This window comes from Streptomyces sp. NPDC028635, from assembly GCF_040637635.1.
GTDB lineage: Bacteria > Actinomycetota > Actinomycetes > Streptomycetales > Streptomycetaceae > Streptomyces.
Genome location: NZ_JBEZWX010000005.1, coordinates 54,750 through 110,906 on the forward strand (window position 1 = coordinate 54,750; position 56,157 = coordinate 110,906).

Genomic DNA, 56,157 nt, shown 5'->3' on the forward strand with positions numbered 1-56,157 from the left:
GTCGGGCCGCCACTGCACGGCGTCCTCGTTGGCGAACAGCGGCGCGTAGGACGCGAGCTTGACGACGTCCGCGTTGCGCTCCAGGCCGGTCATGTACGCGGCCTCGGACAGGGCGTTCTTCCAGGCGTTGCCCTGGGAGGCGTACTCGCCGAGGAAGACCTTCGGCCCGCTGCGGTCGTAGGAGTCGTAGCGGTCGTTGTTCTGCAGGAACCACTGCGGGCTGTTGTAGTAGTGCTCGTCGACCAGGTCGACGTGTCCCTCGCGGTTCAGCTTCCAGGCGGTGTCGAAGGTGGCGCCGCTGTCGTCCGGGCCGGAGTTGGAGATGACCTTCACATCCGGGTACGCCGCCTGGACGGCGGCGCGGAACTGCTGGAAGCGGGCGAAGAACTCGTTCGGCAGGTTCTCCTCGTTGCCGACCTCGATGTGGGTGAGGTGGAAGGGCTCGGGGTGGCCCATCCCGGCCCGGACCTTGCCCCAGGTCGAGGTCGCCGGGCCGTTGGCGAACTCGATCAGGTCGAGGGTGTCCTGGATGTGCCGCTTGAGCAGCGCGTCGTCCACGACGGCCTGGTTCTGGCCGCAGCCGGTGACCAGCGCGGGCACGACGGGCAGCGGCATCGCGCCGATGTCCTCGGCGAAGCGGAAGTACTCGTAGTAGCCGAGGCCGTAACTCTGGTTGTAGCCCCAGAAGTTGGTGTTGGTGGCCCGTTGCTCCACCGGCCCGACGGTGTCCTTCCACTGGTAGGCGCGGTTGCGCTGCCAGCCGGAGGCCTCGCTGTAGTCCTGCATGGAGCCGGTGTTGACCAGGCAGCCGCCGGGGAAGCGGACGAAGCCCGGGTGCAGGGCCGCGACCTTCTCGGCGAGGTCCTTGCGCAGCCCGTTGGGCTCGTGCCGGTAGGTGTCGCGGGGGAAGAGCGAGACCATGTCGAGCGCGGCGGCGGCCGAGGTGGTGACGGTGAGCCGGCCGTAGCTGCTGGTGCGGCTCGCGGTGAAGGCGGCGGTGTACTTGGCCCAGCCGCCCCGGACCGCGACCCGGCGGGCGCTCGCCAGCGGGCCGGCGGCGTCCTGGAGGCCGACGGTGAGGGTGGTGCCGCTCGCGGCGCGGGCCCACACCGAGAAGTCGTACGTCTTGCCGGCCTCGACCCGGATGCCGGTGTTGTAGCCGGCGTTGGTCACCGAGGAGCCGGCGGCCAGGGAGAGGTAGGTGCGGTTGCGGTCGTTCAGCCGGCCGTCGTCGTCCCGCGTCTGTGCGCTGCCGTCGACCGTCCAGGCGGTGAGCGGGGTGTAGGAGCGGTTGTCGGCGGTGGAGTACTCGAAGGACCGGTTCTGCACGAGTTCGGCGTACAGCCCGCCGTCGGCGGCGCGGTTGATGTCCTCGAAGAAGACGCCGTACATCGTGTCGTCGATCGTCGCGCCCCGCGCGGTGGGGTCGACGGTGATCGTGTAGTCGGCGACGGGGGCGGCCTGCGCCGGGACCGGCAGCAGCGCCGAGGCCGCCAGCAGTGCGGTGACGCCGAGGCCGAGTCTGAAGCGGGTGCGTGGCATGGATACTCCGCGGCTCTTGCTCCGGAGGAGCTGTTCGAAATATCAGACGATGGTCAGCACTTCGAACGGCAAGATAGGGAGGGGGCGCGTACGCGTCAATGGGTCGTGCAGCAACCACGGAGAACGGCGTGATGGGTGAGTTCTGGCCGGTTCCGGACGTCCTGGCCTACCTGGCCGGGACATGGCGGGCCGAACGGTCGGTGCGTGACCTGGCGAGCGGCGACGAGGGCCGGTTCACCGGCACGACGGCCTTCGCATCGCTGGACGGCGGCGGCCTGCTGCACACCGAGACCGGCACGTTCGTCTGGCGGGGCGTCGCCCGCCCCGCCGAGCGCACCCTGCGTTTCCTGCCGGGCCAGGCGCCCGGTACGGCCGACGTGTCCTTCGCCGACGGCCGCCCCTTCCACGGCCTGGACCTCAGCAGCGGCCGGCACATCGCCGACCATCCGTGCGCGGCCGACCTCTACCGCGGCGAGTTCACCGTCCGCGACGCCGATCACTGGCGGACGGTGTGGCGGGTGCGGGGCCCCGCCAAGGATCTGGTGCTGACGACGGACTACACCCGCGCGCACTGACCGGGCTCACCCCGCCCAGGGGCACAGAGCTCCCCGCCGGGACGCACCGAACTCCCCGCGGGGACATACCGGGGGTCACTCGAAGCCGAGCGCCATCCACTGGTCCGGCCGGTCCAGTGGCCGGAAACCGATCTTCTGGTAGACGCCGTGGGCATCGTGCGTGGCGAGCAGGACCCGCCTCAGCCCGTACGGCCGCAGGTGCTCGCGTACCGCTGCCACCAGCGCCGTCCCGACGCCCTTGCCGCGCACGGAGCGGTCGACGTACACGTCGCACAGCCAGGCGAAGGTGGCCCGGTCGGTGATCACGCGCGCGTACGCGACCTGTTCGCCCGACGCGGCGCCGTAGACGCCGAAGTTGAGCGAGCCGGCGATGGCGCGCTCCTGCTTCTCGCGCCCGCGGCCGAGCGCCCAGTAGGCGTCGGTGGACAGCCAGTGGTGGACGCGGTCGACGTCGAGGCGGGCGGGGTCGGTGGAGATCTCGTAGCCGTCGGCGAGCGGCGCGGTGTCGGTCATGGCGGGATCCTGGCAGAGCGGCCGGGGCCCCCACCACGGGGTTTCGGCGGGCCGCGCGGGCCGGTCGCCCGGGAGTCCCGGCGGGCCGCGCGGGCCGGTTGCAGTCGGCCCCGGGGGCTGCCCACACTGGTGTGGTCGGTGCTGCCGCGCCCGCACCATGGTGAGGAGGCCCCACACGATGCAAGCAACCGTGGGCGACCAGCTTGTCCAGCACGGCAGGGTGGTCGGTCAACACGACAAGGTCGGCGAGATCGTCGAGGTCCTGGGCCCGGAGGGCAACCCGCCCTACCGCGTCCGCTTCGACGACGGCCACGAGGGCGTGTGCTCGCCCGGCCCGGACACCGAGATCCGCCACCGGGCGACCGGCGTGCCCGAGATGCCCAAGATGCCGTAGCGACGCGGATGCCGCAGGTCAGCGCGGGGGATTCGCCGGCTGCGCGTAGTGGTCGGCGACCACCCGCGTCATCGCCCCCAGCGGGTCCGCGGCGACCTCCTTCGCGGCGAAGAAGACGTGCCCGCGCACCTGCGGATACTTCTTCGCGAGCGTGAGATGGCGGGACAGCTCCGCGGGGTCCTGCCAGGCGTCCGGCTGGGCGGGGTCCCCCACCTTGTACAGCGCCTCCCCCACGTACAGCTTCGTCGCCGTGCCCTTGGCCACCCCGGCCCACCACGGCACGAGCGTGGCGTAGTCGGCGGCGGCCAGGCCGATGTTCCAGTACAGCTGCGGCACGATGTAGTCGATCCAGTTCTCCCGCACCCACCTGCGGGTGTCCGCGTACAGATCGTCGTACGACTGCACTCCGCCCTGGGTGTCCGAGCCCGCCGGGTCGGTGGACGCGTTGCGCCACACCCCGAACGGGCTGACCCCGAACTGGGCGGAGGGGCGGAGCTGCCGGGTGCGGGCGCCCGTCTCGCGGATCAGCGTGTCGATGTTGTGCCGGCGCCAGGCGGCGCGGCTCGGGAAGCCGCCGCCGTACACGTCGTAGGCCTCGTCGTCGTCGAAGGTCTCCCCGGCCACCGGGTACGGGTAGAAGTAGTCGTCGAAGTGGACCGCGTCGAGCGGGTAGCGGCGGACCGCGTCGAGCATCGCGTCCTCCACGAAGGTCCGCACCTCGGGCAGGCCGGGGTTGTAGTAGAGCCGGCCGCCGTAGACCACGACCCAGTCGGGGTGCCTGCGGGCCGGATGCCCGGCGACGAGCCGGCTCGGATCGGTGTGGTTGGCGATCCGGAACGGGTTGAACCAGGCGTGCAGCTGCAGGCCCCGGGCGTGGGCCTCCGTGACGGCCGTGCCGAGCGGGTCCCAGCCGGGGTCCTTGCCCTGGATCCCGGTGAGGTACTGCGACCACGGCTCGTACGGTGAGGGCCACAGCGCGTCGGCCGTCGGCCGGACCTGGAAGATGACCGTGTTCAGCCGCCGTTCGACCGCGGTGTCCAGGTGGGCGAGCAGCTCCGAGCGCTGCCGTGCCGCGCTCAGCCCGGGCTGCGAGGGCCAGTCGCGGTTCTCCACGGTGGCCAGCCACATGCCCCGCATCTCGGCGGCGGCCCGGGCGTGGCCCCGCGCCGGTGCGGCGCCGAGCGCCAGCGTCGACAGCGCGGCCGCCGCGAACGCCCGCCTCGTCAGTCGTCCCATCGCGGAACCCCTTGCGTTCTGGATCCGTCCGGTCACGGATCGTCACCGGACGTTCAGGATGCCGCACCCCGTCGATCGATCATCGATACTTCGCGGTAACGTGCACGATCGGAGCAGGCCGTCCGACCCGGGGGTCCTGCCTAGTGCCGTGGATCAGCGAAAGGGACGATGTGACCGACATCGAGCGCGTCGGAATCGTGGGCTGCGGCCAGATGGGCGCCGGCATCGCCGAGGTGTGTGCCCGCGCCGGTCTGGACGTGAAGGTCGCCGAGACCAACGGCGAGGCCCTGGAGATCGGCCGTACCCGGCTGTTCAACTCCCTGGCCAAGGCCGCCGAGCGTGGCAAGATCACCGAGGAGGAGCGGGACGCGACCCAGGCGCGGCTGAGCTTCACCACCGACCTCGGCGAGTTCGCCGACCGTGACCTCACGATCGAGGCGGTCGTGGAGAACGAGCAGGTGAAGACCGAGATCTTCCAGGTGCTCGACCAGGTGGTGACCCGCCCGGACGCGATCCTGGCGTCGAACACCTCCTCGATCCCGCTGGTGAAGCTCGCCGTCGCCACCGCGCGCCCCGACCACGTCGTCGGCATCCACTTCTTCAATCCGGCCCCGGTGCAGAACCTGGTCGAGCTGGTCCCGGCGCTGACCACGTCCGAGGGGACGCTGAGCCGCGCGCAGATCTTCGCCGAGAAGGTGCTCGGCAAGCACACCATCCGCGCCCAGGACCGCTCCGGCTTCATCGTCAACGCGCTGCTGGTGCCCTATCTGCTCTCCGCGATCCGCATGTTCGAGTCGGGCATCGCCGGTCGCGAGGACATCGACAACGGCATGGAGATGGGCTGCGCCCACCCGATGGGCCCGCTGAAGCTCGCGGACCTCATCGGCCTGGACACCGTCGTGTCCATCGCGAACTCGATGTACGCCGAGTACAAGGAGCCGCTGTACGCCGCTCCCCCGCTGCTCCAGCGCATGGTCGAGGCGGGCCGTCTCGGCCGCAAGACCGGCTCGGGGTTCTACACCTACGGCTGATTACACAGCGCGACATCCGGGCGGGCCCGGCACCCACAAGGTGCCGGGCCCGCCTGTTTCACACTCCGTGTGCGCGGCGGGCACGCATATGCCCGTCGCACACTCTCCCCAGGCGTCGACCAGGCGAGTTCACTCTTCATGCGCATGCAAGGGACGCACGACGCTTCCCTTCGACCACGGAAAGGAGTGGACACGTGAGCGCCGACTCCGGCCATCCCGTCGCCCCAGGAGAACTCGCAGAGTTACGACGCCGGCTCGACGTGGCGTACGCCCGCGTCGAGGGCGGGCTGGCCCTGCTCAGTCATCGCACCGAGGAGACCGCCAAGGAGCTGGACGAGCTGAACGGCCGGCTCGCCAGCCTGGAACACGCCCGCTGGCCGTTGCCCTCGGTGGCCGCGGTCACCGCCCTGGGCGCGTTGATCGTGGCCGTCTGGCAGGTGCTGGCCCGCTGATCCGCCGGGCCGCTAGCCCTCGGCGAGCCTGAGGTGGTGCAGCAGGAGTAACGCGGCCGCCATGTTGGCGGCCGGGACCTCCCCACGGGCGATCAGGTCGGGGACGAGTTTGAGCGGGACCCATTCCCGGCGGTCCGACTCGAAGTCGTCCACGGGATGCCCGACGTACTCGCCCGTCTCGGACCAGTAGATGTGGTGCCGGGCGTCGGTGAGGCCGTTGGACGGCTCCACGCTCATCAGGTGGTGCAGGGGCCCCGGCCGCCAGCCGGTCTCCTCCTCCAGTTCGCGGGCGGCCGCGGCGGCGATGTCCTCGCCGTCCTCGACGACACCGGCGGCCAGCTCCCAGCCCCAGCTGTCGGTGATGAAGCGGTGGCGCCAGAGCAGCAGCACCTCGTTGGCCTCGTTCACGACCGTCGCGACGGCGACTGGCCGCAGCCGTATCAGGAAGTGGTCGAGGTGCCGGCCGTCCGGCAGCACGACATCCGCAAGATTGACGCTGAACCAGCGATTCGCGTACACCCTCTGTTCGGTCTGTTTCGTCCACTGCACGGTTCTGCCACCTTCCGACGGGTAAGTGGCAATATCGCAGCAGCGATGGGTCCCGCCTACCGCGTGCCGCGGTTCACAGCGGCACGCGCAGGGCCCCGTCGATCAGTTCGGCCGCCTCGGCCGTGCCCGCACCGCCGCTGCTCACCAGGTGCTCACGCACCGCTCTGAGCCGGTCGCGCAGCCGCTGGGACTCCATCCCGCGGGCCTGTTCGGCCATCTGCACGGCCGTCACCACCGCCTTGTCGGCGTTGCCCTGACGCAGCTCGATCGTGCTGAGCATGGCCAGCCGGTGCACCCGGCCGCGGTCGTGGGCGGGGGTGTCCACGGCCGCCGCCGCGTGCTCCGCCGCCGCCCGCAGCTCGCCGAGGCTCAGCAGCGCCTCCGCCACCTGCACATTGACCAGGCCCGGCTGGACATAGCCGGTCTCGTCGGGTTCGTGACCACGCCGGATGCGTTCGGCGGCCTGCTCGGCCCGCCGGATGCAGGACAGCGCGCCGCTGCCGTCGCCTAGGTGCGCGTACGCCTTCGCCTGCATCGCGTACAGGTCGGAGGTGAGCGCCGGGGTGATGTGCCGGTCGGCGGCCCGCAGCGCGGCCTCGGCGAAGGCGACGGCCTGCCGGTACTCCCGCATGAACAGCGACTGGTTGACCAGCAGCGCTATCACGTACGCGCCGAGCCCCCGGTCGCCGCTGGCCTTGGCGAGCCGCAACGCCTGGTGGAAGTAGCGCTGGGCCAGGCCGTGCGCGTCGGAGTCGTAGGCGCAGATGCCCGCGACGGCCACCAGCCCGCCGGTGGCGCGGTGCAGTTGGCGGCCCGTGGCGTCGGTGTACCCGCCGCGCAGCAGCGGCGCGGCCTCGGCGTTGAGGAACCCGACGATCCGTGAACGGGTCGCGACGCCACCGGTCTTGCGGTACATCTGCTCGTAGTGCGCGCGGGCGGCGCGCAGCATCTCGATGTCGGCCGGGGTCACCCGGTGCCGGCCTCCGCGCGAGACGTCGACGTCCTCCGGCGGGTTCTCCCACTCCCACACGGGCATCACCGCGGGCGTGCCGGTGACCGCGGGAGCGCCCAGCAGGTGCGGGCGCTGCTGCTCGTCGGACCGCCACAGGGCGGTGGCCCGCTCCACGAACCCGGACAGGGAGGTGCCGTGCGGGGTGTGGGGCTCGCCCGGGACGCCGAGCCCGATGTCGTCGAGGGTGACGGGACGCCGCAGACGGCCCGCGAGCACCTCGCAGATCAGGTCGGGCACCTGGCCGCGCGGCCGCTGACCCTTCAACCAGCGGGCCACGGCGGTGTGTTCGTAGCGCAGGGCGAGCCCTCGGGCCCGGCCGGCCTGGTTGACGTGCGCGGCCAGACCGGCGTGCGAGATGCCCGCCTCGTCCAGGATCGCGTCGAGCAGTGTGTTGGGCTGCATGGGTGGCCCCCCGGTGGCTCGGTGCCCGACAGAGTAGTGCGTCCCGCTTCGCACGGGGTGTGAACCGAGTGCGCGCATCCGCGGTGTGCACGCGGTGTCGCTCAGCGTGTTCAGCGGCTTGAATTGACCCCCTCGCAAGAGGCCGGCCGGGCCGCCGGCTCCCCCTCCATCAGCGGCGGCCCGGCCGGGAGCGGTGCGATGCACCGCCCTGGGACTATCGGTGCGTCGTCGGCTGCGGGTGCGCGGTGGCCGGTCGCCCGGTTCCGCACACCCCTTGAGGGTGTGGGTGCAGCCGCTCGTTCTGGAGGATCAGGAGCGCTGTGTCGTCGGTGGGCGGGCCCGCCGTGTGGCGCAGCAATGCCGCGAGGGTCGTCCGGAGGATCCTCTCCGGCGTGATCGGCGACACCCGGGCCGCGCCGGCCAGCGCCGCCCGTAACGGGAAGAAGCGGCCCCGCCGGTCGCGGGCGTCCTCCGCGCCGTCCGTGAAGAGGACGAGCATCTCGCGGGGCCGCAGCGGGCCGCAGGACAGTGCGGACAGGTCGGGCGGGAGCTCGAACGGGCCCAGCGGTGGCAGCGGATCGGACCGGGCCAGCGGCTCGACGCAGGGGCCGCTGAGGCGGTACGGCCAGGGGTGGCCGCAGTTCAGGGCGTGGACCTGGCCGTCGCGGGCGATCTCCAGGAGCAGGACCGTGACGAACTCCTCGGCGACCGGGGTGTCCGGGACCGAGCGGCCCGCCGAGGGATGCTCGGCGCGGGCGCGCTCGCGCAGGTGCCGGTCCAGCGCCCGGTCCAGGCGGCGCAGGACACCGCCCAGGTCGGGCTCGTCGTGCGCGGCCTCGCGGAAACTACCGAGGACCGCGGCGACCGTGCCGAGCGCCGCGAGCCCGTGACCGCGCACATCGCCGATGACGGCACGGACACCGTGCTCGGTGGCGACGACCTCGTACAGGTCTCCGCCGACACTGGCGCCGCGCTCGGCCGCGAGCTGCGCCGCGGCGACGTGCAGGCCGTCGATGCGGGGCGGCAGCGGCCGGACCAGCACCCGCTGGGCGGCACCGGCGACACGGCGTATCTGCCGCAGTTCCCTGAGCAGGGTGCCGCGGACATGGGCGACGATCCCCGTGCCGACGGCGAAGAAGACGGCGCTGGTGGCGATCCGCGCACCGAGCCCGTCCTGCTGGGCCAGCGGGCAGGCCAGCTTGTAGGTGACCGCCACGGCGCCCCAGGCCGTGGGCAGCCCGAGCGCGGCGGCCCGGCGCAGCGGCACCCTGATGCGGAACATGTCGTCGGCCCCCCAATCAGGCCCTGACAGCGCAGACGGACCGGCCCCGAAAGGCCGGTCCGATTCTGTCGCCGTATGACCCGGAAGGGCTAGATCCGCCGAGTACGTCACCCGGATGAGTGACGGAGCTGAAGCGCCGCGCAGGGGGCGCGGGGAGCTGCGCGATCCACCGGGCACGATCGGCGCCCGACGGACCTCACAGCCCCCCGACGGCGGCTAGCCCCGCAGCACGGCTCCCGTGCGCTCAGCGGCCAGCGCGACGGCCGCATCCCGGGCAGCCGACGCCTCGTCGACCGTCAGCGTCCGGTCGGCCGCGCGGAAGCGGAGCGCGTACGCCAGCGACTTCTTGCCGTCGCCCAGCTGCTCCGCGTTCTCGTACACGTCGAACAGCCGGATGTACTCGAGGAGTTCACCCGCGCCCTCGCGCAGCGCGGCCTCGACCTCGGCGGCCGGGACCGGCTTGTCGACGACGAGGGCGACGTCCTGCGTGGCGACCGGGAAGGTGGAGATCCGCGGCGCCTGCGGGGTGTCGTCGCCGACCTGCTCCAGCGCGTCGAGGTTCAGCTCCATCGCGCAGGTGCGCTCGGGCAGGCCGAGGGCCTTCACCACACGCGGGTGCAGCTCACCCGCGTGTCCGACGACCTGCTCCTCACCGTCGGCCACGACGGCGAGCTCCGCGCAGCGCCCGGGGTGCCAGGGGCCGTACGCGCCCTTGCGGACGATCAGCTCGGCACCGGCCTCACGCGCGACGGCCCGTGCGGCCTCGACCGCGTCGGCCCAGCCGGCCGGGCGGCCCGCGCCCCACCAGCCGGCCTGCTCGCGGGCGCCCGCGAGGACGGCGGCGACGTGGCGGGGCTGCTCGGGCAGCGCGGCGTCCAGTTCGGCGATCTCCTCTTCGGTGGGGCGCCGGTCCACCGGCAGCGCGGTGGCGGTCCTCTGCTCCGCGCGCGGGTGGAAGACCAGGCCGGTCTCGAAGAGGGCGAGGTCGTGCGAGCCCCGGCCGTCGTTGCGGCGCAGGGCGCTCAGCAGGCCCGGCAGCAGCGACGTGCGGAGGGCGGGCTCCTCGTCGTTGAGCGGGTTGGTGAGCTTGACGACACGGCGGGCCGGGTCGTCGGCGTCCAGGCCGAGCTGGTCGAAGACCTGCTCCGAGACGAACGGGTAGTTCGGCGCCTCGACGTAACCGGCCCCGGCCAGCGCGCGGCCGACCCGCCGGTGCAGACGCTGGCGGTGGGTGAGGCCACGCCCGGACGGCGGCTTGGGCAGCGTGGAGGGCAGGTTCTCGTAGCCCTCCAGGCGGATGACCTCTTCGGCCAGGTCGTTCGGGTCGGTGAGGTCGGGCCGCCAGGACGGGACGGTGACGATCAGCTCGTCCTGCCCGTAGACGTCGCAGCCGATCTCCTGCAGGCGGCGCACGACGGTCTCGCGGCCGTAGGTGACGCCGGCGACCTTGTCCGGGTGGTCGGCCGGGACGGCGATCGTGCGCGGCGCGGACGGGGCGACGACCTCGGTGACGCCGGCCTCGGCGGTGCCGCCCGCGAGGATCACCAGCAGGTCGACCGTGCGCTGCGCGGCAGCGGCGGCGGCCGCCGGGTCGACGCCGCGCTCGAAGCGGCGGGAGGCCTCGGAGGACAGCTTGTGGCGGCGGGCGGTGCGGGCGATGGAGACCGCGTCGAAGTGGGCGGCCTCGATGACCACGTCGGTGGTCGCGTTGTCGAGGTCGTCGTGGTCGGCGATCTCGGTGTTGGCGCCGCCCATGACACCGGCGAGGCCGATGGGGCCGCGCTCGTCGACGATGACGAGGTCCTCGGCGTCGAGGGTGCGGGTCACACCGTCGAGGGTGACGAGCTTCTCGCCCGCCTCCGCGCGGCGCACCCCGATGGCGCCCTGGACCAGGTTGCGGTCGTAGGCGTGCAGCGGCTGGCCCAGCTCCATCATCACGTAGTTCGTGACGTCGACGGCGAGCGAGATCGGGCGCATGCCGACCTTCTGCAGACGGCGCTGCAGCCAGATCGGGGAGCGGGCCTCGGGGGTCAGACCGGTGACGGTGCGCGCGGTGAAGCGGTCGCAGCCGATGGGGTCGGCGACCTGCACCGGGTAGCCGAAGGCGTTCGGGGCGGGCACGTCGAGCAGGGCCGGGTCGCGCAACGGCAGGCCGTAGGCGATGGCGGTCTCGCGGGCGACGCCGCGGATGGACAGGCAGTCGCCGCGGTTGGCGGTGACGGCGATGTCGAGGACCTCGTCGACCAGCTCCAGCAGCTCGACGGCGTCCTTGCCGATCTCGGTCTCCGGCGGCAGCACGATGATGCCCTTGGTGCCGTCGTCGCCCATGTTCAGCTCGTCGCTGGAGCAGATCATGCCGCGCGAGATCCGGCCGTAGGTCTTGCGCTCGGCGATCTGGAAGTCACCGGGCAGGACCGCTCCGGGCAGGGCCACGACGACCTTGTCGCCGACCTGGAAGTTGCGGGCGCCGCAGATGATCTCCTGGGGCTCGCCGGTGCCGTTGGCCTGGCCGACGTCGACGGTGCAGAAGCGGATGGGCTTCTTGAACTCCGTCAGCTCCTCGATGGTCGACACCTGGCCGACGACCAGGGGGCCCTTGAGGTCGGCGCCGAGCCGCTCGACGGTCTCGACCTCGAGACCGGCGGAGACGAGCTTCTCCTGGACGTCACGGCCGGTTTCCGTCGCCGGCAGGTCGACGTACTCCCGCAGCCAAGAAAGCGGGACCCGCATCAGATCTCCATCCCGAAGGGCCGGGTGAACCGGACGTCACCCTCGACCATGTCTCGCATGTCTTCGACGTTGTGGCGGAACATCAGCATCCGTTCGATGCCGAACCCGAAGGCGAAGCCGCTGTACTTCTCCGGGTCGACGCCGCAAGCGGTCAGCACCCGCGGGTTGACCATGCCGCAGCCGCCCAGCTCGATCCAGCCCTCGGAGGAGCAGGTGCGGCAGGGCCGGTCCGGGTTGCCGACGGACTCGCCGCGGCAGACGTAGCAGACCATGTCCATCTCGGCGGACGGCTCGGTGAACGGGAAGAAGTTCGGGCGCAGCCGCGTCTTCATGCCCTCGCCGAAGAGCGACTGGACCATGTGGTCCAGGGTGCCCTTGAGGTCGGCCATGGTCAGGCCCTCGTCCACGGCGAGCAGCTCGACCTGGCGGAACACCGGGGTGTGCGTGGCGTCCAGCTCGTCGGTGCGGTAGACCACACCGGGGCAGATCACGTAGACCGGCAGGTCACGCTCGAGCAGGGAGCGGATCTGCACGGGCGAGGTGTGGGTGCGCAGCACCACGCCGGACTCGGTGCCGCCCTCGGGGCCGGCCACGAAGAAGGTGTCGTGCTCGCCGCGGGCCGGGTGGTCCGGGCCGATGTTGAGCGCGTCGAAGTTGAACCACTCGGCCTCGGCCTGCGGGCCCTCGGCGACCTCGTAGCCCATGGCCACGAAGATGTCCTCGATGCGCTCCGAGAGCGTGGTGAGCGGGTGGCGGGCACCGGCCGGCACGCGGTCGAAGGGCAGCGTGACGTCCACGTCCTCCTCGACCAGTACGCGCGCGTCCCGCTCGGCCTCCAGCTCGGCCTGGCGGGCGGCGAGGGCCTTGTTCACGGCGCCCCGGGCCTGGCCGACCAGCTTGCCGGCGGCCGCCTTGGCGTGCGGGGGCAGCGCGCCGATCTCCCGGTTGGCGAGCGCGAGCGGGGAGGTGCCGCCGGTGTGCGCGACCTTGGCCTCCTGGAGCGCGTCGAGGGAGTCCGCGGCGGCGAAGGCGGCGAGCGCCTCGTCCCGCATGCGCTCGATCTCTTCCGGTTTCAACGCCTCGACCTCGACAGGGTCGTACGACTTATTCGGTGCCGACATCTCTTCCCGTGCTTCCGGTTGGCTGGCTGAAGGTCCCCGTCACCGACTCGTGTGGGCCACGTGAGGACGCAAAGGTGCCAAAGGCCGAGTCTAACGGGGTGGAGGTGTACGAATGCGCCCGTGGGTCGCTAGGCGAGATACGCCGGCGCCGCCACGGGCAGCGTAAATCGGAATTCGGCGCCGCCCTGCTGGGCCCGGCCGACCGTGATCGTGCCGCCGTGGGCCTCGACGATGCCCTTGACGATGTACAGCCCGAGGCCCGTGCCGCCGCGCTTGCTGCCCCGCCAGAAGCGGGTGAAGACGCGGTTCATGGACTCCTCCGGGATGCCGGGCCCCTCGTCGCTCACCGTGACCGACGTGCCGGTCTCCTCCCCTTCCCGGGGGGAGGCCGTGGCCGTGATGTCGATGGTGACGGTTCCCTCGCCGTGCCGCACGGCATTTTCGATGAGGTTGCTCAGCACCTGGTCGATCTTGTCGGGGTCGGCCCACAGATCGGGCAGTGGCTGCTCCAGGCGCAGCAGGAAGCGGTCGGCGGGCTGGCCGGCGGCGACGTACGCCTGGATGTGGCGCCCCACGGCGGCGCCGATGTCGACGGGCTGACGCCGCACCTCCAGCCGGCCGGAGTCGATCCGGGAGATGTCCAGCAGCTCGGCGATCAGGCGGGTGACCCGGTCGGCGTCGGCGTCGACGGTCTCCAGCATCAGCCGCTTCTGGTCGTCGGTGAAGCGTTCCCACTTGGCCAGCAGGGTGGCGGTGAAGCCCTTGACCGAGGTGAGCGGGGAGCGCAGTTCGTGGGCGACGGTGGCGATCAGCTCGGCGTGACTGCGCTCGGTACGGCGCCGGGCCTCGGTGTCGCGCAGCTGGACGACGACGCGCTGCACGGGCCCGGTGGGCTCGGTGCGCACATAGCGCACGGTGACGAGCACCTCGTGGCCGCCGGGCAGGAGGAGGTTGCGCTCGGGCTGCCGGGTGCGGATGGCGAGACCGCCGTAGGGGTCGGTCAGCTGCCACCAGCGCCGCCCCTCCAGGTCTTCTAACGGCAGAGCCTTCTCCAGGGTCTGCCCGAGCGCCTGCGCGGCGGGCGTGGCCGTGATCCGCTCGGCGGCCGCGTTGAAGCAGACGACACGGCCGTGCTCGTCGGCGACGACGAGGCCGTCGGGCAGGTCGTCGGGGTCGATGCCGGGCGCGGCGGGATCACCGGGCGGCCGGGGTGCGGGCGCTCGCCGCACATCCCGTGCTCCCGGTGCGCTGCTGGTGCCGACGCTCATCCCCGTATCCCACCTCTCAGGCAGCTGGGCAGCAGGCCCTAGGGCCTGTCACCCTACTAGCTCGCGGTGACGGAGCGGCACCCTCCGGAGGCGCGCTGTGCACGGGCCGACGCATACAGACATACGGCGGCGGCGGTCGCGAGGTTCAGGCTCTCGGCCTTGCCGTGGATGGGGACGCGCACGACGGCGTCGGCGAGGGCCCGGGTCTCCTCCGGCAGGCCCCAGGCCTCGTTGCCGAAGACCCAGGCGGTCGGCCCGCCCATGCTGCCCTTGTCGAGCTCCTCGTCGAGGTCGCGGTCCCCGGCACCGTCGGCGGCGAGGATCCGCACGCCGGCCGCCTTGAGCCCGTCGATGGCCTGCTCGACGGGGACACCGACGGCGACCGGCAGGTGGAAGAGGGAGCCGACGGAGGCGCGCACGGCCTTGGGGTTGTACAGGTCGACGGAGGCGTCGGTGAGGACGACCGCCTCGGCGCCGGCGGCGTCGGCGCAGCGCAGCACGGTCCCGGCGTTGCCGGGGTCGCGTACGTGGGCCAGCACGGCGACGAGCCGGGGCCGGCCGCGGAGGATCTCCTCGAAGGGGGTGTCGAGGAACCGGCACACGCCGACGAGCCCCTGCGGGGTCACGGTGGTGGAGATGTCCTCGATGACCTGCTCGGCGGCGAGGTGGATACGGGCGCCGGCGGTGCGGGCCTCGCCGATGATGTCGGCGTAGCGTTCCGCGGCCTCGACCGTGGCGAACAGCTCGACCAGCGTGTCCGCGTGCCCGGCCGCCTCCCGCACGGCCTGCGGCCCCTCGGCGAGAAACAGCCGCTCCTTCCCCCGGAAGTTCCGCTTCGCCAGCCGCCGAGCGGCGAGGACACGGGGGGACCGCGGAGAGATCAGCTCAGGGCTGACGGGAGGCATGCTTCTTCACCTTCAGGAAGTGTGCGGTGGTTCTCGGACCGCGGCACCCCGGCCGACCCAGGGGCGCGGGGAACTGCGCGACCAGCCACGACGGACCCGCAGCCGAACGACGACAGAGCCGACCCAACGACAGGACCCGCAGGCTTCTCGGCCTGCGGGTCCTGCAACGAACGGCTAAAGCCAGCGCGGCGTCACGCGGCCTTCGGCGCGTTGACGTCCGACGGCAGCGCCTTCTGCGCCACCTCGACCAGCGCGGCGAACGCGTTGGCGTCGTTCACGGCCAGCTCGGCCAGGATCTTGCGGTCGACCTCGATGTTCGCGGCCTTCAGACCCTGGATGAAGCGGTTGTAGGTGATGCCGTTGGCGCGGGCAGCGGCGTTGATGCGCTGGATCCACAGCTGGCGGAAGTCACCCTTGCGCTTCTTGCGGTCGTTGTAGTTGTAGACCAGCGAGTGGGTGACCTGCTCCTTGGCCTTGCGGTACAGGCGCGAACGCTGACCGCGGTAGCCGGAGGCCTGCTCGAGGATCGCCCGGCGCTTCTTGTGGGCGTTGACTGCCCGCTTGACGCGTGCCACTTGTTAACTCCTTGTAGCGGGGCCGTGGGTGTCCTCACACGGCCCGGAATCGATTGGGTCCCGGTTGAGCCGTACGGCGCTCAGTGGCGCCCGTACGTCACTTGCCGAGAAGCTTCTTGATCTTCGCGGCGTCGCCCGGGGCCATCTCGGCGTTGCCGGTGAGGCGACGCGTCACGCGGGACGACTTGTGCTCGAGCAGGTGGCGCTTGCCGGCGCGCTCACGGAGCACCTTGCCGGAGCCGGTGACCTTGAAGCGCTTGCTGGCACCGCTGTGCGACTTGTTCTTCGGCATAGCGCCGTTATCTCCTCGTCGGTGGCGCTCCGGTGCCCGGTTGCGAAAACCGGGCACGGTGGAGCGTCGCTCTTGTTTCGGTTACATCCTCGGGGACGTGTGTCCCCCGGGATCACGCCTCGGCGGAAGCCTCGGCAGGGGCCTCGTCGGGGGCCTCCGCCTGGGTCTCGGCGTTGACGGCGTCCGGGTCGGCCGCGTTCTGCGACTTGCCCGGGTTCGCCTTCGCCTCGGCCTTGCGGGCCTCCTGCGCCTGGCGGGCCTCGGCCATCGCCTCGGTCTTCTTCTTGTGCGGACCGAGAACCATGATCATGTTGCGGCCGTCCTGCTTCGGGTTCGACTCGACGAAACCGAGGTCCTGGACGTCCTCCGCGAGGCGCTGCAGCAGCCGGTAGCCCAGCTCGGGCCGGGACTGCTCGCGACCACGGAACATGATCGTGATCTTGACCTTGTCGCCCTGCTTGAGGAACCGGACGACGTGACCCTTCTTGGTGTCATAGTCGTGCGGGTCGATCTTCGGCCGGAGCTTCATCTCCTTGATGACCGTGTGCGCCTGGTTCTTGCGCGCCTCACGGGCCTTCATGGCCGACTCGTACTTGAACTTCCCGTAGTCCATGAGCTTGCACACGGGCGGACGGGCGTTCGCCGCTACCTCAACCAGGTCGAGGTCGTACTCCTGAGCAAGCTCCAGTGCCTTCGCGAGCGGCACGATGCCGACCTGCTCGCCACTGGGACCGACAAGTCGCACCTCGGGAACGCGAATCCGGTCGTTGATGCGGGGCTCGGCGCTGATGGATCCTCCTCGGTTAGCACCACACGGCAGTCTGGCGGACAGCCGCGTATGTCTGTGTGTGAGACCTAACCGCGCCGAAGCAGAAAAAATGCCCCGGACGATCACAGGCGGGGCTCCTCGCACTACCGGAGCACCGCCGCGGTGACCGCGGGGCGCACTATCGGGCGGCTCCATCGTCCGTACGGAACGATGGTGGCCGCCTGACCGGATGACCCGCCGTCCCGGAGGGCGGTCGGGTGGGAGTTCGGAGCCTCCACTTGTGGGCCGTACACTCCGGTGCTGCTCGAATGGGGTGTCCGGCCGGTCGTCACACAAGGTTAGCAGCTACCCGGGGGTGGTGCGAACCGCCGTGGTCCGGGGCCTATCGTGTGGGACATGAGTGACACCCCTCCTGAGTCCACCGAACCGTCCGAGGCTCCCGACTTCGACGCCATGACCCGCGACATCGCCGAGGTCCCCGCCGTCGAGGTGATCGTGACGGTCGCCGTCAACCTGATGAGCGCCGCCGCCGTGAAGCTCGGCCTGACGGAGGAGGGTGACAAGCACAAGGACCTGGACGAGGCCCGCAAGCTGGTGCACGCCCTCGCCGGTCTGCTCGACGCGTCCACGACCGAGATCAGCTCCTTCCACGCGGCGCCGCTGCGCGACGGTCTGAAGTCGCTGCAGCTGGCCTTCCGCGAGGCGTCGATCGTCCCGGACGAGCCGGGCCAGGGTCCGGGCGAGAAGTACACCGGCCCGGTCTACGGCTAGCAGCTCACCCGCGTACGTACAGGGGCTCGCCCGGAGGCGTGACCTCGGCCGGCAGGACTGCCAGGTCGAGGCCGCGCACCAGGCGGGCCCTCAGCGTTTCGTCGGCGGCCAGCCGCCCGGCGACGGCGCGGGCGGTCTCGGCGGGCGCGGCGGCCGGGTCGAGGACGAGGGCGAGGGTGCCGTCGGCCTGGCCGGGGCCGAGGTGGGCGCGCAGCACGGCCGGCTCCGCCGCCACCGCCGTGCGCACGGCGTCGAGCACCGCCGGGTCGGTGAGCGGGTCGGTGCTGGTGCGGCCCTCGGCGAGCGCGAGCAGCGCGGGGCCGGTCAGCTCGAACGGCACGGGGCCGGCCAGGTCCAGCACGACCGTGTCGGCCTTCTCGTGCGCGGCGGCCTGCAACGCCTGGTGCAGGGGCACGGCGACGGGCCGGGCCGCCGGGTCCCAGCGGGCCAGGGAGTCGGTGGAGGTGAAGGCGGGCAGCGCGGTCCGGCCGCCGGCCTTCAGGGTCGGCACGGCCATGTCGGAGGTCTTCTCGCGGCGCAGACCGTTCTCGTCCTCCTCGACCTCGCCCAGCACGGCCACCACCGGGACGAGCAGCCGGGCGCCCTTGAGTGCGGCAAGGACGGGCGCGACGGCCGTGCGGTCCTCGGCCCAGGCGGCGAGCGCGGCGCTCAGCCGGGGGTCGGCGGAGCCGTCGTCGTCGGAGAAGCCGGGGTCGGGAATGTTCTTGTTCGCCACGGCCTCGACCCTACGCGGTGGGGCAGGGCGGCGTTCACAGGGCGTCGTACTCCTCGCGCCGGCCCCGCCCGTGGTACTGCTCGCGCCGCCCCCGCCACAGGACGACGGCCGCGACCAGCAGGACGCCGCCGGCGCTGCCCGCGAGCGGGGCCGCCCAGTCGCTGGTGTCGTCGTCCTCGCGGGCGGCCTCGGGGCCGTCGCCGAAGTACTTCTCGCCGTAGGCCGCCGAGCGAAGGCCCTGCGGCTCCAGGCGGGCGGCCGCCTTGATCGCGGCGGCCGGGTCGACGAACCCGAAGCCGCGGGAGTCGTCGTGGCCGCCGACGGGAGCGTTGCGGGCGGTCTGCTCCAGCAGCTGCTTGATCTGCGCCGGGGTGAGACCCGGGTGGGCGGCCTTGATCAGGGCGACGCAGCCGGAGACGAACGCGGAGGCCGCGGAGGTGCCCCAGCCCTGGTAGTAGCGGTGGTCGGGGTCGGCGATCACGATGTCGACGCCGGGGGCGCTGACGGTGGCGTACCAGCGGCGGGTGGAGAAGGAGGCGCGGGTGCCGAAGCGGTCGACGGCGGTGGCGGCGATGACGCCGGGGTAGGCCGCCGGGTAGGAGATGTGGTCGCCCTTCTCGCCGCCGTTGCCGGCCGAGGCGACGACGACGGCGCCCTTCTTCAGCGCGTACTGGACGGCCTCGTCCTCGCCGGCCTCGGGGTGCGCGGAGGCGGAGTCGTCGCCGAGGGAGAGGTTGATGACGTCGGCGCCGTGGTCGGCGGCCCAGCGGATGCCGTCGGCGAGGGCGTTGCCGCGGGTGCGGCGGGCCCGGTCGCGGTCGGGGTCGCTGTCCTCCAGGATCACGCGCACGGGCAGGATCCGTGCCTTCGGCGCGATGCCCATGACGCCGTCGGCGCCGCCGGGGCCGTGGCCGTGCCCGGCGATGATCGAGGCCATCGCGGTGCCGTGCCGGGCCCAGGGCCGCTGGCCCTCCCGCGCGCCGAAGCCGACGAGGTCGGCGCCGGTCAGGACGTTGCCGGCGAGGTCGGGGTGGTCGGCCTCGACGCCGGTGTCCAGGACGGCGACGGTGACGCCCTCGCCGCGGGTGGTGCGCCAGATCTGCTGGGCGTGCAGGGCGTCCAGGGCCCACTGCTGGCCCCGTATGCCGTCCGCCTGTGCGGGGGCGGCGGGCAGCAGCGCGAGGGAACCGGCGAGCAGACAGGCCAGCAGCCCCGTGCGGCCCGCGCGCCGGGCGGTGGCGGGGCGGTTCATGACGACGTCTCCGTGGGCGGGTTCGCGCTGCGGCGCAGGTTCTTCTCGATGCGGTCGGCCAGGCCCTCCGCCTCGTTGCCGAGGCCGGCCTGGACGGGGGCGGTGGTGGCGCCGGACGCGGTGGCCGGGGCGGGCTGCGGGGCGTCCACGGTGCGGCCGTCGGCCCAGCCGGAGACGGCGTAGACGACGAGGGGGGCGTCGGTGAGCACGGTGATCGTCCACGCGGCGCGCTGCCGGTCGCCGAAGCGGGCGGCCGGGGTGCCGGCGGTCGCGTAGGGGCGGGGCATCAGATCGGGGCGGGTGCCGAGGCCCTCGGTGCGGAAGCGGGCGCTCAGTGCCCGCATGCCGGCCGGGTCGGCCTTGGTGAACAGCAGGCCGACGGTGGTGACGTGGCTCTCGGTGGCGTCGGTGTACGTGGCGCGCAGCAGGCGGGCGCAGCCGACGGGGGCGAGGGCCTCCTGCAGCAGCGGGTCGAAGGCGTCGGCGCAGCCGCCGTCGGGGGCGACGGCGATCCGGGTCCAGGTGCGGTCGGCTCCGCCGGGGCCCGCGCCCGGGCCGGACACGGTGGGCGGGAAGAGCTGGTCGACGGGGACGTTGTGCCACAGGCCGGCGGTCGCGGTGAACGTGCCGGCCTTCCCGGAGTCGTCCGAGTCGCCGGTCAGCCACGCCCCGGTGACGGCCCCGCCGATGAGCCCGAGGCCGAGGACCAGACACACGGCGGCCGCGACGGTGTGGCGCCGCATCCGCGCGGGTCCGGGGGCGGACCGGTCGTCGAAGAACTCGGGCTGCCCGAACGACACCCTCGGCCGCGCCGGTCCGCCGGTGGTCCAGGACAGGGCGGGGTCGGGCGAGGGGGTGCCGGTGGCGGCGAGGTCCGGGCGGCTGCCGGGGGTGGCGGACGGGGGACGGCCGGGTGTGCCGCCGGGCGGGGCCGGGTCCGGCGAACCGCCACCCCGCGCTCCGAAGGCGGCGGAGGTGTCGGGGCTGCCGGCCGGGCCGGGGACGCGTGGGGCGCGGCCCACGGCCGGCCGGGAGTCGGGGCCGGATCCGGGGCGGTCCGGGCCGGGGCGGTCGGGGCCGGGGCGGTCCCCGCGGTACGCCGCCGACGCGCCGCCGTCACCGAGGCGGGCCTGTGCCGCGCGCGCACCGGGCCGGGGCGGGAGCCCGGCGGAGCCGACGGCCGGACCGGCCGTGACGGAAGCGGCACGCGAAGCCGAAACGGAATCCCCCGCCAGGTCGTCGGCGGCGGGGATGGGACGCAGCCGGGCGGTCGTCTCCGCCGGGGTCTCCGCCGGCTCGGACCCGCCCGGGCGCAGGCCGGTTATGCCCCGGCCGACGGTCGGCGGGCCGTCGGGGAAGCGGGCGGACGCGGGGGGCGGCGGCGGGTCGTCCGGGAAACGGGCCGACGCCGGTGGCGGCGGAGCGTCCTGGTCGGCGTCGGCGGGCCTACCGGGCCGCAGCAGCGGAAAGCGCGGCGAGGCCCCTGCGGGACGGGCCGATCCAGGGCCGGCAGGACCAGAAGCGGAACCGGAGTCGGGGCTCGAAGCGGACGGGGAGGCGGAACCGGTCGTGGGGCCCGTTCCGCCGGCTGTCGGGCGGTCCGGCCGGGGTCGGGCGCCGTGGCGTGCCTCCGTGCTCATGCACCCCCCGTTTCCTCGGCCCCGGACCATCGCTTCGCCTGCGCTGCGCGTCACTCTACGGGTTGGAACCGGCCGGACGGGAACCTGTCCGGGGAGCCCGGGGCATCTGCCCGGAACGTCCCCCTACCCTGCGGTAATCCGGTCTGGCAGGCTGCCGTCATGACTGCGCGCGCCGCCGACCGGGCCCGTTACGACCGGGCCACCGCCCATCTCGACGCCCCCGTGGCCATCGTGGACCTGGACGCCTTCGACGCCAACGCGGACGATCTGGTCCGCCGTGCGGGAGGCAAGCCGATCCGGGTCGCGAGCAAGTCCGTGCGCTGCCGGGCGCTGCTGGAACGCGTCCTGTCGAAGGACGGTTTCCGCGGCGTCATGTCGTTCACGCTCGCCGAGTCCCTGTGGCTCGCGCGCTCCGGCTTCGACGACGTCCTGCTCGCCTACCCGTCCGCCGACCGCGCCCGTTTCGCCGAGCTCGCCGCCGATCCCAAGCTGGCGGCCGCGGTGACCGTGATGGTCGACGACGTGGCGCAGCTCGACCTGATCGACGCCGCACGCGGTGACGGGCGGGAAGTGGTGCGTGTCTGCCTGGAGTTGGACACCTCGCTGCGGCTCCTCGGCGGCCGGGTCCGGGTCGGCGCCCTGCGCTCCCCGTTGCACTCCCCCGCCCAGGTGGCCGACCTGGCGCGCGCGGTGACCCGCCGGCCGGGCTTCAAGGTCGTCGGGCTCATGGCGTACGAGGGGCATGTCGCCGGGGTCGGCGACGCGGTCGCGGGGCGGCCGCTGCGCTCGCGGGCGATCCGGCTGATGCAGGCCGCCGCCCGCCGTGAACTGGCCGAGCGGCGCGCCGCGGTGGTGCGCGCGCTGCGCGCCCTGGTGCCGGACCTGGAGTACGTCAACGGCGGTGGCACCGGCAGCGTGCAGCACACGGCCGCCGAGGACGCCGTCACGGAGATCGCGGCCGGGTCGGGGCTGTACGTGCCGCGCCTCTTCGACAACTACACGTCGTTCAGCGGCCGTCCGGCCGCGCTGTTCGCGCAGCCGGTGGTGCGCCGGCCGGGCGTGGGCGTGGTGACCGTGCTGGGCGGCGGCTACCCGGCCTCCGGCGCGGCCGGACCGGACCGGCTGCCGGTGCCGTATCTGCCCGAGGGTCTGCGGTACGACCCGCAGGAGGGGCCCGGCGAGGTGCAGACGCCGCTGCTCGGCTCGCCGGCCGACGACCTGCTGATCGGCGACAAGGTGTGGTTCCGGCACGCCAAGGCCGGCGAGATGTGCGAGCGGTTCGACGCGCTGCATCTGGTCGAGGGCGACCGCGTCACCGCGACCGTGCCGACCTACCGGGGCGAGGGTCACACGTTCCTGTGACGGATCGGCTGCTCACCGGGTGGGGCCGATGCTGCTGCCCACACCGCCGCCGGTGGCCGCGTCGCCGACGGGCCGGATGCCCCGGGTGATGCGGTCCATGTCGGTGAGCGGCGGCCCGTCCTGGCCGGCGTCGAAGACGTAGCGCACGACGACGGGTGCCTCGGTGCCGGTGCTGGACGGGAAGACGAGGGACTGGACGTAGCCGCCGGGCCCCTTGGCGGCGGTGACGTGCCAGCGCACGTAGTACCCGGCGCGGCCCGCCACGGCCACCGTGCCCTGGCCCACGACCTGATGGCCGGTCATCCCGCCGAACGGACGCCGGTTCAGGGTGTCCTCGTCGAAGGCCAGCCCGGCCGCCTCGCTGATGTCCGCCTTCGCCAGCGCCTCCGGTGAGGTCTGGCCGGTGGAGGTCGCGGTGTGGGTGGTGACCAGGCCGTGGCGGCACATCCCGGGGTCGCCGGGGCAGTCGTAGGTGCCGTCCGTGGTCATGACGACGGAGTCGTCGGCGACGAACTCGGGCCGCACCCAGCCGGCCGGCATGGTCAGGGTGATGCCGTTGAGCTGGTCGACGACGACGGACGGGTCACCGGTGGGCGAGGCGGAGGACGGCTCGGGGGTGGTCGGCCGGCCCGTCGCCGTGGCGGGGGTCGGGGCGGGCCGCGGGGTCGTCCCGGCGGTGGGGTCGGCGCCGTCGTCGCCCTGGCCCAGCAGGAGCGCGCCGGTGGCGATCGCGGCGACCAGCACGGTCCCGGCGACGGTGAGCGCGACGGCCTTGGCCCGTGACGGGGAGGCCGCTCGCTGCGGGACCGTCGCCGGCTGCTGCGGGAACATCGCCGGTGACGCCGGGAACGCCGGCGGCTGCGCCGTGACCGGCTGGTGCAGGGGCACGGTCGGGGGCGCCGGGGCCGGGCGGGTGCGCCGGTGCTCGGTCCAGGCCGTGCCGTCCCACCAGCGCTCCAGGTGCTCGGCCGTCGGGTCCGGGTACCAGCCGGGCGGGGGCGTCATGCTCATCCGGGCACTGTAGGGCCCGGCCCGCCGGTCAGTACACGGTGTCCCGCTGGTCGGGCACCACCGACCCGTCGTCCCGCAGCACCGGTCCCGCCGTGCCGTCGGGCGCCGTGTACGCGGTCGTCGCGCACGGGTAGGCGGTGCCGCGGCGGGGCAGCGGCTCGAGGAACATCGGGTTGACCAGCCAGTGCCCGTCGGCGTCGTCGTAGGCCCTGCACATCAGTTCCGGCTTGTTGCGGTTGATCACGAGGTGCACGGCGGTCGCGTCGGCCACGAAGGCGACGTCCGTGTCGGCGTCTCCGGCGGCGATCGCGGGGCGCTGCCGCCAGGGCAGGCGCTGCCAGGCGGCGGGGCCGTGGACGCCGTAGATCTCCTGGTTGACGAAGCAGCGTTTGCCGTCGATGTACGGGATCACCGCCCCGCGGGTCGCCGGGACGCCGCCGCATCCCTCGGTCCGGGGGGTGATGCGTCCGTGGGCGTCGAGGACGGAGCGGATGGCGATGGTGTGCGCGGCGTCGAGGCCCACGCCGCGGGACCAGACCTCGGTGATCGGTTCGGAGCCCGCGGAGACGATGTAGACGTCGAAGCCGGCCCGCCGCAGGGTGCGGACGAGGTCGCGCTGCTGGTCGTAGTAGCGGACGTAGGCGGGCAGGGTGTGGGTGCCGACGCGGCGGGTGGTGCCGACGGGGGCGGCGAGGGCCTCGCGACGGGCGGCGTCGGCGTAGGCGGCGAGGTCGGCCGGGGTGCGGCCGGTGAACAGCTGTGGCACCCAGGCGTACTGCGGCACGGTGCGCCGGTGGTTCCAGCTGCCGGCGAAGGCCGCCGCGCCGCTCATGGTGGTGGCGTTCTCCCGGATCTGGAGGATCTCGTCGGCGCAGGGTGCGTCGGCCGAGGTCGGCAGCGGTGTGCCGGGCGCGCCGGGGCCGCAGGCGCGGGTCAGGGCGCGGTCGGCGGCGTCCGTGAGCCAGGCGCTGATGTCCGTCCAGCGGGCCGGGCGCAGCAGCCGGTCGTGGCGCAGCGCCCAGGAGAGGGTGGCGTCGGTGACGTCGTTCTTGACGACGGTGTTGTCCCAGTCGAACACGGCGACCGGGCGGGGGCGGCCGGGCCGGCCGGCGCAGGTGCCGCGTTGGTCGATCGCCTGCTGGAGGTGGGCGCGGTTGTCGCCGTACCAGGTGGTGGTGAGGCGGGGGCAGGCGGCGCGGCCGTCCACGGGGGCGGCGGGACGGGCGGCGGGCGCGGCCGCCAGGACGGCGGCCGCGGCCAGGGTCCACGCGAGGAGCTGTCGCATACGCCCGGACCGTACCGTTTCCCTCCTACAGGGGCGCGGCGTACGCGCGGGAGTCCTCGGCGAACAGCTCCGTCGGCAGCGGGGTGTCGACCGGCCCGGGGCACCGCGCGTCGACGCGGATGCCCTCGCGGGCGAACGGCACGCCGAGTTCGCGGGACATGGCGAGCCCGCCGCCCCTGAAGGCGGTGCGGCTGATACGCGAGGTCACCCGGGCCTCACATGCGTTCGAAGGAGCGGCGCAGCTCCCAGTCGGTGACGGCGGCGTCGAAGGCGTCGAGTTCGACGCGGGCCATGGTGCGGTAGTGCGCGACCACCTCGTCGCCGAAGGCGGCCTTGGCCAAGGGGCTGTTCTCCCACAGTCCGGCGGCTTCGCGGAGGGTGGCCGGGACGTGCGCGAAGTCGGCTGCGTAGGCGTTGCCGGGGCAGGGCTCGGGCAGTTCGAGCTTCTGCTCGATGCCGTGCAGGCCGGCCGCGATCATCCCGGCCACCGCGAGGTGCGGATTGACGTCCCCGCCGGGCAGACGGTTCTCGAAGCGCAGGGAGCTGCCATGGCCGACGACGCGCAGGGCGCAGGTGCGGTTGTCGTGCCCCCAGGCGACGGCGGTGGGGGCGAAGGAGCCCGGCTGGAACCGCTTGTAGCTGTTGATGTTCGGCGCGTACAGCAGCGAGAACTCGCGCAGCGCCGCGAGCTGCCCGGCCAGGAAGTGCCGCATGACGTCGGACATCCCGCCGCCGTCCGCGGCCATGACGCTGCGGCCACCGGTGTCGGCGAGGGAGAGGTGGATGTGGCAGGAGTTGCCCTCGCGCTCGTTGTACTTGGCCATGAAGGTGAGCGAGACACCCTCCTGGGCGGCGATCTCCTTGGCGCCTGTCTTGTAGATCGCGTGCTGGTCGCAGGTGGTCAGGGCCTCGGTGTAGCGGAAGGCGATCTCGTGCTGGCCGGGATTGCACTCGCCCTTGGCGGACTCGACGGTCAGCCCGGCGCCGGCCATCTCGTTGCGGATACGGCGCAGCAGGGGCTCGATGCGTCCGGTGCCGAGGATCGAGTAGTCGACGTTGTACTGGTTGACGGGGGTCAGACCCCGGTAGCCGGAGTCCCAGGCCTGCTCGTAGGTGTCGCGGAAGACGATGAACTCCAGCTCGGTGCCGACCTGCGCGGTGTAGCCCAGCGCGGCGAGCCGCTCGAGCTGGCGGCGCAGGATCTGCCGGGGCGCGGCGGCGACGGGCGAGCCGTCCTCCCAGGCGAGGTCGGCGATCAGCAGGGCGGTCCCGGGGTGCCAGGGGATACGGCGCAGCGTCCGCAGGTCGGGACGCAGGGCGAAGTCGCCGTAGCCCCGGTCCCAGGAGGACATGGCGTATCCCTCGACGGTGTTCATGTCCGCGTCGACGGCGAGGAGGTAGGCGCAGCCCTCGGTGCCGTGATGGAGGACCTCGTCGAGGAAGAAGCGGGCGGCGAACCGCTTGCCCTGGAGCCGGCCCTGCATGTCGGGGAAGGCCAGGACGACGGTGTCGATCTCACCGCTCGCGACGAGGGCGTGCAGCTCCTCGACGCTCAGCGGGGGTGTGCGGTCTGCCACGGGAGAGCCTCCTCGGGCTGCTGCGGCGTTCTCGTGCGGCACCGGAAGCCATAAGGTATTGCTGTTGACCTTTGCTTGGGAAGGGGACGCGGCGGGATGGCGCGGACGGAGGGGGAGAGCGGGCCGGCCGGGGCGGCGGACCGGCTCACGCCGCTGCTGCGGCCGGTGCGGGCGGGCAACGGCTTCGAGGAGGCGCTGGAGCAGATCCTCCAGGTGGTCCGGCTCGGGCTCGTGCCGACCGGCGGGCGGCTGCCCGCGGAGCGGGAGCTGGCGGAGCGGCTCGGGATCAGCCGGGTGACGCTGCGCGAGGTGCTGAAGGTCCTCCAGGACCAGGGGCTCGTGGAGGCCCGGCGCGGCCGCTACGGCGGAACGTTTGTGCTGCCGCGCCCGCAGATGGCGGACGCCGGCGGCGAGGACGAGCTGCGCCGCCGGATCGCCGAGGTCGACATCGAGGACGTGCTGCGGTTCCGGGAGGTGCTGGAGGTGGGCGCGGCGGGCCTGTGCGCCCAGCACGGGCTGACGCCGGACCGGGCGGAGCGGCTGCGGGAGGCGCTGGCGGCCACGCAGGACGCGCCGCTGGCCGACTACCGCCGCCGCGACACCCTGCTCCACCTCACCCTGGCCGAGCTGAGCGGCTCGGCCACGCTCACGGCGCAGTACGCGGCGGTACGGGCCACGGTGAACGACCTGCTGGACTGCATCCCGCTGCTGGTGCGCAACCTGGAACACTCCCAGCGCCAGCACACGGCCCTGGTCGAAGCGGTCCTGGACGGCGACGCGGACGGCGCCCGCGAAATGATGCGCGAACACTGCGCGGGCACGGCGGCGCTGCTGCGGGGCTTCTTGGCGTAGGGAGGCGACGGAGGCGGGCAGGGGGCGCGTGCCTGCGGCGGGGCGGGTCGCCTCCGGCGGGGTCGCCTCCAGCGGGGCCGGGTCGCCTCCAGCAGCGGCAGGCCGCTTCCGGCAGGGGCGGGTCGCCGCCGGCGGGGGGCGGGGTCGTCTCCGACGGAGCCGGGTCGCCTCCAGCGGGAGCAGGCCGCCTCCGGCAGGGGCAGGCCGCCTCCGCCGGGACCAGGCCGCCTCCGGCAGGGACAGGCCTCCAGTGAGGGCGGGTCGCCTCCAGCGGGAGCAGGCCGCCGCCAGCGAGGGCAGGCCGCCGCCAACGGGGCCGGATCGCCTCCGGCATGGGCAGGCCGCCGCCGCCGGGAGCAGGCCGCCTCCGGCAGGGGCAGGCCGCCTTCGGCGAGGGCGCCTTCAGCCGGGGCGGGAGGCAAAGGTTCAGGCGCGGGCCATTGCGGGTCCCCTGGGCGCGGTGCGGGGCACCCCCGGCCCACGGGACCAGGGGCGCGGCCCCGGCGCCGTGGCCGAGGGGGCCGTGACCCTGGCCCGGCTGTGTCAGGTGTGCGCGTCTTCCTGTCGGGACGGTGCGCGGGTCAGGGAGAGCAGGTCGCGTGCCGGTCCCGCCGGCCGGTGGCCCGTCGGCCAGACCGCCCGCAGGGCCCGCGCCAGCGCCACGCCCTCCACCGGCACCCGCACCAGGCGCCGCGACGCCAGCTCCTCCCCCACCACCAGCTCGCTCAGCACCGCCGGCCCCGCCCCGCTCACCGCCGCCGCCTTCACCGCGGTCGTCGAGGACAACTCGATCAGCGGCACCGCGGGCGAGCCCAGCGCGGCGTCCAGCACCTGCCGCGTCCCCGAGCCCGTCTCGCGCAGGATCAGGGGGGTCGCCGCCAGTTCCTCGGCCGAGACGGCTCCTCGCCGGCGCCGCGCCCAGGGGTGTCCGGGAGCGGTGACCACGATCAGCCGGTCGCGGGCGATGACCGCGGAGTCCAGTCCGCCGGGCAGCGTCAGCCCCTCCACGAACCCGAGGTCGGCCTCCCCCGCCAGCAGCCGCTCCGCGACCACCGCGGAGTTCCCGGCGAGCAGCGACACCGCCGTGTCCGGCCGCCGCGTGCGCAGCGCGATCAGCCAGCCGGGCAGCAGATACTCGGCGATGGTCATGCTCGCCGCGACCCGCAGCCGCGAGTCCCGCCGGTCCCGCAGCGCCTGCGCGCCCACGTCGAAAGCCTCCGCGGCCTCCACGACCCGCCGCGCCCAGTCCGTCACCAGCGCCCCGGCGTCCGTCAGCCGCGACCCGCGCGGCGAGCGGTCCACCAGCCCCACGCCCAGCTGCCGTTCCATGGAGCGGATACGGCTGCTCGCGGCGGGCTGGGTGATGCCCAGCTCCCGCGCGGCGGCGCCGAGGCTGCCCAGCCGTGCCACGGCCAGCAGCAGCTCCAGCGCGCCGAGATCCGGTACCCGGTGTGCCAGCGATCCGCCCGCCGCCTGGGCCCCGCTCTCCCTCCCGCTCACCTCTGCCATAAACCCAGCTTATGCCCTCATAGGTACATCCTCCCTGGTGGGGGCCGCCCGCTCACGGCACGGTGGTCTCATGATCACCGCAGTCCGGCATCTCGGGCCCAACTGGTACGCCACCGTCATGGGCACCGCCGTCCTCGCCACGGCCGGCGTCGCCCTCCCCGTCCACGTCCCGGGCCTGCGCACGGCCTGCACGGTGCTGTGGGCCCTCGCCCTGGCGCTGCTGTTGTTCCTGCTCGGTGCCCGCGCCCTGCACTGGCGTCACCACCGCGACCAGGCCCGCGCCCATCTGCTGGACGCGGCCATGGCCCCCTTCTACGGCTGCCTCGCGATGGCCCTGCTCTCCGTCGGCGCCGGCGCCCTGGCGGTGGGACGCCCCTGGATCGGGACGACGGCCGCGGTCGCCCTGGACACCGTGCTGTTCACCGCCGGTACGGCCGTCGCGCTCGCGGCCGCCGTCACCGTGCCGTACCTCATGGCCGTACGCCATCGGGTGACGGTGCCGGAGGCCACGCCGGTGTGGCTGCTGCCGCTGGTGGGGCCGATGGTGGCGGCCGCGGCCGGACCGCCGCTGGTTCCGCACCTGCCGCCCGGGCAGCCGCGCGAGACCCTGCTCCTCGCCTGTGTCGCCCTGTTCGGCCTGAGCCTGCTGGCGGTCCTGCTGGTGCTGCCGCTGCTGTTCGCCCGCACGATCGGCGGGCCGCTGCCGCTCGCGCTCACCCCGACGCTGTTCCTGGTGCTGGGGCCGCTCGGCCAGTCCACCACCGCGGTGGGAAAGTTCGCCGACGCCGCACCGGCGGTGATGCCGGGGCCGGCCGGCACGGGCTTCGAGGTGTTCGCCGTGCTGTACGGCGTGCCGGTGACGGGGTTCGCGCTGCTGTGGCTGTGTCTGGCGGGCGCCCATGTGGTGCGGGCCCGGCGGCGCGGCATGGGGTTCACGATGAGCTGGTGGGCGTTCACCTTCCCCGTCGGCACGTGTGTCACGGGCGCCGAGGCGCTGGGCCGGCACACCGGGCTCGTCGCCTTCGACGCCCTCGCTGCCGGCCTGTACACCCTGCTGATCGCCGGCTGGCTCGCCGCCGCCGCGGGCACGGTACGGGGACTGCTCAGCGGTGAGCTGCTGCGAGGGCCGCGCCCAGCACCCGCGGCGCCTCGGCCAGTGACGGCCCGTACCACGTCAGGTGCCGCCCGCTGACCAGCGCACAGGGCAGACCGGCGAAGGCCTCGGGCCCGTCGTCGGCGGTGAAGCGGTACGGCTCGTCCGGGAGGACGACGACATCCGGGCCCGCCGCCCGCAGTTCCTCCAGCGGCACGCGCGGGTAGCGCTCCGCGTGCCCGGCGTACAGCTGGTCGACGCCGAGCCGGGCCAGGACGTCCCCGGCGAAGGTGTCGCGGCCCAGCACCATCCACGGCCTGCGCCAGATCGGCACCACGGCGCTCCGGCGTCCGGCCGCCTCCGGGAGGGTGGCCCAGGCCGCCTCGGCCTCGTCCAGCCAGCGCGGCCGGTTCCGTACTCCACAGGCGCCGACGACCCGGTCCAGTTCCCGGAAGGCCTGCGGCACCGAGCGCACCTCGGTGACCAGCACCTCGACGCCCGCGGCGCGCAGTGCGTCGAGGTCGGCGGCGCGGTTCTCCTCCTCGTTGGCGACGACCAGATCGGGGGCGAGGTCGAGCACGCGGTCGGTTGTGGGGTTCTTGGTGCCGCCGACGCGTACGACGTCCAGGCCCGCGGGGTGGGTGCACCAGTCGGTGGCGCCGACCAGGACGCCGGGCGCGGAGGCGGCGACGGCCTCCGTCAGCGAGGGCACCAGCGAGACGACCCTCACCGGCGTGGCCGGTCCCGTACGGCCTCGATGTGCTCGGCGACGGCGACGACGATCAGGCGGGTGTCGGGCACCGTCGCCCGCCAGCGGTGCCGCACCCCGCCGGTCAGGTACAGGGTGTCGCCGCGGCCGAGCCGGTAGGCGCGGCCCTCGGCCTCGATCTCGACGGCGCCGTCGGCGACGTACATCAACTGGTCGTTGCGGTACTGGAACTCGCGGCCGGCGTCGTGGTCGCCGAGGAACTCCGAGGCGTGCATCTGGTGGTGCCCGCGCACCAGGGACCGCACCTGCGGCACCGGCCCGGGTTCGAGGTCCTCGGCGCGTACGACGTCGACGCTGCACGCCGGGTCCGCGGCGGCGAGCAGTTCGACCGCGGTGGTGCGCAGGGCGTCGGCCACCTTCTCCAGGGAGCCGCGGCTGGGCCGCGCCCTGTCGTTCTCGACCTGGCTGAGGAAGGGCACCGACAGGCCGCTGCGCTCGGCCACGACGGCGAGGGTCAGGTCCAGGGCACGGCGACGGCGCCGCACGGCCGCGCCGACCCGCAGGGGCTGCTCTTTGTGGTCGCCCATCGCTCCGGCTCCCTCCTTCGCTCGTCGTCCCGATCGTCGCGCCGCTCGGTGCGTTCCGGTCGGCGGGTGCAGGTTCTGTTTGAGTTCTCTGCACCCTACGCATGTTCGGCAAACCGTTTCATGCGGCCGTCACAACGAAGACACACGGGGTGGGCTCCGACCTGATGGTTCGCGCCAGTTGATCACCTGCCCGGGCGGTCGGCTGATGGGGCGTTCGGCGTACCGCGAGGCCCGTGTCATGTTCAATGCGGTGGCCGTCCCGGGTGTTCCCGCATCCGGGAGCCGGGTTCTGGCGGTGGCGTGGCGCTGTGTGGTTGGCCGGATCCATTCGGGCCGTCATCTTTTCGGGCCGTCACCTTTTCGGGCCGTCATCTTTTCGGGCCGTCCGGACATGACCCGAGGGGTGGGCCCTCCCACGCGGTCAGGTGGCGTGGGTGGCCCACCCCTCGGGGGTGCGGACGCAGCGGCCGGCTACTGCGGGGTCATGCGGTCGGCGACCTCCGGGTGCTGCTTCAGCCAGGCGGCGACGGCGTCGTCCTCGTGGCCCTGGCCGCGCTCGTTGATCTCGGCCTCGAGGCCGCCGAGCTCCGCCTCGCTCATCCGGAAGTTCTTGATCCACCGGGTGAGCTGCGGGTACTGCTCGGGGAACTTCTCGTTGGCGATCGTCCGGATGGTGTTGCCCTCGCCGAAGAGCTTCTTGTCGTCCTTCAGCTTGGTCAGGTGGTACTGGGTGTACGCCCAGTGCGGCGACCACAGGACGACGGCGACCGGCTGCTTCTTGGCGTAGGCGCGCTTGAGCTCGGCGAGCATCGCCGGGGTGGAGCCGTCGACGACCTTGTACTCCTTGTCCAGGCCGTAGCCCGGGAGCACCGTGGACTTGAGCAGGTTCATCTCACCGGTGCCCGGCTCGATGCCGATGATCTTCCCGCCGAACGTGCCGGCCTTGCCCTTGAGGTCCTGAAGCGAGGTCACGCCCTTGACGTAGGACGGCACGGCGATCTCCAGCGAGGTCGGCCGGTACCAGGTGCCGAGGTCCTTGAGACGGTCCTTGCTCTTGTCCCAGTAGTTGCCCTGCGCGTACGGCAGCCAGGCGTCGAAGTTGAGGTCGAGGTCCCCGGAGGCGAGGCCGGTGTAGACCGGGCCGACGTCCATCTGCTTGAGGTTCAGCTGGTAGCCGCGCCGCTCGAGCACGTTCTTCCACAGGTGCGTGACAGCGATGTCCTCGTCCCAGGGGAACCAGGCCACGTCGACCGGCCGCTCGGCCTCGGCGGGCCGGGTGTTCTGGACCGGGGCGAGCTTGTCGACGAGACCCGGGTTCTTCTGCAGCCAGGCGCGCACGGCGTCCTGCTGCTTTCCCTTGCCGGCCTTGGTGATGCCCGCCTCGAGGCTGGTGAGCTGCTTCTCGTCCAGCTTGAAGCCCTTCAGCCACTTCGCGACGACGGGGTTGTCGCCCGCGAAGCCCTTGCGGGCCAGCGTGTGCAGGCCGTCGCCCTTGCCCCAGGCGCCCTTGGGGTCCTTCAGCTTCTTCAGCCGGTAGTCGTTGTACGCCCAGTGCGGCGACCAGAGCGGGACGACGATCGGTTCCTTCTTGCTGTAGGCCCGCTTCAGCTCGGCGAGCATGGCCGGGGTGGAGCTGTCGACGACCTTGTACTCCTTGTCCAGGCCGTACTCCTTGAGGACCTTGCTCTTGAGCAGGGCCATCTCACCGGCGCTGGACTCGATACCGGTGATCTTCCCGCCGAACTCGCCGGCCTTGCCCTTGAGGTCCGCGAGCGTGTCGACGTCCTTCATGTAGGCCGGGACGGTCAGCTCCAGGGACGTCGGGCCGTACCAGCTGCCCAGGTCGTCGATCCGGGAGCCGTACTTCTTCCAGTACTGCGCGTGGGTGGTCGGCAGCCAGGCGTCGGTCTGGAAGTCGACGGTGCCCGAGGCGAGGGAGGTGTAGAGCGGGCCGGCGTCGAGCTGTTCGGCCTCGACCCGGTAGCCGCGCTGCTCCAGGATCTCCTTCCACAGGTAGGTGGAGGCGATGCCCTCGTCCCAGGGGATGTAGCCGATGGTGACCTTCTTGCCCTGGCCGACGTCCTTGCCGTCGGCGACGGCCGTGGCGCCGCCCTTGCCGCCGAAGACGCCCATGCCGCCGGCGACCAGGCCGAGGATCACGACGCCGATGACGGCGATCTGCGGGCGGGGCCGGTAGGACCAGATCTTCAGGCCCTTCGCGGCACGCGCGCGTGCGGCGGCGCGACGGCCCAGCGGGGAGACCTGGGTGCCGAGCGCGCCCGTCATGCGGTCGAGGTAGATCGCGAGGATCACGATCGCCACGCCCGCCTCGGAGCCGAGGCCCACGTTGAGCTGGCCGATGGCCTCGTTGACGTCACCGCCGAGGCCGCCGGTGCCGACCATGCCGGCGATCGCGGCCATCGACAGGCCGAGCATGATGACCTGGTTGACGCCGGCCATGACGGTGGGCAGCGCCAGCGGCAGCTGGACGCGCAGCAGGGTGCTGCGGGGCGTGGTACCGAACGCCTCGGCGGCCTCCACGAGCTCCTTGTCGACCTGGCGGATGCCCAGCTCGGTCATGCGCACCCCGGGGGCGAGGGCGAAGATCAGGGTGGCGACGATGCCGGCGGAGGCGCCGGTGCCGAAGAACAGGATCGCCGGGATGAGGTAGATCATCGCGGGCAGCGTCTGCATGAAGTCCAGCACCGGCCGGACCAGGCTGCTGACCCGGTCCGAGCGGGCGGCCCAGATGCCCACCGGCACCGAGATCACCAGCGCGATCAGCGTGGCGACGAGCACGAGCGACAGGGTCACCATCGCGTCGTCCCACAGCTGGAGCGAGTCGATGAAGGCGAAGCCCGCGAAGGTGAGCACACCGGCGAGGGTGCCGCGCAGCCAGAAGGCGAGCACGGCGAAGATGCCGGCGAGCAGCAGGGGCTGGGGCGCCTGGAGAACGGCGTCGATGGCGTCGTAGGCGCCGGTGAAAACGGTCTTGAAGAAGTCGAAGAGCCACGAGACGTGGTTCAGCAGCCAGTCGACCGCGTCGTTGACCCAGTCGCCGAGCGGGATCCTAGGCACGGGCCATCACCTTCTCCCCGCCCTTGTCCCGGCGGTTGTCGCAGCTGCCGGGGGCGCCCTCCTCGTCGCCGAGGAAGCCGACCAGGCGCTGCCGCGGTACGACGCCGACGAGCGCGCCCTCGGCGTCGAGGACGGCGACGGGGTGCTCCGAGCGGGCGCTGAGCGCGCACAGCTCGGTGAACGGCGTGTCGGGCGTCGCGGTCGCGCAGCCGCAGTCGGCCTCGTCGCCGCGCAGCCCGTCGGTGTCCATGACGGCGCCGGCCGTGACCACGCGGGAGCGGTCGACGTCCTGGATGAAGGAGGCGACGTAGTCGTTCGCGGGGCGCAGCAGGATGTCCTCGGCGGTGCCGTTCTGGACGATGCGGCCGTCGCGCATGACGGCGATGCGGTCGCCCAGGCGCATGGCCTCGTTGAGGTCGTGGGTGATGAAGACGATGGTCTTCTTCAGGGTGCGCTGCAGCTCCAGGAGCTGGTCCTGCATGTCGCGGCGGATCAGCGGGTCCAGGGCGCTGAAGGACTCGTCCATCAGCAGCAGATCGGCGTCGGTGGCGAGGGCGCGGGCGAGGCCGACGCGCTGCTGCATGCCGCCGGACAGCTCGTCGGGCCAGGAGTCCTCCCAGCCGGCCAGGCCGCACAGGGCGAGTGCCTCGGCGGCGCGTTCGTCGCGCTCGGCGCGGGGCACTCCCTGGACGGCGAGGCCGTAGGCGGCGTTCTCGCGGACGCTGCGGTGCGGGAAGAGCGCGAAGTGCTGGAAGACCATGCTGATCTTCTTCGCGCGGACCTCGCGCAGTTCCTTGCCGCCGAGCGAGGTCAGGTCCTGGCCGTCGAAGAGGACGCGCCCGGCGGTGGGTTCCAGCAGGCCGTTGAGCATGCGCAGCAGGGTGGACTTGCCGGAGCCGGACAGGCCCATGACGACGAAGATCTGGCCGGGGTCCACGGTGAAGGACGCGTCGATGACGGCGGCCGTGGCGCCGTCCGCGCGCAGCTCCTCACGGTCGGCTCCCGCACGGAGCCGTTCCACCGCCTGATCTTGTCGTCTGCCGAACACCTTGTAGAGGCGCTCGGCTTCAAGCCTGGCTGACACGCGGACCTTCTCTTCTCGACGGCAGGGAAAGGAGCGAGGAGGTCACGCCCGCACCCCGAAGGTTGAACGCGCAACCGGCATCGCTGTGAAGGCGCGCCTCCCCTCTTTCCCCTCAGGCAAACGCACAAGTGGGCCACGTCACTAAGTGACGCAACGCGTTGCACCCTGCGCGTCGGACGACCGCCGCCGGTGCCGTCGGGCGGCCACTGTCGGTGCCGTACGGCATGATGCGAGCGTGACCGGACGACTCATGCTCCTCGACACCGCCTCGCTGTACTTCCGCGCCTACTTCGGGGTCCCGGACTCCGTGAAGGCCCCGGACGGCACGCCGGTGAACGCCGTGCGCGGACTGCTCGAATTCATCGACCGCCTGGTCAAGGACCACCGGCCGGCGCACCTGGTGGCCTGCATGGACGCCGACTGGCGGCCGCAGTGGCGGGTCGAGCTGATCCCCTCCTACAAGGCGCACCGCGTCGCCGAGGAACACGAGAGCGGGCCCGACGAGGAGGAGGTGCCCGACACCCTGTCGCCGCAGGTGCCGGTCATCGAGGCCGTCCTCGACGCGCTCGGCATCGCCCGCGTCGGGGTCGCGGGGTACGAGGCGGACGACGTCATCGGCACCTTCACCGCCCGCGCCGAGGGACCGGTCGACATCGTCACCGGCGACCGGGACCTGTACCAGCTGGTCGACGACGCCCGGGACGTCCGCGTGCTGTACCCGCTCAAGGGGGTCGGCACCCTGCAGCTGACCGACGAGTCATGGCTGCGCGAGAAGTACGGCGTCGACGGCAGGGGGTACGCGGATCTGGCGCTGCTGCGCGGCGACCCGAGCGACGGGCTGCCCGGCGTGGCCGGGGTCGGCGAGAAGACGGCGGCCAAGCTGCTGGCCGAGTACGGCGACCTGGCCGGGATCCTGGCGGCCGTGGACGACCCGCGCGCCAGGCTCACGCCCACCCAGCGCAAGCGGCTCACGGAGGCGAAGCCCTATCTGGCGGTGGCACCGAAGGTGGTCCGGGTCGCCGACGACGTCCCGCTGCCGGACGTCGACACGGCGCTGCCGCACGCCCCGCGCGACGCGGCGGCCCTTCAGGAGCTCGCGGAGCGCTGGGGGCTGGGCGGATCGCTGCAGCGGCTGCTGACCACGTTGGCGGTGTGACGGGTGTACACCCGGGCGAGGTGCTAGCTTAGGTAAGCCTAAGCATGGGGAACAGGGAGGCCGTCATGGCAGAACGTCCGGGACGCAAGCCGCGCAGGGTGCATTCCGCGCGTGTCGTCCGCACCGAACGGCTCACCCCGCACATGCAGCGCGTGGTGCTCGGCGGCGAGGGCCTGGCCGCCTTCGAGGCGGACACCTGCACCGACCACTACGTCAAGCTGCTCTTCCCGGCGGACGGCGTCACCTACCCCGAGCCCTTCGACATGGAGCGCGTGCGCGAGGAGTTCCCGCGCGAGCAGTGGCCCGTGACCCGGACGTACACCGTGCGCTCCTGGGACCCCGAACACCGCGAGCTGACACTGGACTTCGTGATCCACGGGGACGAGGGCCTGGCCGGCCCGTGGGCCACGCGGGTCCGGCCCGGCGAGACGGTCCGCTTCATGGGCCCGGGCGGCGCCTACGCCCCCGACCCGGCCGCCGACTGGCATCTGCTCGCCGGTGACGAGAGCGCGCTGCCCGCCATCGCGGCAGCCCTTGAGGCACTGCCCGACGGCGCCGTCGCGCACGCCTTCATCGAGGTCGCCGGTCCCGAGGAGGAGCAGAAGATCGACTCCGACGTCGACGTCGTCTGGCTGCACCGCGGTGAGCGGCCGGTCGGCGAGCGCCTCGTCGAGGCCGTGCGCGCGCTTCAGTTCCCCGAGGGCCGGGTGCACGCCTTCGTGCACGGCGAGGCGGCCTGCGTGAAGGAGCTGCGCCGGCTGCTGCGGGTGGACCTCGGCATCCCGCGCGAGGACCTGTCCATCTCCGGTTACTGGCGCCTCGGCCACAACGAGGACGGCTGGCAGGCCTCCAAGCGGGAGTGGAACGCCCGGGTGGAGGCCGAGCAGGAGGGCGCGCCCGCCGCCTGAACCGCGGCGGCGAGGCCGCCCCGGACAACGGCCGCCCAGGTGGTCAGTCGCCTCGCACGCGCGCGTGCAGGTGCATGTCGTGCCAGCCGTCGGCGTGGAGCAGGGCCCGCCGCTTGGTTCCCTCCAGCGCGAAGCGGGCCTTGGCCGCCACCCGGCAGGAAGCCTCGTTGCCGACGGAGTGCAGCAGCTCCAGGCGTTCGAACCCGATCTCGTCCAGGGCCCAGCGGGCCAGCGCGGTCGCGGCCCGGGCGGCGACGCCCCGGCCCCGCGCCGCCGGGTGCGTCCAGTAGGCGACTTCCGCGGCACCGTCGAGCAGCTCGATCTGCCGCAGCCCGGCCCGGCCGAGCAGCCGGTCACCGGCCGCGTCGGCGACGGCCCACTGCGCCGTGCGCTCCGTCGCCCAGGCCCGCTGCCACTCGGCGATCCAGCCGCGCACCTCCTCCTCGGAGTCGGCGGAGCGGATGTGCCACTGGTGGATCGCCGGGTCCTGGAAGGCCTCGTACACGGCCGGGGCGTCGTCGCTGCGCCACGGACGCAGCACCAGGCCGTCGCCTGTGGGGATCGCGGGCTGCGGGATGCGGGAGAAGGTGCCGGCGGGCAGCACCGGCTGCGTCAGATCAGGCATGATCGCCATCCTGCCCACGTCCGCCCGCCGACGCCCAGCGGTTTTCGCCACCCGGCCCCGCCCTCGTACCCTGGCCTGCGATGAGACGCCGCAACCCGCCCCCGCCCTCGCCGCTCCCCCAGCTCGACGGAGTGGACCCGGTGCGGGTGCGGCTGCCCGCGACCGGGTCGTGGGCCACCGTCCGGGAGTACCTGGTCGCGCGGCTGAGCGGGGCGGGACCCGGGATGGTCGAGGCGCTGTTCGACGCCGGTTCGATCGTCACCGCCGACGGGCGGCCGGTCGCGCCGGACGCGCCGTACGCACCCGGGATGCACGTGTGGTTCCACCGGGAGCTCGCGCCGGAGGTGCCGGTGCCGTTCACGGTCGACGTCGTCCACCGCGACGAGCACATCGTCGTCGCCGACAAACCGCACTTCCTGGCCACCACCCCGCGCGGCAGCCATGTCACCGAGACCGCCCTGGCCCGGCTGCGCCGCGACCTGGGCATCGAGACGCTGACCGCCGCTCACCGGCTGGACCGGCTCACGGCGGGGCTGGTGCTGTTCACGGTGCGCCCTGAGGAGCGCGGCGCCTACCAGACGCTGTTCCGCGACCGGCGGGTGCGCAAGGTGTACGAGGCGATCGCCCCGTACGACCCGGCACCCGCGCTGCCGGTGACCGTGCGCAGCCGGATCGTCAAGGAGCGCGGGGTGCTCACCGCGCGGGAGGTGCCCGGCGAGCCGAACGCGGTCAGCCGCATCGAGCTGGCCGAGCGGCGCGGCCGCCTCGGCCGGTACCGGCTGCTGCCCGCCACCGGTCAGACGCACCAGCTGCGGGTCCACATGAACACCCTCGGCGTGCCGATCCTCGGCGATCCGCTCTACCCGCGCATCGCCGCCCCCGTGCCGGCCGGTGACTTCCGGCGCCCGCTGCAACTGCTGGCGCGAGAGCTGGAGTTCACCGATCCGGTCACGGGGACGGAGCACCGCTTCCACAGCGGCCGCACCCTCGCGGCCTGGACGTCGTACGACGCGTGGGCTGCCCTCTAGGGGGTGTCCCGCAGATCACGCCGGGCGCGCCCACGCCTGGCGAGATCGGCGAATCAGCGAGATCGGCGGGACACCCTTTCAGGGCCTGCGGTCAGTTCCCGCGCCACCAGCGCACCAGGCGCTGCCACACCCCGCGCGGCCGGGCCGGTTCCGTCTGCGGCAGCGGAGGCTGCGCCGGTGACGGCTGGGCGGCGGGAGCCTGCTGGGGCGGCGCGAACGGCGCAGCCTGCGCGGCCGCCGGAGCGGGTGCGTACGGCGCGGTCGCGGGCTCGGGCGGGGGCGCGGTCACCTGCCACACCGGGGGGCGCTGCGGCTGCGGCTGCCCGTGCAGGCTCGGCGCGGCCTTCACGTCCTGCTGCGCCTTGGGGTCGAACCGCACCGGCAGCTCGACCAGGTGCCGGGAGGCGATCGACTCCGTCCAGCGCAGGTCGTCCTCGTCGCAGTCCAGCTGCACATCGGGCAGCCGCATCAGCAGCGCGTCCACACCGGCGTCGGCGATGGCGCGGCCGATGTCCTGACCCGGGCACTCGTGCGGTCCGCCGCCGAAGGCGAGGTGGGAGCGGTTGCCCTGCATGTTGGCGCTCAGGTCGGGCCGCACCCGCGGGTCGATATTGCCGGCGGCGGGCGCGAACAGCAGCCCGTCGCCCTTGCGGATGCGCTGGCCGCCCAGTTCGGTGTCCTGCTTGGCGTAGTAGGCGAAGACGGTGCTGAACGGCGGCTCGTCCCACAGGGACTGCTCCACCGCCTCGGGCACGGTCATCTGGCCGCCGTTGAGCTTGGCGTAGAAGCGGTCGTCGGTGATGACCATGAGCAGCACGTTGGCGAGCAGGTTCGCGGTGGCCTCGTAGGCCGCCATGAGGACCAGCCACAGGTGCTTGGTGACCTCGTCGTCCGTGAGCCCGGCGGGGTGACGGATCAGCTGGCTGGCGAAGTCGTGCTGGGGCTCGGCGCGGCGGCGCGCGGTGAGGCGCTGCAGCACCTCCATGACGTAGGCATGGCTGGCGATGGCGGTCTCGGTGCCGCGGAGCATGTCGCGGGCGGCCTGCACGATCCGGTCGTTGTACTCCTCGGCCATGCCGAAGATCTCGCACATCACCGCCATCGGCAGGTGCTCGGCGAACTGGCCGACGAGGTCGGCCTCCCCGCTCTCGCAGAAGCTGTTGACGAGGATCTGCGTGTACCGGGTGATGTGGCGGCGCAGGCTGCGGTGGTCGATGGTCGTCATGGCGCCGGTGACCGCGCCGCGCAGCCGCAGATGCTCGTCGCCCTCGGCGTAGGAGCAGATGGGCTCCCAGGCGATGTGCGGCATCAACGGGTGGTCGGGCTTGACCATGCCCTCGTTCAGCGGCGACCAGATACGGCTGTCGCGGCAGAACTGGCCGGGCGAGCGGACGAGTTGCAGGTTCTCGGCGTGGCCGAGGACCACCCACATCGGGATGTCCTCGTGCAGCAGGACGGGCGCAACCGGCCCGTACTCCTCACGCAGGTGCTCGTACAGCTCGCCCAGGTCTTCGGCGCCGGGGCCGTAGAGCCGGTGCAGCCCGCCGGGCCCCTTGGCGTGGGCGGGGCAGCCGGGCGGCGGACTCGCGGCGAGATCGTGCGTTCCGGTCGTGGACAGGGATTCAGGCGTCACGGGGTCGCTCCGGGAAGGGGGGTCGCTCCGGGGAAGGGGGGCGCTGCGGGAAAGGGGCCGCTGCGCGACAGGGGAGAAACAGCGCGCAGGGGCCGGGGGTCAGGTGAGCCGGCCGGCCGCCGACAGACCGGTGAGGAACCGCATCAGGGTGAGCAAGACGTCACGGCTGGAGGCGCGCCGGCGGGCGTCGCATTCGAGGATCGGGATCCCCGGCACCAGGTCGAGCGCCTGCCGCAGGTCCTCGACGGCGTAACGGGGCGCGTCGGGGAAGGTGTTGACGGCGACCACGAACGGCACACCGCGCTCCTCCAGCCGGCCCATGACCTCGTAACTGACCTCGAGGCGGCGGGTGTCGAGCAGGACGACCGCGCCCAGGGCGCCCTGGAACAGCCGGTCCCACAGGAACCAGAAGCGCTCCTGGCCGGGGGTGCCGAACAGGTACAGCACCACCTCGTCGGAGACGCGGATACGGCCGAAGTCCATCGCCACGGTGGTGGCGGTCTTGGTCTCGGAACCGAAGTTGTCGTCGACCCCGACACCGGCCTGGGTCATGGTCTCCTCCGTGGTCAGCGGTTTGATCTCGCTGACCGAGCCGACCATGGTGGTCTTGCCGACACCGAAACCGCCCACGATCACGATTTTCGCCGCCGCCTGGGTGGACTGCGGCAGATGATCCTCCGCGCGCGGGCCGGGGAGGGTGTCAGAGCCTTTCAAGTCCATGCATCACCGCTTCGAGAAGGGATCGGTCGGGCAGCTGCTGGCGGACGATCGGGGCGCGCGCGTGCACCAGCTCGGCGGCCAGCATCTCCGTGAGCAGCGCGGTCATCGCGCTGAACGGCAGCTGCAGATAGGCCGAGAGTTCGGCCACGGACAGGGGGGCGGCACACAGCCGGAGCACCGCGGTCTGCTCGGGGGTGGCGGACGACGGCGGGTCGGCGTGCGCCACGATCAGCGTGACCAGGTCGAGCTTGGCCCGGTCGCCCTCGGCACCCGTGATGATGTACAGCCGTTCGGGTGCCTTCTTGTCGCCCTCCTGCTGCGCCGGCCGGGGCGGCAGCACGGAAGGGGACGGTTCCTTGCGCTGTCGCCTCTGGCGCTGCGGAGGCGTCATACGGTCTGCCCGTTGCGCCGGGGCGGACTGGTCAGGTGCTCACCGATGCGCAGCACGAGGTCACGCATGTAGTGGCTCATCGCGCCGGGTTCGCAGCGGATGTCGGAGAGCACCGCGAGGTAGGCGTTGGCGCCGGCGGCCATCAGATAGAAGTAGCCGCGGTCGAGTTCGACGACGACCAGCTTCATCTCGCCGCTGCTGGCGGGCAGTTCCTGGGCGACGGCGCCGGCCAGGCTCTGCAGGCCCGCGCAGGCGGCGGCGACACGGTCGGCGGCGTCGGGGTCGCCGCTGTAGCGGGCGATGCGCAGGCCGTCGGCGGACAGCACCACGATCATCTCGATGCCCGGAACGCTGTCGTAGAGCTCCTTGAGCATCCAGTCGAAGTTCTGTCGCTGCTGGATCACGTCAGATCCCCTTCGTCGTCGCCCTCGGGGCGGGCCTTGTCGTTGAGCAGGTAGCTGAACGCGCTGGGGTTGCGCGTGAACTCGGTGGGGTGGGTGCCGGGCGGCAGGTCCTTCTTCAGGCCGTCCCAGAACGCCTCGACCCACATGCCGGGGGCCGGCTCGTCCTTCTTCGGCTCCGGTTCGGTACGGGACTGCGCCCAGACGGTGGCCTCGCGCTCGCGTGCCTCCCGCTCCTCGCGTTCCAGGCGGTCCTGTTCGGCGTACTGCTGGGCACGCAGTTCGGTGATCGGGATGACGGCCTTGCTGCGTCGCTGCGGCAGGCCCTTCTCGGTCCACTCGGTGACCACGGGGACGTCGTCTTCCAGCGACAGGTTCTCCGGGATGCGCGGGTTGGTCGGACGGCGCTTCTTCGGCGGGCGCTTGGGGCCCTCGGCCACGTCGGGGCCGATCGCAGGCAGGGAGGTGGCGCCGACGCCGTGCGCGAAGCCGGGCGCCGGATGGGTGGTGAGCATGGCGCTCGGCACGATCAGTACGGCGCGGACGCCGCCGTAGGCGGAGGAGCGCAGCGAGATCTGCATGTCGTGCGCCGTGCACAGGCGGCCGACGACCGCGAGGCCCAGGCGGGGCGCCTCGCCGAGGATGTTCAGGTCGACGCCGGCCATGGCCCGCTGCAGGATGCCCTCGAGGCGGGCGCGGGACTCCTCGGTGAGGCTGACACCGGCGTCCTCGATCTCGATGGCGACACCGCTCTGCACCTCGGTGGCGGTGACGTGGACCTTCGTCTGCGGCGGCGAGTAGCGGGTGGCGTTGTCGAGCAGCTCGGCGCAGGCGTGGATGACCGGCTCGACGGAGATGCCGCGGACGTTGACCTTGGCGATGTTGTCGAGCGAGATGCGCCGGTACTCCAGGATGCGCGACATGGCGCCGCGCAGCACGCTGTACAGCGGCACGGGTTCGGGCCACTGGCGGCCGGGGCGGCCGCCGCCGAGGACCGAGACGGAGTCGGCGAGGCGGCCGATCAGCGAGGTGCCGTGGTCGATGCGCAGCAGGTCGTCGAAGACCTCGGGGCTGCGGCCGTGGTCCTCCTCCATCTCCCGCAGTTCCTTGAACTGCTGGTGGACGATGGCCTGGACGCGGCGGGCGACGCTGACGAAGGCGCGCTGCTGGGAGTCGCGCAGGTTCTCCTCGTGATCGAGGATGCGCAGCACGGTGAGGATGACCTCGCGGCCGGCCTCGCGCAGCCCACGAAAGCGTGAATCGCCGTCGAGGAGGTCGCGGGTCGTGTCGAAGAGTGAATTGCCGCGGCGCAGGTACTCCACGGCGAGCGGCAGGAGTTCGTAGGCGAGGCGGTGGTCGTCCGCGTCGTGGGCCGCGAGGCGCTGTTCCAGATACGCGGTGTGACGGGCGTGTTCGGCCTGCTGGGTCCGCAACCGGCGGCCGCGGCGCAGCCCTTCGGCCGCGGTCAGGGCGACCAGGACGGTGGCGATGCCGCCGCACAGGGCCACGGCCGGCCGGGCCGGTTCGGCGACCAGGGCGACGGCGGCCCCGGTCGCCGCGGCCATCGCTATGACAGGCAGCAACAGCACGCCGACGGCAGGGAGTTCACGGCGACGAGGGGGGGATTGGACGCTCACCATGCAGGTCCTTGAATCTAAGGAGTTTTGGGGAAGAAACGAGCTTCGGGGAACAAACGCACGAATACGCCTCAACTCGGTGCGCTGTGGGCGAGCTTAGTCCGACCGGATCATCGCCGGGTCATGTTCGGGAAGCCCCTGAATTCCCTCCCGTGACAGGAGTACGCTCGACTCCATTTACACGCTGGGGATCGATTCGCACACGGTGCGTCACCCTGCACGGGCGTGCGAAATGACTCACCGTAACGAGTGTCGTGCCGACGTCAGCCGACGGCCGCCCCGTCGGCGCACAGCGGGTTGCGCTCCCGGCGCCACTGCGGGCGTACGGGCGGCGTGCGGACGTACGGCGGGGGCGCGCGGACAGGAGGCAGGCGTGCGGGGGGGCGTGGAGGGGCGTGCGAGGGGGAAGAGGGACGGGCGTGCGGGGGCGCGGCTTGCGTGTCGGACCCCGCCGGTGCCCGGCGCTCAGGAAGCAGTCGAGGCGGCGCGGCGCTGACGGCCGGCGGCAGCCTGCGGCCTGTGTTCCGCGGCGTCGGCGACCGGCCCCGTGCGGGCCGTGGCACCGCACCTTGTGCCGCGAACGGCCGACGCCGGCTGCGCGGCGCCCGAGGGGCGTGCGCAGCCGGCGTCGGCCGTCGGTCCGGGGCGGGCCCGTGTCGTCCGTCCGGTGGGTGCGGTCAGCCCACCGACGAGTACGCCACGACGCCGCGCAGCAGGGCCTCGACCGCCTTGCGGGCGGCCTTCGGCACCGTGGAGCCCGCGGCGGGGGCCGCCGCCTGGATCTGGCCCAGGACGTCGATGACCTGCTTGCACCAGCGCACGAAGTCACCCGCGGGCATCTCCGCCTCGCGCAGCACCTCGTCCAGGCCCTTCCCGGAGGCCCACATGAAGGCGGCCCAGGCGAAGCCGAGGTCGGGCTCACGCTGGCCGACGCCCTCGGTCTGGCTGATCCGGAAGTCCTCCTCCAGGGCGTCCAGCCGCCCCCAGATCCGCACCATCTCGCCGAGCGCCGCCTTCGCGTTGCCCGAGGGCAGCTTCGGTGCCATGGCGTCGTCGCTCATCCGCGCCTCGAACACCAACGCCGAGACGCACGCGGCGAGCTCGGCCGGCGACAGACCCTCCCAGACGCCCGCCCGCAGGCACTCGCTGGCCAGCAGATCCAGCTCGCCGTACAGCCGGGCGAGCCGCTTGCCGTGCTCGGTGACCTCGTCGCCGCGCAGGTAGTCCAGCTCGGTCAGCAGGGCCACGATCCGGTCGAAGGTGCGCGCGATGGTGTTCGTACGGCCCTCGATGCGGTGCTCCAGCTGCCGGGTGTCGCGCAGCAGCCGGTGGTACCGCTCGGCCCAGCGGGCGTGGTCCTCCCGCTCGTCGCATCCGTGGCAGGGATGCGCCCGCAGCGCCTTGCGCAGACGGGCGATCTCCCGGTCGTCGGCGGCCTGCGAGCGCTTCTTGCGGTGCCGCTCCGGCGGGATGTGCCCGGCTTTGGTGCGCAGCGCGGAGGCGAGGTCACGCCGGGACTGCGGGGAGCGCGCGTTGAAGGACTTCGGGATGCGCATTCGCTCCAGCGGCTCCACGGGCACCGGGAAGTCCATCGCGGCCAGCCGCTTGACCTGCCGCTCGGCGGTCAGCACCAGCGGACGGGGACCGTCGTGGGCGTCGAAGCCGCGGTGTCCGTTGGAACGCCCCGCCGGCAGACCGGGATCCAGCACCAGCGCGAGACCCGCGTACTTGCCCGTCGGGACGTGGATCACGTCGCCCGGCTTCAGCTTCTCCAGCGCCAGCGCCGCCTCGGCACGCCGCTGGTTGGCGCCCTGCCGGGCCAGCTCCGTCTCGCGGTCCTTCAGCTCGCGGCGCAGCCGCGCATACTCCTCGAAGTCGCCGAGGTGGCAGGTCATGGAGGCCTTGTAGCCCTCCAGCCCCTCCTCGTTGCGCTGCACCTGCCGGGAGATCCCGACGACCGACTTGTCCGCCTGGAACTGCGCGAACGACGTCTCCAGCAGCTCACGCGAGCGGTGCCGTCCGAACTGCTCGACCAGGTTGACCGCCATGTTGTACGACGGCTTGAAGCTGGAGCGCAGCGGGTAGGTGCGCGTACCCGCGAGCCCCGCGAGGTGCTCGGGGTTCATGCCGCGCTGCCACAGCACGACCGCGTGGCCCTCGACGTCGATGCCGCGCCGGCCGGCGCGGCCGGTGAGCTGCGTGAACTCGCCCGGGGTGATGTCGGCGTGCTGTTCGCCGTTCCACTTGACGAGCTTCTCCAGCACCACGGACCGGGCGGGCATGTTGATGCCGAGGGCGAGCGTCTCGGTGGCGAAGACCGCCTTGACCAGACCGCGTACGAACAGCTCCTCGACGACCTCCTTGAACGTCGGCAGCATGCCCGCGTGGTGGGCGGCGATGCCCCGCTCCAGGCCCTCCAGCCACTCGTAGTAGCCGAGGACGTGCAGGTCCTCGGCCGGGATGGACGCCGTGCGCTCCTCGACGAGCGCGCGCACCTTCTCCCGGGCCTCGTCGTCGTTCAGCCGCAGGCCGGCGTACAGGCACTGCTCGACGGCCGCCTCGCAGGCGGCGCGGGAGAAGATGAAGGTGATCGCGGGCAGCAGGCCCTCGGCGTCCAGACGCTCGATGACCTCGGGCCGCCCCGGGGTCCAGATCCGCGAGCGCTGGCGGCGCTCCCGCTCCCGGTCCGCCTCGCGCATGCTGCGGCCGCGCCTGCGGTCCTGGAAGGACGGGCGGCTCGCCTCCATGCGCGCCATCCGCATCAGGTCGGGGTTGACCGCTCTGCGGTGGCCCTCGCCCTCCTCGAACAGGTCGTACATCCGCCGGCCGGCCAGCACGTGCTGGAACAGCGGCACCGGACGGTGCTCGGAGACGATCACCTCGGTGTCGCCGCGGACGGTGTCCAGCCAGTCGCCGAACTCCTCGGCGTTGGACACGGTCGCCGACAGCGACACCAGCGTCACCGACTCGGGCAGGTGAATGATCACCTCCTCCCATACGGCTCCGCGGAAGCGGTCGGAGAGGTAGTGCACCTCGTCCATGACCACGTATCCCAGGCCCAGCAGCGTCTGGGAACCCGCGTACAGCATGTTCCGCAGCACCTCGGTGGTCATCACGACCACCGGGGCGTCGGAGTTGACGCTGTTGTCGCCGGTCAGCAGGCCGACCTTCGCCTGGCCGTAGCGCCGGCACAGGTCGGCGTACTTCTGGTTGGACAGCGCCTTGATGGGGGTGGTGTAGAAGCACTTCTTGCCCTGCTGGAGGGCGAGGTGGACGGCGAACTCGCCCACGATCGTCTTGCCGGAGCCGGTGGGCGCGGCGACCAGCACGCCCTTCCCCGCCTCGAGGGCCTTGCAGGCCTCGATCTGGAAGGGGTCGAGGCCGAAGTCGTACATCTCGCGGAAGGACGCGAGGGCGGTGGCCTGCTCGGCAGCTCGCCTGCGTGCTGCCGCGTACCGCTCGGCCGGTGAGAGGTCCTGTGTCATCGTGCTTTCCACCGTACCGGGCCGCACTGACAACAGGACGATCATTAACCGGATCTCCTGCGGTGAACCTGCCGTACGCCCAGCTCAGCGGGGATGCGTGCGCGGCCCGGGCAGGGCGGGGGCCGGAAACGGCGAACCGGCCGCCCCGCAATGCGGGACGGCCGGTCGTGCGTGCGTCGGCTTCTCAGGTCACGTCGTCGTATCCGTTGACGCGGTCGGTGCTCGTCTGCTCCGGCAGCGCGCGGCTGGCGCTGACCGGTTCGACGTCCCCGATGGCCTCGGGGGTGAGGTCCAGCTCCGACGCCTCGTCGTCGTCGGGGCCCTCGGCCGCGCGCCGCTCGCGGCGGCGGTCGTTGAGCAGGGAGAAGGCCACCGCGCCGAAGTACAGCACCCAGATCGGCCCGGAGAGCGCCAGCATGGACAGCGGGTCCGTGCTGGGCGTGGCGACGGCGGCGAAGACGGTGATCCCGAGGATCATGCCGCGCCACCAGCTGAGCATGCGCTTGCCGCTGAGCACCCCGGTGAGATTGAGCATGATCAGCAGCAGCGGCAGCTCGAAGGAGAGCCCGAAGACGATCACCATGCGGGTGACCAGCTGGAGCAGGTCGTCCAGCGGCAGCAGGTTGTCCACGCCGTGCGGCGTGAAGTCGATGAGCACCTTCGCGGTGGTGGGCAGCACCCGGTACGCGAAGTAGGCGCCGCCGAGGAAGAGCGGGACGCCGGTGCCCACGAACGCGTAGGCGTACTTCTTCTCGTGCCGGTGCAGGCCCGGCGCGACGAAAGCCCACAGCTGGTAGAGCCAGATCGGCGAGGCGAAGACGACACCCGCCATCAGGGACACCTGCAGCGCCAGCGTGAAGGGGGCGAGCAGACCGTTGATGGTGATCCGCGCGCACTGCTGGTTGTCGTTCGAGGACCGGGCCAGTTCCTCGAAGGTCTTCCCGCAGCCCACCGAGTCGAGGATCGGTTGGGTGAGGAAGTTGATGATGTCGTTGTAGAAGAAGGCGGCGACGACGGTGACGACGACGACGGCCAGCATCGCCTTCGCGAGCCGGTTGCGGAGCTCACGAAGGTGCTCCGCGAGGGGCATCCGCCCCTCCGGATCCTTCTCCTTCTTGCGGGCAGGCTTCAGCAACCCACGTTCCCATCTCGTGCGGCGGGCCGGAGGTCACCGGCCCTGCGTCAGCGCTTGGTCGTGTCCGTCGGCTCGTTGACCGGGCGGGCGCTGGTCACGTCACCGGGGGACGCCTGGATGGTGCGCTGCGCGGGAGGCTGCTCGTCGTTGGCGGGCGCCTGGGCGGACGTGCCGCTGCTGCCCTCGTCCTTCATCGCCTTGGCCTCGCTCTTGAGGATGCGGGCCGACTTGCCCAGCGAGCGGGCCATGTCCGGAAGCTTCTTCGCGCCGAACAGCAGGATGATGACGACGAGGATGAGAATGATCTCGGGGGCTCCGAGCCTTCCGAACATAAGTCTTTACCTTCTCACCGAGGCGGCAGGGTGGGGTGCTGTCCGACTGGTCGGACACGCGTCCGATCAGCCGTTCTGGCAGCGATCGTAACGCCCAGGGGTAAACGTGAGGCAATCCCCGTGCGTACTCCCGGCTCACGGAGCGGGCCTCGTTCTCCGCCCCGCGATCAGCAGCCTACCCGTGCGGTTACAGCGAATCCACGGCCCGGGCCGCGCTCGCCGTGGCCCGCTCCAGGTCCTCGGCCGCCCTGTTGATACGGCGTGTGGAATCCGCCACCTGCCGGCCCAGCCGCTGCGCCTCCAGGAACACCCGGACGGCCAGCACACCCAGCACGGCGAGACCCACGAAACCCACAGCTACCGCGAACATCGGCCAGAACATGCCGTTGAGCCTAGCCCCTGCGAAGGCGGCGTCCGGCCCGCGGGTCGGCCCGGACGGGAACGCGGCGTCGCACGGGCCGGGGCAGACCGCGCGGCACGGGCGAGCGATGCGGGTCCCGCCGGAACGCTCGCCGGGCCCGCCCCGTACGGCGCGGCCGCGCCCGCTCAGACCGTGGAGTGCAGGCGCAACGTACGCACGCCGCCGCCGGTGAGCAGCTCCACGATCCGCTCCCCCGCCGGCTTGCGCACGGCCGCCCCGCACTCGGGGCAGGTGAACGAGTAGAACGTGGTGCGGCTGGAGGCACCGATGGCCAGCCGCAGCGCACTCGCGGCGAGTTCGAAACGGCTCCGGCAGTCCGGGCAGCCGGCTCGGAAGACCACGGGAGCCACTCCGCGCATCCCCGCGAACGCAGAGGCGACCGTCATGCCCACGCCGTGCGGCGACGCCGACTCGCTCACAGCCTCTGCTCCTGCCTGTCGTCCTGCACCGCACCCGCTCCGGCGGCCGGGACCCCGTGCGGCGCCGGCGCCCCCCGCGGCCCCCGCGGCCCCTCGGCCTCCATGCCGTCGTAGGCCGCCAGGGCCTCGCGGGCCGCGCGGCGGGCGCTGTCCGCCAGATCGGGCGGCGACACGATCCGGCCGTCGCGGCCGAGCCGCAGCGCCAGCCGGCGCAGCGAGGCCGGGTCCGGGGTGCGCAGCGTGATCCGCAGGCCGCCGTCCGAAAGCTCTTCGGCGCTGTCGTGCGGGTAGTACTCGGCGACCCAGCGGCCGCCCGGGGCGACCTCGACGACGACTTCCGGGTCCTCGGCGGCCGGCTGCACCAGCCCCTCCGACAGATCGCGCAGCTCTATCTCCGGCGGCGCCGACGGCTCGTCGAGGATCCTGATCTCGGCGACCCGGTCGAGCCGGAACGTCCGGCGCGCCTCGGAGCGGCGGCACCAGGCCTCGACGTAGGTGTGGCCGACGCTGACCAGGCGGATGGGGTCGATCTCGCGCTCGGTGACCTCGTCACGAGCCGGTGAGTAGTAGCGGATCCACAGCCGGCGCCGCTCGGAGATCGCCCGGTCGACGTCGGCGAAGACACCGCCCTCGGACTCGAAGGTCACCGACAGCCGGGAGCTGGCGCCGGCGGCCTCGCCGGCCGCGGTCTCCACCTTCGCCGTGGCCCGCAGCAGGGCCTGCCGGTCGCTCTCGCGCAGCCCGGGCAGGGTCGCCACCGCCCGGGCGGCGACCAGCAGCGCGGTCGCCTCGTCGGCGGCCAGCCGCAGCGGCTCGGCCGCCTCCGCGCCGAGCGCGGCCGGGTTGTGCCACCAGATGCGCTCGCCGTCGGTGTCGATGTCGAGCAGATCGCCGCCGCGGAAGCTGGTACCGCACATGGGCAGCACGTCGAGATCGGAGACCAGCTCGTCCTCGGTGATCCCGAAGGCGCGCGCCACGTCCTCGATCCGGGCACCGGGACGCTCCCGGAGATACGTCACCAGGGACAGCATCCGCCGGGTCTGGTCGATGGCGCTCGTGGGCCTGACCGGTTTGCCTGCCACGTCTCGCTCCGCTCCCCCTCAGCCCTTGGCCACGGCGCGCAGCCGGTCCACGACGTCGGCCCGCAGCTCGGCGGGCTCCAGCACCACCACGTCCGGGCCGAACTCCACCAGCCAGGCGTCCAGGCCGTGCCCGTACGGAATCTCCAACTCGTCCCAGCCGTCGCCGAGTTCCCGCACGGCCGTGGACTTCGCCCGAAGGGGGTACCCGGCGCCGGAACGCAGCCGGATCAGGGCGCTGCGGTCGGCGGTCTCCCCGGCCCAGCTCGCGACGGTCTCGCGGACGGTGACGACATCGGGCACGGGGGCGGTGAACCTCCCGCCGCGCGAGCGCACCTTGCCGGTGATCCGCGACAGCCGGAACACGCGCTCGGCGCCGCGGTCGCGGTCGAAGCCGGCCAGGTACCAGTGGCCGCGCCAGCACTCCAGCGCCCACGGTTCGACGTGCCGGGTCTCGGGCTGGGCGGCGTTGGCCTTGCGGTAGTCGAAGGCGACGGTGCGGCGGTCGCGGCAGGCCAGCATCAGCGGTTCGAAGGCGGCCTCGTGCACCGGGATGCGCGGCTCCAGCGCGCTGTGCGCCTCATAGGGGTCGACGTCCTCGGGCAGCCCGGCCGCGCGCAGCTTCTGCAGGGCGCCGCTGGCCGCGCCGGCGAGACGGGCCTGCTGCCAGACCTTGGCGGCCAGACCGAGGGCGGCGGCCTCCTCGGCGTCGAGGGTGATGGGCGGCAACCGGTTCGAGTCACGGCGGGCGAGATAACCGATCTCGCCGTCGAGGCTCTCCACGGTCTCGATGACCAGGCCCAGCTCGCGCAGGTCGTCCTTGTCCCGCTCGAACATGCGGTTGAAGGAGTCGTCGGCGCCGGACGCGCCCTTCTCCGGCCCAAAAGCTTCGACGTAAGCCTCGATCGACTCGCGCAGCTCACGCTTGCTGAGCGGCCGCCGCGTCCCGAGCAGACACAGCGCCAGGTTCATCAGCCGCTCGGCCTTGGCAATGGCCATCGACGCGCTTCGCCTCCCTATGGTCCTTACGATCGATGACCGTACCGCTCCGCGGGGCGATGGCAAAAGCGGAGGGTCCATGCCCGTACAGGCATGGACCCCACGTGATCAGCTGTGATCGAGCGACGATCAGACCGAGACCAGGTCGCAGACGAAGATCAGCGTCTCGCCCGGCTTGATCGCGCCGCCGGCGCCACGGTCGCCGTAGGCCAGGTGCGGCGGGATGGTCAGCTGGCGGCGGCCGCCGACCTTCATGCCCTGCACGCCCCGGTCCCAGCCGGGGATGACCTGGCCGACACCGAGCTGGAAGCGCAGCGGGGTGCCACGGTTCCAGGAGGCGTCGAACTCCTCGCCGGAGGAGAAGGCCACACCCACGTAGTGGACCTGGACGAAGTCGCCCGCCTTGGCCTCCGGGCCGTCGCCCTCCCAGATGTCCTTGATCTCGAGGTCAGCCGGGGGCTCGCCGCCCGGGAAGTCGATCTCGGGCTTGTCGATGCTCACGTCTTGAAGCTCCTGCATATCTACGACACGGAACGCGGACAGTCTGTCATCCCCGAGGGGGCGGCGCCCGCCGGACCCGGTACGGCGCCCCGGCACGCCACCGCGCGCGGCTACATCTTGGCCAGGATGTCCACCGAGAACACCATCGTGGAGTCCTTCTTGATGCCGCTGCCCTGCGGCGGGTTGTCCCCGTAGCCCAGCGCCGGCGGGACCACGATCAGGACGCGGCTGCCGACCTTCTTGCCGGTCAGGCCCTCGCCCCAGCCCTTGACGACCTGCTGGAGGGAGAAGGAGGTCAGGGTCTTGCGGCCGTAGGTGGAGTCGAACTCCTTGCCGGTGTCCCACAGCACGCCCTTGTACTGCACGAGCACCGTGCTGTCGGCCTTCAGCGCCTCGCCGTCGCCCTCCAGGACGTAGGTCGCCACGAGCTTCGTCGGCGGCTTGGTCTTGGGCACGTCGATGGACGGCGCCCCGCCGTCCGTGTTCGTCCCGACCTTGGGCAGCGCGGCGTCGTCCTGCGGGACCTTCTTGCCCTGGGCGGAGCTCTTCGCGTTGAAGACGTCCTTCAGATCGACCACGAACACCAGGGTGTCGGTGCCCTTGATGCCCGCCTGAGGATTGCCCTGCGCGCCGTAACCCCAGGTGGGCGGGACGGAGAACTGGACCCGGCTGCCCGTCTTCTTGCCGGCCAGGGCGTAGCGCCAGCCGTCGATGATCTGCCCCTGCGCGAGCGGGAGCAGCAGCGGCGTCTTGCGGTCGTAGGAGTTGTCGAACACCTTGCCGGTGCTCCAGATCTGACCGAGGTAGTCCGCCTGCACGTAGTCGTTCTCCGCGACCGTGCGGCCGCTGCCCGTGATCAGCGTCTTCACCGCGATGTCCTTCGACGGCTCGCCGCTGCCCTTGGCGACCGTCGGCTTCTCACCGAACTTCGTGCCCGCGGTGACCGCCGGGAGCGGACCGGCGACGATCTTCGGGCTCGGCGCGGCCGACGGCTGCGACGCCGAGGGCGACGCGCTGTCGCTGGCCTTGCTCGAGTCGGACTTGTCGTCACCGCAGCCGGCGAGGGTGACCAGTCCGGCGGGTACGGCAATCATCAGGGAACGTCGGCGCACGATGAGGGCCTCGTAATCGGTCGATCTTGTGGATGGCGTGCGCGCAACTCTACGGCGTGAGAAGGGCGCCGTACGGGTAACGTACGGCGCCCGAGTGGCGTTCCGGCATGTCGCCGAAAGCCGGCTCACATTCCCGCGATGAGCTTCTCCACCCGGTCGTCCACCGACCGGAACGGGTCCTTGCACAACACGGTCCGCTGTGCCTGGTCGTTCAGCTTCAGATGCACCCAGTCGACGGTGAAGTCCCGCCGCTGCTCCTGTGCCCGGCGGATGAAGTCACCGCGCAGCCGCGCCCGAGTGGTCTGCGGCGGAACCGACTTGCCCTCGAAGATCTTCAAGTCGTTGCAGATCCGGGTCGCTTGCCCCTTCTTCTCCAGCAGGTAGTACAGGCCACGACGACGGTGGATGTCGTGGTACGCGAGGTCTATCTGCGCGACCCGCGGATGCGACATCGTCATGTTGTGCTTGGCCCGGTAGCGCTCGATGAGCTTGTACTTCATGACCCAGTCGATCTCCGTGCCGATACGGTCGAGGTCCTCGGACTCGATCGCGTCCAGCGTGCGGCCCCACAGCTCCAGCACCTGCTCCACCGTGCCGGTGCGGATACCGCGGCGCTCACAGAAGTCGACGGCCTTCTCGTAGTACTCGCGCTGCACCTCGAGGGCGGAGGCCTCACGTCCGCTGGCCAGCCGCACCTTGCGGCGGCCGGTGATGTCGTGGCTGACCTCGCGGATCGCCCGGATCGGGTTCTCCAGTGTGAGGTCCCGCATCACCGTGCCCGCCTCGATCATGCGCAGCACGAGGTCGGTGGCCCCGACCTTCAGCAGCATGGTCGTCTCGGACATGTTGGAGTCGCCCACGATGACGTGCAGGCGCCGGTAGCGCTCGGCGTCGGCGTGCGGCTCGTCGCGGGTGTTGATGATGGGCCGCGAGCGGGTCGTCGCCGAGGAGACGCCCTCCCAGATGTGCTCGGCCCGCTGGCTGACGCAGTAGACGGCGCCGCGCGGGGTCTGCAGGACCTTGCCCGCACCGCACAGCAGCTGCCGCGTCACCAGGAAGGGGATGAGGATGTCCGCGAGCCGCGAGAACTCCCCGTGCCGGGCCACCAGGTAGTTCTCATGGCAGCCGTAGGAGTTTCCCGCCGAGTCCGTGTTGTTCTTGAAGAGGTAGACGTCGCCTGCGATTCCCTCCTCGTGCAGGCGTCGTTCCGCGTCCACCAGCAGGCCCTCGAGAATGCGCTCTCCGGCCTTGTCGTGGGTGACCAGCTCGATCACGTTGTCACATTCGGGTGTCGCGTATTCCGGGTGAGAGCCCACATCGAGATAGAGGCGGGCACCGTTCCGCAGAAACACATTGCTGCTGCGGCCCCATGACACGACACGGCGGAAGAGGTACCGCGCCACCTCGTCAGGTGACAGACGGCGCTGTCCCCTGAACGTGCACGTGACGCCGTACTCGTTCTCCAGCCCGAAAATGCGGCGGTCCATGAGGGAACATTACGCCCGATCCCCCGAACTGAAACGGGGTTCGACAGCACGATTTGGATCATTTTCCGATGAGGCCGCAACAACCCCTGTCACGGCGGGAGCTGCGAGGACGGTGCGTGTACCCAGCAGAACGAGCAGCGAAACCGCACCGGCGGCACCGGGCACCGCGAATCCCCACAGCGCGCCACCCGCCTGGACGACCGGCCCCGCCAGGCCGGTTCCCACCGACGCCCCCACGGTGAACGTCGTCACCAGCCAGGAGAACGCCTCGGTGACCGTGCCGCTCGGCGCGTGCCGGTCCACGATGACGAACGCGCACGCGATGGACGGCGCCAGGAACACCCCGGCGAGCGCCGTGAGCGCCACCATGGCGACCGCGCCGGGCATCAGCGTCAGCGGCAGGTAACACACCGCCAGAAACGCCACCAGCACCCGCAGTCGCCGCTCCGGCGGGCCCGCCCACTGCCGCGCCCCGTACACCGCGCCGCCGGCCAGCGCACCGAGACCGAGCGCGGCCATCAGCCAGCCGTACACCGCGTCACCGCCGTGGCCGTCCGCGTACGGCACGGCGGCCACCGTGATGGACCCGAGCGCCATCCCGATGAACAGGAACGCCGCCAGCAGCGCCAGCAGCCCCGGCGAGCGCAGCGCGCCCAGCCAGTGCGCCTCACGCGGTGCGGAGCGCCACGCGCGCGAGGGCGGCGACAGGACGACGGAGAGCGCGCCGAGGACACCGAGGACGCCCAGCACGAGCAGCGCCGCCCGCGCGGACCACAGCGAGACGCACAGGGTGACCAGCAGCGGGCCGACGGTGAACATGACCTCCTGGGCGATCGCGTCCATGGCGTACGCGGTGTGCACCTGGTCCTCACGGCGCAGCACGCTCGGCCACAGCGCCCGCAGGCCGCCCTCCAGCGGTGGCGTGAACAGGCCGGAGGCCGCCACGGCGGCGTACGCCAGCGGGGCCGGGGCGGTACCGACGGCGGCGAAGACGGTCATGGCCAGCGCCGAGGCGACCGCGGCGGGCAGCTGGACGCGCGGCTGCCCGTGCAGGTCGACGAGCCGGCCGAGCACCGGCTGGCCCACGGCGTTGGCGACGCCGTACACCGCCGCCAGCGCGCCCGCCAGACTGTAGGTGCCGCCCTCGGCGCGCACGAACAGCACGATCGCGATGGCGGCGGTGGCGTTGGGCAGCCGTCCCACCAGCGTGCCCACGAGCAGGCGGGCGGCGTGCCTCGCCCTGAGGATCTCCAGGTATCCCGCGGCCATGTCCGCCCTCCGGCTCAAGTTTTACGTATAACGTCCTACGTCATACGTACCATGTGCGCAGTTCAGCAGTCCAGACGACGGAAGCGAGCGGACGGTGGCCCGAAGCAGCACCCGCCCCACCAGCCGGGACGTCGCCCAGGCGGCCGGCGTCTCCCAGGCCGCCGTCTCCCTCGTCCTGGGCGACAAATGGCGCGGCCGCGTCTCCGCGGCCACCGCCGAACGCGT

Annotated in this window: 53 protein-coding genes and 1 pseudogene (2 of these 54 running past the window's edge); 12 read left to right on the forward strand and 42 right to left on the reverse strand. The window is 72.5% G+C overall.

The window, feature by feature from the left end; all coding sequences use genetic code 11:
- Positions 1–1,542, reverse strand: the 5' portion of a protein-coding gene (locus AB0E88_RS07420; RefSeq protein ID WP_361625322.1) for an alpha-L-arabinofuranosidase C-terminal domain-containing protein. It extends 933 nt beyond the left edge of the window; the window shows 1,542 of its 2,475 coding nt (coding positions 1–1,542); its start codon is at positions 1,540–1,542; its stop codon lies off the left edge, out of view.
- 131 nt (positions 1,543–1,673) lie between these two features.
- Between AB0E88_RS07420 and AB0E88_RS07425 the strand changes: the two genes are divergently transcribed.
- A complete protein-coding gene (locus AB0E88_RS07425) occupies positions 1,674–2,117 on the forward strand; it encodes a DUF6314 family protein (RefSeq protein ID WP_361625325.1) in 444 nt (147 codons plus the stop codon).
- Positions 2,118–2,192: 75 nt separating this feature from the next.
- Here AB0E88_RS07425 and AB0E88_RS07430 read toward each other — a convergent pair whose 3' ends face one another.
- Entirely contained in the window at positions 2,193–2,630 is a 438-nt protein-coding gene (locus tag AB0E88_RS07430) for a GNAT family N-acetyltransferase (protein WP_361625328.1), read from the reverse strand.
- Between the two features lie 178 nt (positions 2,631–2,808).
- On the opposite strand from AB0E88_RS07430, the gene AB0E88_RS07435 reads away from it, so the two are divergent.
- Positions 2,809–3,024: a DUF1918 domain-containing protein gene (locus tag AB0E88_RS07435; RefSeq protein ID WP_361625331.1), complete on the forward strand. Its 216-nt coding sequence runs from the start codon at positions 2,809–2,811 to the stop codon at positions 3,022–3,024.
- Positions 3,025–3,042: 18 nt separating this feature from the next.
- Here AB0E88_RS07435 and AB0E88_RS07440 read toward each other — a convergent pair whose 3' ends face one another.
- Complete coding sequence (locus tag AB0E88_RS07440) at positions 3,043–4,260, reverse strand: family 10 glycosylhydrolase (RefSeq protein ID WP_361625334.1); 1,218 nt, start codon at positions 4,258–4,260, stop codon at positions 3,043–3,045.
- A 170-nt stretch (positions 4,261–4,430) separates the two neighbouring features.
- Here AB0E88_RS07440 and AB0E88_RS07445 point away from each other — a divergent pair, with 170 nt between their 5' ends.
- Positions 4,431–5,291: a 3-hydroxybutyryl-CoA dehydrogenase gene (locus AB0E88_RS07445; protein ID WP_361625337.1), complete on the forward strand. Its 861-nt coding sequence runs from the start codon at positions 4,431–4,433 to the stop codon at positions 5,289–5,291.
- Between the two features lie 194 nt (positions 5,292–5,485).
- On the forward strand, positions 5,486–5,743 hold the full coding sequence (locus tag AB0E88_RS07450) for a hypothetical protein (protein ID WP_361625340.1): 258 nt from the start codon (positions 5,486–5,488) through the stop codon (positions 5,741–5,743).
- Positions 5,744–5,755: 12 nt separating this feature from the next.
- On the opposite strand, the gene AB0E88_RS07455 is transcribed toward AB0E88_RS07450, so the two are convergent.
- The 10 genes from AB0E88_RS07455 to infC all read right to left on the reverse strand — a co-directional run bounded on the left by AB0E88_RS07455 (position 5,756) and on the right by infC (position 16,669).
- Entirely contained in the window at positions 5,756–6,292 is a 537-nt protein-coding gene (locus tag AB0E88_RS07455) for an NUDIX domain-containing protein (RefSeq protein ID WP_361625343.1), read from the reverse strand.
- Positions 6,293–6,365: 73 nt separating this feature from the next.
- Complete coding sequence (locus AB0E88_RS07460; protein WP_361625346.1) at positions 6,366–7,706, reverse strand: transcriptional regulator; 1,341 nt, start codon at positions 7,704–7,706, stop codon at positions 6,366–6,368.
- 214 nt (positions 7,707–7,920) lie between these two features.
- The gene (locus AB0E88_RS07465; protein ID WP_361625349.1) at positions 7,921–8,988 is read right to left on the reverse strand and encodes a PP2C family protein-serine/threonine phosphatase; all 1,068 of its coding nucleotides are present in this window, start codon (positions 8,986–8,988) and stop codon (positions 7,921–7,923) included.
- 216 nt (positions 8,989–9,204) lie between these two features.
- Positions 9,205–11,718, reverse strand: coding sequence for a phenylalanine--tRNA ligase subunit beta (gene pheT / locus AB0E88_RS07470; protein ID WP_361625352.1), 2,514 nt, complete (start codon positions 11,716–11,718; stop codon positions 9,205–9,207).
- Positions 11,718–12,839, reverse strand: a complete 1,122-nt coding sequence (gene pheS / locus AB0E88_RS07475) for a phenylalanine--tRNA ligase subunit alpha (RefSeq protein WP_361625360.1) — start codon at positions 12,837–12,839, stop codon at positions 11,718–11,720. The genes pheT and pheS overlap by 1 nt, the downstream gene beginning before the upstream one ends.
- 128 nt (positions 12,840–12,967) lie before the next feature.
- Positions 12,968–14,107 (reverse strand): ATP-binding protein, encoded by a 1,140-nt coding sequence (locus tag AB0E88_RS07480; RefSeq protein ID WP_361625362.1) that lies wholly within the window; start codon positions 14,105–14,107, stop codon positions 12,968–12,970.
- Between the two features lie 56 nt (positions 14,108–14,163).
- Positions 14,164–15,012, reverse strand: a complete 849-nt coding sequence (locus AB0E88_RS07485) for an RNA methyltransferase (protein WP_361625364.1) — start codon at positions 15,010–15,012, stop codon at positions 14,164–14,166.
- 191 nt (positions 15,013–15,203) lie between these two features.
- On the reverse strand, positions 15,204–15,587 hold the full coding sequence (gene rplT / locus AB0E88_RS07490; protein ID WP_016642495.1) for a 50S ribosomal protein L20: 384 nt from the start codon (positions 15,585–15,587) through the stop codon (positions 15,204–15,206).
- A 97-nt stretch (positions 15,588–15,684) separates the two neighbouring features.
- Positions 15,685–15,879, reverse strand: a complete 195-nt coding sequence (rpmI, locus tag AB0E88_RS07495) for a 50S ribosomal protein L35 (RefSeq protein ID WP_004933563.1) — start codon at positions 15,877–15,879, stop codon at positions 15,685–15,687.
- A gap of 112 nt (positions 15,880–15,991) precedes the next feature.
- Positions 15,992–16,669 carry a translation initiation factor IF-3 gene (infC, locus tag AB0E88_RS07500; protein ID WP_361625950.1) on the reverse strand — a complete coding sequence of 226 codons (678 nt, stop codon included), beginning with the start codon at positions 16,667–16,669 and terminating at the stop codon, positions 15,992–15,994.
- Between the two features lie 375 nt (positions 16,670–17,044).
- Between infC and AB0E88_RS07505 the strand changes: the two genes are divergently transcribed.
- Positions 17,045–17,419: a DUF1844 domain-containing protein gene (locus AB0E88_RS07505; RefSeq protein ID WP_361625369.1), complete on the forward strand. Its 375-nt coding sequence runs from the start codon at positions 17,045–17,047 to the stop codon at positions 17,417–17,419.
- A 4-nt stretch (positions 17,420–17,423) separates the two neighbouring features.
- Here AB0E88_RS07505 and AB0E88_RS07510 read toward each other — a convergent pair whose 3' ends face one another.
- From AB0E88_RS07510 to AB0E88_RS07520, 3 genes are read right to left on the reverse strand one after another with little or no spacing between them, the layout of a single operon-like run.
- Entirely contained in the window at positions 17,424–18,155 is a 732-nt protein-coding gene (locus AB0E88_RS07510) for an SseB family protein (RefSeq protein ID WP_361625372.1), read from the reverse strand.
- Between the two features lie 34 nt (positions 18,156–18,189).
- A complete protein-coding gene (gene mycP / locus AB0E88_RS07515; protein ID WP_361625375.1) occupies positions 18,190–19,407 on the reverse strand; it encodes a type VII secretion-associated serine protease mycosin in 1,218 nt (405 codons plus the stop codon).
- Positions 19,404–20,429, reverse strand: a complete 1,026-nt coding sequence (locus AB0E88_RS07520; RefSeq protein WP_361625377.1) for a hypothetical protein — start codon at positions 20,427–20,429, stop codon at positions 19,404–19,406. Before AB0E88_RS07520 ends, mycP begins: the two co-directional genes overlap by 4 nt.
- Positions 20,430–21,206: 777 nt before the next feature.
- On the opposite strand from AB0E88_RS07520, the gene AB0E88_RS07525 reads away from it, so the two are divergent.
- Positions 21,207–22,409, forward strand: a complete 1,203-nt coding sequence (locus tag AB0E88_RS07525) for an amino acid deaminase/aldolase (RefSeq protein WP_361625380.1) — start codon at positions 21,207–21,209, stop codon at positions 22,407–22,409.
- 12 nt (positions 22,410–22,421) lie between these two features.
- Here the strand turns inward: AB0E88_RS07525 and AB0E88_RS07530 are convergent, their stop codons facing one another.
- The 4 genes and pseudogenes from AB0E88_RS07530 to AB0E88_RS07545 form a co-directional block, all read right to left on the reverse strand.
- A complete protein-coding gene (locus AB0E88_RS07530; RefSeq protein WP_361625383.1) occupies positions 22,422–23,420 on the reverse strand; it encodes a DUF2510 domain-containing protein in 999 nt (332 codons plus the stop codon).
- 28 nt (positions 23,421–23,448) lie between these two features.
- Positions 23,449–24,705, reverse strand: coding sequence for a haloacid dehalogenase-like hydrolase (locus AB0E88_RS07535; protein WP_361625953.1), 1,257 nt, complete (start codon positions 24,703–24,705; stop codon positions 23,449–23,451).
- A 42-nt stretch (positions 24,706–24,747) separates the two neighbouring features.
- A pseudogene (locus AB0E88_RS07540) lies at positions 24,748–24,910 on the reverse strand (short-chain dehydrogenase); the annotation flags it as partial.
- A 10-nt stretch (positions 24,911–24,920) separates the two neighbouring features.
- Complete coding sequence (locus AB0E88_RS07545; RefSeq protein ID WP_361625386.1) at positions 24,921–26,282, reverse strand: glutamine synthetase family protein; 1,362 nt, start codon at positions 26,280–26,282, stop codon at positions 24,921–24,923.
- A 96-nt stretch (positions 26,283–26,378) separates the two neighbouring features.
- Here AB0E88_RS07545 and AB0E88_RS07550 point away from each other — a divergent pair, with 96 nt between their 5' ends.
- Entirely contained in the window at positions 26,379–27,134 is a 756-nt protein-coding gene (locus AB0E88_RS07550; RefSeq protein ID WP_361625389.1) for an FCD domain-containing protein, read from the forward strand.
- Positions 27,135–27,677: 543 nt separating this feature from the next.
- Here AB0E88_RS07550 and AB0E88_RS07555 read toward each other — a convergent pair.
- On the reverse strand, positions 27,678–28,643 hold the full coding sequence (locus tag AB0E88_RS07555; RefSeq protein ID WP_361625392.1) for a LysR family transcriptional regulator: 966 nt from the start codon (positions 28,641–28,643) through the stop codon (positions 27,678–27,680).
- 70 nt (positions 28,644–28,713) lie between these two features.
- Between AB0E88_RS07555 and AB0E88_RS07560 the strand changes: the two genes are divergently transcribed.
- Entirely contained in the window at positions 28,714–29,835 is a 1,122-nt protein-coding gene (locus tag AB0E88_RS07560) for a TDT family transporter (RefSeq protein ID WP_361625395.1), read from the forward strand.
- Here the strand turns inward: AB0E88_RS07560 and AB0E88_RS07565 are convergent.
- The 4 genes from AB0E88_RS07565 to AB0E88_RS07580 all read right to left on the reverse strand — a co-directional run bounded on the left by AB0E88_RS07565 (position 29,747) and on the right by AB0E88_RS07580 (position 35,194).
- Entirely contained in the window at positions 29,747–30,466 is a 720-nt protein-coding gene (locus AB0E88_RS07565) for a helical backbone metal receptor (RefSeq protein WP_361625398.1), read from the reverse strand. The two genes, AB0E88_RS07560 and AB0E88_RS07565, sit on opposite strands and share 89 nt — an antisense overlap.
- Complete coding sequence (locus AB0E88_RS07570) at positions 30,463–31,032, reverse strand: helix-turn-helix domain-containing protein (RefSeq protein WP_361625401.1); 570 nt, start codon at positions 31,030–31,032, stop codon at positions 30,463–30,465. The genes AB0E88_RS07565 and AB0E88_RS07570 overlap by 4 nt, the downstream gene beginning before the upstream one ends.
- 471 nt (positions 31,033–31,503) lie before the next feature.
- Complete coding sequence (locus AB0E88_RS07575) at positions 31,504–34,110, reverse strand: ABC transporter permease/substrate binding protein (RefSeq protein WP_361625404.1); 2,607 nt, start codon at positions 34,108–34,110, stop codon at positions 31,504–31,506.
- Positions 34,103–35,194, reverse strand: coding sequence for a glycine betaine/L-proline ABC transporter ATP-binding protein (locus AB0E88_RS07580; protein WP_361625407.1), 1,092 nt, complete (start codon positions 35,192–35,194; stop codon positions 34,103–34,105). The genes AB0E88_RS07575 and AB0E88_RS07580 overlap by 8 nt, the downstream gene beginning before the upstream one ends.
- Positions 35,195–35,429: 235 nt before the next feature.
- On the opposite strand from AB0E88_RS07580, the gene AB0E88_RS07585 reads away from it, so the two are divergent.
- Complete coding sequence (locus AB0E88_RS07585) at positions 35,430–36,350, forward strand: 5'-3' exonuclease (protein ID WP_361625410.1); 921 nt, start codon at positions 35,430–35,432, stop codon at positions 36,348–36,350.
- Positions 36,351–36,415: 65 nt separating this feature from the next.
- Positions 36,416–37,258, forward strand: a complete 843-nt coding sequence (locus tag AB0E88_RS07590; RefSeq protein ID WP_361625413.1) for a siderophore-interacting protein — start codon at positions 36,416–36,418, stop codon at positions 37,256–37,258.
- Between the two features lie 43 nt (positions 37,259–37,301).
- Here AB0E88_RS07590 and AB0E88_RS07595 read toward each other — a convergent pair whose 3' ends face one another.
- Positions 37,302–37,883, reverse strand: a complete 582-nt coding sequence (locus AB0E88_RS07595) for a GNAT family N-acetyltransferase (protein ID WP_361625416.1) — start codon at positions 37,881–37,883, stop codon at positions 37,302–37,304.
- Between the two features lie 80 nt (positions 37,884–37,963).
- On the opposite strand from AB0E88_RS07595, the gene AB0E88_RS07600 reads away from it, so the two are divergent.
- Complete coding sequence (locus AB0E88_RS07600) at positions 37,964–38,911, forward strand: pseudouridine synthase (protein ID WP_361625419.1); 948 nt, start codon at positions 37,964–37,966, stop codon at positions 38,909–38,911.
- A gap of 91 nt (positions 38,912–39,002) precedes the next feature.
- Here the strand turns inward: AB0E88_RS07600 and AB0E88_RS07605 are convergent, their stop codons facing one another.
- The 16 genes from AB0E88_RS07605 to AB0E88_RS07680 form a co-directional block, all read right to left on the reverse strand.
- On the reverse strand, positions 39,003–40,544 hold the full coding sequence (locus tag AB0E88_RS07605) for a cytochrome P450 (RefSeq protein WP_361625422.1): 1,542 nt from the start codon (positions 40,542–40,544) through the stop codon (positions 39,003–39,005).
- A gap of 99 nt (positions 40,545–40,643) precedes the next feature.
- Complete coding sequence (locus AB0E88_RS07610) at positions 40,644–41,264, reverse strand: ATP/GTP-binding protein (protein WP_361625425.1); 621 nt, start codon at positions 41,262–41,264, stop codon at positions 40,644–40,646.
- Positions 41,245–41,655, reverse strand: a complete 411-nt coding sequence (locus AB0E88_RS07615) for a DUF742 domain-containing protein (RefSeq protein ID WP_361625428.1) — start codon at positions 41,653–41,655, stop codon at positions 41,245–41,247. Before AB0E88_RS07615 ends, AB0E88_RS07610 begins: the two co-directional genes overlap by 20 nt.
- Positions 41,652–42,059, reverse strand: coding sequence for a roadblock/LC7 domain-containing protein (locus AB0E88_RS07620; RefSeq protein ID WP_361625431.1), 408 nt, complete (start codon positions 42,057–42,059; stop codon positions 41,652–41,654). Before AB0E88_RS07620 ends, AB0E88_RS07615 begins: the two co-directional genes overlap by 4 nt.
- Positions 42,056–43,696 carry an ATP-binding protein gene (locus tag AB0E88_RS07625; RefSeq protein WP_361625434.1) on the reverse strand — a complete coding sequence of 547 codons (1,641 nt, stop codon included), beginning with the start codon at positions 43,694–43,696 and terminating at the stop codon, positions 42,056–42,058. Before AB0E88_RS07625 ends, AB0E88_RS07620 begins: the two co-directional genes overlap by 4 nt.
- A 674-nt stretch (positions 43,697–44,370) precedes the next feature.
- Complete coding sequence (locus AB0E88_RS07630) at positions 44,371–47,223, reverse strand: DEAD/DEAH box helicase (protein ID WP_361625437.1); 2,853 nt, start codon at positions 47,221–47,223, stop codon at positions 44,371–44,373.
- 139 nt (positions 47,224–47,362) lie between these two features.
- Positions 47,363–48,313, reverse strand: coding sequence for a twin-arginine translocase subunit TatC (gene tatC / locus AB0E88_RS07635; protein ID WP_361625440.1), 951 nt, complete (start codon positions 48,311–48,313; stop codon positions 47,363–47,365).
- Positions 48,314–48,360: 47 nt separating this feature from the next.
- Positions 48,361–48,645: a Sec-independent protein translocase subunit TatA gene (gene tatA, locus AB0E88_RS07640; protein ID WP_361625443.1), complete on the reverse strand. Its 285-nt coding sequence runs from the start codon at positions 48,643–48,645 to the stop codon at positions 48,361–48,363.
- 187 nt (positions 48,646–48,832) lie between these two features.
- Positions 48,833–49,027 carry a hypothetical protein gene (locus tag AB0E88_RS07645; protein WP_361625446.1) on the reverse strand — a complete coding sequence of 65 codons (195 nt, stop codon included), beginning with the start codon at positions 49,025–49,027 and terminating at the stop codon, positions 48,833–48,835.
- Positions 49,028–49,191: 164 nt separating this feature from the next.
- Complete coding sequence (locus AB0E88_RS07650; protein ID WP_361625449.1) at positions 49,192–49,485, reverse strand: hypothetical protein; 294 nt, start codon at positions 49,483–49,485, stop codon at positions 49,192–49,194.
- Positions 49,482–50,567 (reverse strand): WYL domain-containing protein, encoded by a 1,086-nt coding sequence (locus AB0E88_RS07655; RefSeq protein ID WP_361625452.1) that lies wholly within the window; start codon positions 50,565–50,567, stop codon positions 49,482–49,484. The genes AB0E88_RS07650 and AB0E88_RS07655 overlap by 4 nt, the downstream gene beginning before the upstream one ends.
- 18 nt (positions 50,568–50,585) lie before the next feature.
- A complete protein-coding gene (locus AB0E88_RS07660) occupies positions 50,586–51,563 on the reverse strand; it encodes a WYL domain-containing protein (protein WP_361625455.1) in 978 nt (325 codons plus the stop codon).
- 129 nt (positions 51,564–51,692) lie between these two features.
- Entirely contained in the window at positions 51,693–52,064 is a 372-nt protein-coding gene (locus AB0E88_RS07665) for an FKBP-type peptidyl-prolyl cis-trans isomerase (protein ID WP_361625458.1), read from the reverse strand.
- A gap of 110 nt (positions 52,065–52,174) precedes the next feature.
- Positions 52,175–53,176 (reverse strand): FKBP-type peptidyl-prolyl cis-trans isomerase, encoded by a 1,002-nt coding sequence (locus AB0E88_RS07670; protein ID WP_361625461.1) that lies wholly within the window; start codon positions 53,174–53,176, stop codon positions 52,175–52,177.
- Positions 53,177–53,301: 125 nt separating this feature from the next.
- Complete coding sequence (gene pafA, locus AB0E88_RS07675; RefSeq protein ID WP_059125684.1) at positions 53,302–54,663, reverse strand: Pup--protein ligase; 1,362 nt, start codon at positions 54,661–54,663, stop codon at positions 53,302–53,304.
- A gap of 9 nt (positions 54,664–54,672) precedes the next feature.
- Entirely contained in the window at positions 54,673–55,932 is a 1,260-nt protein-coding gene (locus tag AB0E88_RS07680; protein ID WP_361625465.1) for an MFS transporter, read from the reverse strand.
- Positions 55,933–56,026: 94 nt separating this feature from the next.
- Here AB0E88_RS07680 and AB0E88_RS07685 point away from each other — a divergent pair, with 94 nt between their 5' ends.
- Positions 56,027–56,157, forward strand: the beginning of a protein-coding gene (locus AB0E88_RS07685) for a LacI family DNA-binding transcriptional regulator (protein WP_361625468.1). 892 nt of this gene lie beyond the right edge of the window; only the first 131 of its 1,023 coding nucleotides appear in the window; the start codon lies at positions 56,027–56,029; its stop codon lies off the right edge, out of view.

Coding starts and splice junctions, on each gene's coding strand:
- AB0E88_RS07530 (WP_361625383.1), bottom strand. CDS start 23,420: ATGAGCATGACGCCCCCGCCCGGCTGGTACCCGGACCCGACGGCCGAG.
- AB0E88_RS07525 (WP_361625380.1), top strand. CDS start 21,207: ATGACTGCGCGCGCCGCCGACCGGGCCCGTTACGACCGGGCCACCGCC.
- mycP (WP_361625375.1), bottom strand. CDS start 19,407: ATGAACCGCCCCGCCACCGCCCGGCGCGCGGGCCGCACGGGGCTGCTG.
- pheT (WP_361625352.1), bottom strand. CDS start 11,718: ATGCGGGTCCCGCTTTCTTGGCTGCGGGAGTACGTCGACCTGCCGGCG.
- AB0E88_RS07680 (WP_361625465.1), bottom strand. CDS start 55,932: ATGGCCGCGGGATACCTGGAGATCCTCAGGGCGAGGCACGCCGCCCGC.
- AB0E88_RS07435 (WP_361625331.1), top strand. CDS start 2,809: ATGCAAGCAACCGTGGGCGACCAGCTTGTCCAGCACGGCAGGGTGGTC.
- AB0E88_RS07550 (WP_361625389.1), top strand. CDS start 26,379: ATGGCGCGGACGGAGGGGGAGAGCGGGCCGGCCGGGGCGGCGGACCGG.
- AB0E88_RS07425 (WP_361625325.1), top strand. CDS start 1,674: ATGGGTGAGTTCTGGCCGGTTCCGGACGTCCTGGCCTACCTGGCCGGG.
- AB0E88_RS07465 (WP_361625349.1), bottom strand. CDS start 8,988: ATGTTCCGCATCAGGGTGCCGCTGCGCCGGGCCGCCGCGCTCGGGCTG.
- AB0E88_RS07480 (WP_361625362.1), bottom strand. CDS start 14,107: ATGAGCGTCGGCACCAGCAGCGCACCGGGAGCACGGGATGTGCGGCGA.
- AB0E88_RS07600 (WP_361625419.1), top strand. CDS start 37,964: ATGAGACGCCGCAACCCGCCCCCGCCCTCGCCGCTCCCCCAGCTCGAC.
- pheS (WP_361625360.1), bottom strand. CDS start 12,839: ATGTCGGCACCGAATAAGTCGTACGACCCTGTCGAGGTCGAGGCGTTG.
- AB0E88_RS07630 (WP_361625437.1), bottom strand. CDS start 47,223: ATGATCGTCCTGTTGTCAGTGCGGCCCGGTACGGTGGAAAGCACGATG.
- AB0E88_RS07505 (WP_361625369.1), top strand. CDS start 17,045: ATGAGTGACACCCCTCCTGAGTCCACCGAACCGTCCGAGGCTCCCGAC.
- tatA (WP_361625443.1), bottom strand. CDS start 48,645: ATGTTCGGAAGGCTCGGAGCCCCCGAGATCATTCTCATCCTCGTCGTC.
- AB0E88_RS07645 (WP_361625446.1), bottom strand. CDS start 49,027: ATGTTCTGGCCGATGTTCGCGGTAGCTGTGGGTTTCGTGGGTCTCGCC.
- AB0E88_RS07610 (WP_361625425.1), bottom strand. CDS start 41,264: ATGGACTTGAAAGGCTCTGACACCCTCCCCGGCCCGCGCGCGGAGGAT.
- rpmI (WP_004933563.1), bottom strand. CDS start 15,879: ATGCCGAAGAACAAGTCGCACAGCGGTGCCAGCAAGCGCTTCAAGGTC.
- AB0E88_RS07615 (WP_361625428.1), bottom strand. CDS start 41,655: ATGACGCCTCCGCAGCGCCAGAGGCGACAGCGCAAGGAACCGTCCCCT.
- AB0E88_RS07485 (WP_361625364.1), bottom strand. CDS start 15,012: ATGCCTCCCGTCAGCCCTGAGCTGATCTCTCCGCGGTCCCCCCGTGTC.
- AB0E88_RS07660 (WP_361625455.1), bottom strand. CDS start 51,563: ATGGCCATTGCCAAGGCCGAGCGGCTGATGAACCTGGCGCTGTGTCTG.
- AB0E88_RS07440 (WP_361625334.1), bottom strand. CDS start 4,260: ATGGGACGACTGACGAGGCGGGCGTTCGCGGCGGCCGCGCTGTCGACG.
- AB0E88_RS07570 (WP_361625401.1), bottom strand. CDS start 31,032: ATGGGCGACCACAAAGAGCAGCCCCTGCGGGTCGGCGCGGCCGTGCGG.
- AB0E88_RS07560 (WP_361625395.1), top strand. CDS start 28,714: ATGATCACCGCAGTCCGGCATCTCGGGCCCAACTGGTACGCCACCGTC.
- AB0E88_RS07460 (WP_361625346.1), bottom strand. CDS start 7,706: ATGCAGCCCAACACACTGCTCGACGCGATCCTGGACGAGGCGGGCATC.
- AB0E88_RS07590 (WP_361625413.1), top strand. CDS start 36,416: ATGGCAGAACGTCCGGGACGCAAGCCGCGCAGGGTGCATTCCGCGCGT.
- AB0E88_RS07595 (WP_361625416.1), bottom strand. CDS start 37,883: ATGCCTGATCTGACGCAGCCGGTGCTGCCCGCCGGCACCTTCTCCCGC.
- pafA (WP_059125684.1), bottom strand. CDS start 54,663: ATGGACCGCCGCATTTTCGGGCTGGAGAACGAGTACGGCGTCACGTGC.
- AB0E88_RS07430 (WP_361625328.1), bottom strand. CDS start 2,630: ATGACCGACACCGCGCCGCTCGCCGACGGCTACGAGATCTCCACCGAC.
- AB0E88_RS07535 (WP_361625953.1), bottom strand. CDS start 24,705: ATGCGACAGCTCCTCGCGTGGACCCTGGCCGCGGCCGCCGTCCTGGCG.
- AB0E88_RS07625 (WP_361625434.1), bottom strand. CDS start 43,696: ATGGTGAGCGTCCAATCCCCCCCTCGTCGCCGTGAACTCCCTGCCGTC.
- AB0E88_RS07555 (WP_361625392.1), bottom strand. CDS start 28,643: ATGGCAGAGGTGAGCGGGAGGGAGAGCGGGGCCCAGGCGGCGGGCGGA.